At 69.8% G+C, this 55081-nt stretch carries 54 protein-coding genes (2 of these 54 running past the window's edge); 24 read left to right on the forward strand and 30 right to left on the reverse strand.

Annotated features, from left to right (window positions below):
- The 3 genes in view from bchB to bchF are tightly spaced (each overlapping or abutting the next) and all read right to left on the reverse strand, a layout consistent with a single transcriptional unit that may run on beyond the window.
- Positions 1-396, reverse strand: partial view of a ferredoxin:protochlorophyllide reductase (ATP-dependent) subunit B gene (gene bchB, locus FMM06_RS15190; protein WP_144335168.1) — the 5' end (the start) only. It extends 1143 nt beyond the left edge of the window; only the first 396 of its 1539 coding nucleotides appear in the window; the start codon lies at positions 394-396; the stop codon falls past the left edge of the window.
- Positions 387-1676, reverse strand: coding sequence for a ferredoxin:protochlorophyllide reductase (ATP-dependent) subunit N (locus FMM06_RS15195; protein ID WP_144335169.1), 1290 nt, complete (start codon positions 1674-1676; stop codon positions 387-389). Before FMM06_RS15195 ends, bchB begins: the two co-directional genes overlap by 10 nt.
- Positions 1673-2149, reverse strand: coding sequence for a 2-vinyl bacteriochlorophyllide hydratase (gene bchF / locus FMM06_RS15200; RefSeq protein ID WP_144335170.1), 477 nt, complete (start codon positions 2147-2149; stop codon positions 1673-1675). Before bchF ends, FMM06_RS15195 begins: the two co-directional genes overlap by 4 nt.
- Before the next feature lie 246 nt (positions 2150-2395).
- Here bchF and FMM06_RS15205 point away from each other — a divergent pair, with 246 nt between their 5' ends.
- Genes FMM06_RS15205 through FMM06_RS15235 form a run of 7 tightly spaced genes read left to right on the forward strand, consistent with a single transcriptional unit; the run spans position 2396 to position 8819 of the window.
- Positions 2396-3274, forward strand: coding sequence for a cobalamin B12-binding domain-containing protein (locus FMM06_RS15205; RefSeq protein ID WP_185965215.1), 879 nt, complete (start codon positions 2396-2398; stop codon positions 3272-3274).
- A 46-nt stretch (positions 3275-3320) separates the two neighbouring features.
- Entirely contained in the window at positions 3321-4754 is a 1434-nt protein-coding gene (gene ppsR / locus FMM06_RS15210; RefSeq protein ID WP_144335172.1) for a transcriptional regulator PpsR, read from the forward strand.
- Positions 4751-5092 (forward strand): VOC family protein, encoded by a 342-nt coding sequence (locus tag FMM06_RS15215; protein WP_144335173.1) that lies wholly within the window; start codon positions 4751-4753, stop codon positions 5090-5092. The genes ppsR and FMM06_RS15215 overlap by 4 nt, the downstream gene beginning before the upstream one ends.
- A gap of 46 nt (positions 5093-5138) precedes the next feature.
- Complete coding sequence (gene chlG, locus FMM06_RS15220) at positions 5139-6044, forward strand: chlorophyll synthase ChlG (protein ID WP_144335174.1); 906 nt, start codon at positions 5139-5141, stop codon at positions 6042-6044.
- Complete coding sequence (locus tag FMM06_RS15225) at positions 6041-7345, forward strand: BCD family MFS transporter (RefSeq protein ID WP_235889338.1); 1305 nt, start codon at positions 6041-6043, stop codon at positions 7343-7345. Before chlG ends, FMM06_RS15225 begins: the two co-directional genes overlap by 4 nt.
- Entirely contained in the window at positions 7342-8553 is a 1212-nt protein-coding gene (locus FMM06_RS15230; RefSeq protein WP_144335175.1) for a geranylgeranyl diphosphate reductase, read from the forward strand. Before FMM06_RS15225 ends, FMM06_RS15230 begins: the two co-directional genes overlap by 4 nt.
- Entirely contained in the window at positions 8550-8819 is a 270-nt protein-coding gene (locus FMM06_RS15235; RefSeq protein WP_144335176.1) for a hypothetical protein, read from the forward strand. The genes FMM06_RS15230 and FMM06_RS15235 overlap by 4 nt, the downstream gene beginning before the upstream one ends.
- On the opposite strand, the gene FMM06_RS15240 is transcribed toward FMM06_RS15235, so the two are convergent.
- Positions 8794-9192, reverse strand: a complete 399-nt coding sequence (locus FMM06_RS15240; RefSeq protein ID WP_144335177.1) for a c-type cytochrome — start codon at positions 9190-9192, stop codon at positions 8794-8796. The two genes, FMM06_RS15235 and FMM06_RS15240, sit on opposite strands and share 26 nt — an antisense overlap.
- Before the next feature lie 156 nt (positions 9193-9348).
- On the opposite strand from FMM06_RS15240, the gene FMM06_RS15245 reads away from it, so the two are divergent.
- The gene (locus FMM06_RS15245) at positions 9349-10629 is read left to right on the forward strand and encodes a DUF3422 family protein (protein ID WP_144335178.1); all 1281 of its coding nucleotides are present in this window, start codon (positions 9349-9351) and stop codon (positions 10627-10629) included.
- Here the strand turns inward: FMM06_RS15245 and FMM06_RS15250 are convergent.
- From FMM06_RS15250 to ccmA, 7 genes are all read right to left on the reverse strand, one after another.
- The gene (locus tag FMM06_RS15250) at positions 10626-11216 is read right to left on the reverse strand and encodes a tetratricopeptide repeat protein (protein WP_144335179.1); all 591 of its coding nucleotides are present in this window, start codon (positions 11214-11216) and stop codon (positions 10626-10628) included. The two genes, FMM06_RS15245 and FMM06_RS15250, sit on opposite strands and share 4 nt — an antisense overlap.
- Positions 11213-12064, reverse strand: coding sequence for a heme lyase CcmF/NrfE family subunit (locus tag FMM06_RS15255; protein ID WP_144335180.1), 852 nt, complete (start codon positions 12062-12064; stop codon positions 11213-11215). Before FMM06_RS15255 ends, FMM06_RS15250 begins: the two co-directional genes overlap by 4 nt.
- On the reverse strand, positions 12061-12492 hold the full coding sequence (gene ccmE / locus FMM06_RS15260; RefSeq protein ID WP_144335181.1) for a cytochrome c maturation protein CcmE: 432 nt from the start codon (positions 12490-12492) through the stop codon (positions 12061-12063). Before ccmE ends, FMM06_RS15255 begins: the two co-directional genes overlap by 4 nt.
- Positions 12489-12617 (reverse strand): heme exporter protein CcmD, encoded by a 129-nt coding sequence (gene ccmD, locus FMM06_RS15265; RefSeq protein WP_144335182.1) that lies wholly within the window; start codon positions 12615-12617, stop codon positions 12489-12491. Before ccmD ends, ccmE begins: the two co-directional genes overlap by 4 nt.
- Positions 12614-13333: a heme ABC transporter permease gene (locus FMM06_RS15270; RefSeq protein ID WP_144335183.1), complete on the reverse strand. Its 720-nt coding sequence runs from the start codon at positions 13331-13333 to the stop codon at positions 12614-12616. Before FMM06_RS15270 ends, ccmD begins: the two co-directional genes overlap by 4 nt.
- 170 nt (positions 13334-13503) lie before the next feature.
- Entirely contained in the window at positions 13504-14133 is a 630-nt protein-coding gene (locus FMM06_RS15275) for a heme exporter protein CcmB (protein WP_144335184.1), read from the reverse strand.
- Positions 14133-14738, reverse strand: coding sequence for a heme ABC exporter ATP-binding protein CcmA (ccmA, locus tag FMM06_RS15280; protein ID WP_144335185.1), 606 nt, complete (start codon positions 14736-14738; stop codon positions 14133-14135). The genes FMM06_RS15275 and ccmA overlap by 1 nt, the downstream gene beginning before the upstream one ends.
- A gap of 60 nt (positions 14739-14798) precedes the next feature.
- Here ccmA and FMM06_RS15285 point away from each other — a divergent pair, with 60 nt between their 5' ends.
- A complete protein-coding gene (locus tag FMM06_RS15285) occupies positions 14799-15380 on the forward strand; it encodes a septation protein A (RefSeq protein ID WP_144335186.1) in 582 nt (193 codons plus the stop codon).
- Here FMM06_RS15285 and FMM06_RS15290 read toward each other — a convergent pair.
- Positions 15377-16669: a DUF3999 family protein gene (locus tag FMM06_RS15290; RefSeq protein ID WP_144335187.1), complete on the reverse strand. Its 1293-nt coding sequence runs from the start codon at positions 16667-16669 to the stop codon at positions 15377-15379. The two genes, FMM06_RS15285 and FMM06_RS15290, sit on opposite strands and share 4 nt — an antisense overlap.
- Positions 16666-19413, reverse strand: coding sequence for a DUF2339 domain-containing protein (locus FMM06_RS15295; protein WP_144335188.1), 2748 nt, complete (start codon positions 19411-19413; stop codon positions 16666-16668). The genes FMM06_RS15290 and FMM06_RS15295 overlap by 4 nt, the downstream gene beginning before the upstream one ends.
- A gap of 206 nt (positions 19414-19619) precedes the next feature.
- Here FMM06_RS15295 and FMM06_RS15300 point away from each other — a divergent pair, with 206 nt between their 5' ends.
- Positions 19620-20438, forward strand: coding sequence for a peptidoglycan-binding protein (locus FMM06_RS15300; RefSeq protein WP_144335189.1), 819 nt, complete (start codon positions 19620-19622; stop codon positions 20436-20438).
- Here FMM06_RS15300 and FMM06_RS15305 read toward each other — a convergent pair.
- Positions 20435-21421, reverse strand: a complete 987-nt coding sequence (locus tag FMM06_RS15305; protein WP_144335190.1) for a glycoside hydrolase family 43 protein — start codon at positions 21419-21421, stop codon at positions 20435-20437. The genes FMM06_RS15300 and FMM06_RS15305 overlap by 4 nt on opposite strands.
- 65 nt (positions 21422-21486) lie before the next feature.
- Here FMM06_RS15305 and FMM06_RS15310 point away from each other — a divergent pair, with 65 nt between their 5' ends.
- Positions 21487-22491 (forward strand): glycoside hydrolase family 43 protein, encoded by a 1005-nt coding sequence (locus tag FMM06_RS15310; protein ID WP_185965216.1) that lies wholly within the window; start codon positions 21487-21489, stop codon positions 22489-22491.
- On the opposite strand, the gene FMM06_RS15315 is transcribed toward FMM06_RS15310, so the two are convergent.
- Complete coding sequence (locus tag FMM06_RS15315) at positions 22488-25250, reverse strand: TonB-dependent receptor (RefSeq protein ID WP_144335192.1); 2763 nt, start codon at positions 25248-25250, stop codon at positions 22488-22490. The two genes, FMM06_RS15310 and FMM06_RS15315, sit on opposite strands and share 4 nt — an antisense overlap.
- A 197-nt stretch (positions 25251-25447) precedes the next feature.
- On the opposite strand from FMM06_RS15315, the gene FMM06_RS15320 reads away from it, so the two are divergent.
- Positions 25448-26179, forward strand: a complete 732-nt coding sequence (locus FMM06_RS15320; RefSeq protein ID WP_144335193.1) for a FadR/GntR family transcriptional regulator — start codon at positions 25448-25450, stop codon at positions 26177-26179.
- Here FMM06_RS15320 and FMM06_RS15325 read toward each other — a convergent pair.
- The 5 genes from FMM06_RS15325 to FMM06_RS15345 are packed head-to-tail and all read right to left on the reverse strand — an operon-like array spanning position 26176 to position 31141.
- The gene (locus tag FMM06_RS15325; protein ID WP_207790297.1) at positions 26176-27462 is read right to left on the reverse strand and encodes an extracellular solute-binding protein; all 1287 of its coding nucleotides are present in this window, start codon (positions 27460-27462) and stop codon (positions 26176-26178) included. The two genes, FMM06_RS15320 and FMM06_RS15325, sit on opposite strands and share 4 nt — an antisense overlap.
- Before the next feature lie 14 nt (positions 27463-27476).
- Positions 27477-28301, reverse strand: coding sequence for a carbohydrate ABC transporter permease (locus tag FMM06_RS15330; RefSeq protein ID WP_235889339.1), 825 nt, complete (start codon positions 28299-28301; stop codon positions 27477-27479).
- Positions 28298-29191 carry a carbohydrate ABC transporter permease gene (locus tag FMM06_RS15335; RefSeq protein ID WP_144335195.1) on the reverse strand — a complete coding sequence of 298 codons (894 nt, stop codon included), beginning with the start codon at positions 29189-29191 and terminating at the stop codon, positions 28298-28300. Before FMM06_RS15335 ends, FMM06_RS15330 begins: the two co-directional genes overlap by 4 nt.
- Positions 29188-30294, reverse strand: a complete 1107-nt coding sequence (locus tag FMM06_RS15340; protein ID WP_185965217.1) for an ABC transporter ATP-binding protein — start codon at positions 30292-30294, stop codon at positions 29188-29190. Before FMM06_RS15340 ends, FMM06_RS15335 begins: the two co-directional genes overlap by 4 nt.
- Positions 30295-30331: 37 nt before the next feature.
- Positions 30332-31141 carry a phytanoyl-CoA dioxygenase family protein gene (locus FMM06_RS15345; RefSeq protein ID WP_235889340.1) on the reverse strand — a complete coding sequence of 270 codons (810 nt, stop codon included), beginning with the start codon at positions 31139-31141 and terminating at the stop codon, positions 30332-30334.
- 86 nt (positions 31142-31227) lie between these two features.
- Between FMM06_RS15345 and FMM06_RS15350 the strand changes: the two genes are divergently transcribed.
- The gene (locus tag FMM06_RS15350) at positions 31228-32625 is read left to right on the forward strand and encodes a family 43 glycosylhydrolase (protein ID WP_185965218.1); all 1398 of its coding nucleotides are present in this window, start codon (positions 31228-31230) and stop codon (positions 32623-32625) included.
- 61 nt (positions 32626-32686) lie between these two features.
- On the forward strand, positions 32687-34999 hold the full coding sequence (locus tag FMM06_RS15355; protein ID WP_144335198.1) for a transketolase: 2313 nt from the start codon (positions 32687-32689) through the stop codon (positions 34997-34999).
- A 46-nt stretch (positions 35000-35045) separates the two neighbouring features.
- On the opposite strand, the gene FMM06_RS15360 is transcribed toward FMM06_RS15355, so the two are convergent.
- The 4 genes from FMM06_RS15360 to FMM06_RS15375 form a co-directional block, all read right to left on the reverse strand.
- Complete coding sequence (locus FMM06_RS15360; protein ID WP_144335511.1) at positions 35046-35927, reverse strand: DUF4394 domain-containing protein; 882 nt, start codon at positions 35925-35927, stop codon at positions 35046-35048.
- Positions 35928-36046: 119 nt separating this feature from the next.
- Positions 36047-36937: a DUF4394 domain-containing protein gene (locus tag FMM06_RS15365; RefSeq protein ID WP_144335512.1), complete on the reverse strand. Its 891-nt coding sequence runs from the start codon at positions 36935-36937 to the stop codon at positions 36047-36049.
- Between the two features lie 126 nt (positions 36938-37063).
- On the reverse strand, positions 37064-39817 hold the full coding sequence (polA, locus tag FMM06_RS15370) for a DNA polymerase I (RefSeq protein WP_144335199.1): 2754 nt from the start codon (positions 39815-39817) through the stop codon (positions 37064-37066).
- Between the two features lie 31 nt (positions 39818-39848).
- Positions 39849-40712 (reverse strand): helix-turn-helix domain-containing protein, encoded by an 864-nt coding sequence (locus FMM06_RS15375; RefSeq protein WP_144335200.1) that lies wholly within the window; start codon positions 40710-40712, stop codon positions 39849-39851.
- A 117-nt stretch (positions 40713-40829) separates the two neighbouring features.
- Between FMM06_RS15375 and FMM06_RS15380 the strand changes: the two genes are divergently transcribed.
- Positions 40830-41426, forward strand: a complete 597-nt coding sequence (locus tag FMM06_RS15380) for a PEPxxWA-CTERM sorting domain-containing protein (RefSeq protein WP_185965219.1) — start codon at positions 40830-40832, stop codon at positions 41424-41426.
- Positions 41427-41448: 22 nt separating this feature from the next.
- Here FMM06_RS15380 and FMM06_RS15385 read toward each other — a convergent pair whose 3' ends face one another.
- From FMM06_RS15385 to FMM06_RS15405, 5 genes are read right to left on the reverse strand one after another with little or no spacing between them, the layout of a single operon-like run.
- A complete protein-coding gene (locus FMM06_RS15385) occupies positions 41449-42366 on the reverse strand; it encodes an MBL fold metallo-hydrolase (RefSeq protein ID WP_144335202.1) in 918 nt (305 codons plus the stop codon).
- A gap of 21 nt (positions 42367-42387) precedes the next feature.
- Positions 42388-42648 (reverse strand): hypothetical protein, encoded by a 261-nt coding sequence (locus FMM06_RS15390; RefSeq protein WP_144335203.1) that lies wholly within the window; start codon positions 42646-42648, stop codon positions 42388-42390.
- A gap of 5 nt (positions 42649-42653) precedes the next feature.
- Entirely contained in the window at positions 42654-44270 is a 1617-nt protein-coding gene (nadB, locus tag FMM06_RS15395) for an L-aspartate oxidase (protein WP_144335204.1), read from the reverse strand.
- Entirely contained in the window at positions 44267-45181 is a 915-nt protein-coding gene (locus FMM06_RS15400) for an ABC transporter ATP-binding protein (RefSeq protein ID WP_144335205.1), read from the reverse strand. Before FMM06_RS15400 ends, nadB begins: the two co-directional genes overlap by 4 nt.
- Positions 45182-45231: 50 nt before the next feature.
- Positions 45232-47550: a TonB-dependent receptor gene (locus tag FMM06_RS15405; protein WP_144335206.1), complete on the reverse strand. Its 2319-nt coding sequence runs from the start codon at positions 47548-47550 to the stop codon at positions 45232-45234.
- A 131-nt stretch (positions 47551-47681) separates the two neighbouring features.
- Here FMM06_RS15405 and FMM06_RS15410 point away from each other — a divergent pair, with 131 nt between their 5' ends.
- The 9 genes from FMM06_RS15410 (at position 47682) to FMM06_RS15450 (ending at position 54408) form a co-directional block, all read left to right on the forward strand.
- Positions 47682-47867 carry a zinc-finger domain-containing protein gene (locus tag FMM06_RS15410; protein WP_144335207.1) on the forward strand — a complete coding sequence of 62 codons (186 nt, stop codon included), beginning with the start codon at positions 47682-47684 and terminating at the stop codon, positions 47865-47867.
- Positions 47864-48778: a hypothetical protein gene (locus FMM06_RS15415; protein ID WP_144335208.1), complete on the forward strand. Its 915-nt coding sequence runs from the start codon at positions 47864-47866 to the stop codon at positions 48776-48778. Before FMM06_RS15410 ends, FMM06_RS15415 begins: the two co-directional genes overlap by 4 nt.
- A 37-nt stretch (positions 48779-48815) precedes the next feature.
- Positions 48816-50249, forward strand: a complete 1434-nt coding sequence (gene tldD / locus FMM06_RS15420; RefSeq protein ID WP_144335209.1) for a metalloprotease TldD — start codon at positions 48816-48818, stop codon at positions 50247-50249.
- Positions 50246-50611 (forward strand): DUF2784 domain-containing protein, encoded by a 366-nt coding sequence (locus FMM06_RS15425; protein ID WP_144335210.1) that lies wholly within the window; start codon positions 50246-50248, stop codon positions 50609-50611. The genes tldD and FMM06_RS15425 overlap by 4 nt, the downstream gene beginning before the upstream one ends.
- A complete protein-coding gene (locus tag FMM06_RS15430; protein ID WP_144335211.1) occupies positions 50602-50799 on the forward strand; it encodes a putative signal transducing protein in 198 nt (65 codons plus the stop codon). Before FMM06_RS15425 ends, FMM06_RS15430 begins: the two co-directional genes overlap by 10 nt.
- Positions 50796-51593 (forward strand): patatin-like phospholipase family protein, encoded by a 798-nt coding sequence (locus FMM06_RS15435; RefSeq protein WP_144335212.1) that lies wholly within the window; start codon positions 50796-50798, stop codon positions 51591-51593. The genes FMM06_RS15430 and FMM06_RS15435 overlap by 4 nt, the downstream gene beginning before the upstream one ends.
- A 119-nt stretch (positions 51594-51712) precedes the next feature.
- Positions 51713-52051, forward strand: a complete 339-nt coding sequence (locus FMM06_RS15440; protein ID WP_144335213.1) for a P-II family nitrogen regulator — start codon at positions 51713-51715, stop codon at positions 52049-52051.
- A 13-nt stretch (positions 52052-52064) separates the two neighbouring features.
- A complete protein-coding gene (locus FMM06_RS15445) occupies positions 52065-53480 on the forward strand; it encodes an ammonium transporter (RefSeq protein ID WP_144335214.1) in 1416 nt (471 codons plus the stop codon).
- A 226-nt stretch (positions 53481-53706) separates the two neighbouring features.
- Positions 53707-54408: a class I SAM-dependent methyltransferase gene (locus FMM06_RS15450; RefSeq protein WP_144335215.1), complete on the forward strand. Its 702-nt coding sequence runs from the start codon at positions 53707-53709 to the stop codon at positions 54406-54408.
- Positions 54409-54412: 4 nt separating this feature from the next.
- Here the strand turns inward: FMM06_RS15450 and FMM06_RS15455 are convergent, their stop codons facing one another.
- A protein-coding gene (locus tag FMM06_RS15455) for a hemerythrin domain-containing protein (RefSeq protein ID WP_268900733.1) crosses the window boundary here: on the reverse strand, positions 54413-55081 show its 3' portion. 24 nt of this gene lie beyond the right edge of the window; 669 of the gene's 693 nt are visible here — the last part of the coding sequence; its start codon lies beyond the right edge, outside the window; the stop codon is at positions 54413-54415.

Consider the following 55081-nt stretch of genomic DNA (forward strand, 5'->3'; position numbering starts at 1 on the left):
GCCGAAACACTCCTTGCGGCTGTAGCTCGGCAGTTCGAGCGCGATCACCGGGATCGGCAGCGCCATCGCCAGCGCGAGGCCTGCGGGATCGTCCTGGATCAGCTCGGCGGTGCACGACGCCCCGACGATCATCGCTTGCGGTGAGAAGCGCGCATAGGCGTCGCGCGCGGCGGACTGGAACAGCTCGGCGGTGTCGGTGCCGAGGTCGCGCGCCTGGAAGGTCGTGTAGGTCACCGGCGGGCGCTTGCCGCGACGCTCGATCATCGTGAACAGCAGGTCGGCGTAGGTGTCGCCCTGCGGCGCGTGGAGGACGTAGTGCACCCCCTCCATCGCGGTCGCGACGCGCATCGCGCCGACGTGCGGCGGGCCTTCATAGGTCCACACCGTCAGTTGCATGGCGCGCTCTTGGGCAGGCTCGCGACCTTGTCCCGCCGAACCAGCGGCCGGGCGAACAGCTCGGCGAGGTCGCCTGCCTGGTCGAAGCCGTGGACCGGCGAGAACACCAGCTCGATCGACCATTTGGTCGTCAGCCCTTCGCGCTCGAGCGGGTTTGCGAGGCCGAGGCCGCAGACGGTCAGGTCGGGCTTGGCTGCACGGACGCGGTCGAGCTGCTTGTCGACGTCCTGGCCTTCGCTGATCAGCACGCCCTCGGGCAGCGCGATCAGCTCGTCCGCCATGTGCGCGCGATGCAGATACGGGGTGCCGACCTCGATCGGGGTCATGCCGAGCTCGTTCGCGAGGAAGCGCGCCAGCGGCACCTCGAGCTGCGAGTCGGGCATGAAGAAGATCGTCTTGCCCGCCAGGCGCTCGGCGTGGCGCTCCAGCGCGCGCTTGGCCCTCGCACGGCCTGGCGCGACGACCGCGCGGAAGTGCATCTCGTCGATGCCGAACGCCTGCGCGGCGGCGTGCAGCCAGGCGGTCGTGCCCTCGGCACCGAAGGGAAACAGCGCCGGCAGGTGCTTGCAGCCGCGATCCTCGAGCGCCTGCGCAGTGTCGCCGAGGAACGGCTGGGCGAGCAGGAACACCGTGCCCGGGCCGACCTGCGGCAGGTCCTTGGCGCGGCGCGGCGGCAGGCTGTCGACGCGCTCGATGCCAAGCTCGGCGAACAGGCGGCGGAACTGGTCCTCGACGATGTCGGGCAGTGCGCCGACGATCAGCAGGCGGCGGGCGTTGGTCGGCGCGACCGGGCACGCCGGCACCAGCGCGGCGAGGCAGGCGTCCTCGCCTTGCGTGAAGGTCGTCTCGATGCCCGAACCCGAATAGTTGAGGATCTTCACGCCCGGCTGCGATTCCGACAGGCGCGCCGCGGCGCGGCTCAGGTCGAGCTTGATGACTTCGCTGGGGCACGACCCGACGAGGAAGAGCAACTTGATCTCGGGCCGGCGCGCCAGCAGCTTCGCGACGACGCGATCGAGTTCCTCGTTCGCGTCGGCGAGACCGGCGAGGTCGCGCTCCTCGATGATCGCTGTGGCGAAGCGCGGCTCGGCGAACACCATGACGCCCGCTGCCGACTGCAGCAGGTGCGCGCAGGTGCGGCTGCCGACGACGAGGAAGAAAGCGTCCTGAACCTTGCGGTGCAGCCAGATGATGCCGGTCAGGCCGCAGAATACTTCGCGCTGGCCACGCTCGCGCAGGATGGGGCGCGGGGCGGCGGCAGCGGCGAGGGCGGTGTTCACGCCGTTACCCCGGCAGGCGCACTGCCCTGCAGGCGCGCGGCGCGCAGCTTCAGGATGAACTGCCCGGCATTGATCACGTAGGTCGCGTAGGCCGCCAGCGCGAGCCACATCAGCGCGCGCGGCTCAAGCCAGCCGGTCGCCAGGCACACCAGATAGGCGGTGTGCAGCGCCAGCACGAGCATCGAGAACACGTCTTCCCAGTAGAAGGCAGGCGCGAACAGATACCGGCCGAACACGACCTTCTCCCAGATCGCGCCGGTCACCATGATCGTGTACAAAAGCAATGTCTTGACGATGATCGATACCGTCGCCGCGGTTTCGCCGGCGCCGCTGTCGAGATAGCGCAGCACCAGCACCAGGCTGACCGCGAAGGCGAGGAACTGCACCGGTGCGAGAATGCCCTGGACCAGCGTCCACGGGGTGGCATCGCGCCGTACCCGCTCTTCCGCTGTATAGAGTCCCGCGCTCGCCATCCGACCCAGTCGTCCCCTTGTCGCTTCGCGCCCGGTACCCGGCGGGCCCGATGTCTTGAAAGAAAGCCTAGCAGCCCGACCAAAGGTGTCAATTGTATTGGACGTAAGGCGAACTGGACAATCGGTCGCAGTTTCGGGCAGGATTGCCACGTGGTGATGCGCGCGCTAGCTTTTGACGGAAGGGGACAGACCGGTAACGGCAGCCCTTGGGTCAGTGTCCGCGTATCAAGGGGGAGAGGCCGCACCATGGCTTCACGGATCGATCTTCGCAGTGGGGGACGCGGGCGCGAGGGCGGCGGTGACGCCGAGTCCTTCGATCCGGCAATGCTGTCGCCCTTCGCGCTGCACCGCCTCGTCGAAGGCGAGATCATCCCGCGCCTGCTGCTCGCCCATCGCGGCATCGATTCCGTTGGCCGCAAGGGCCCGGCCACGCCGATCGACGTCGGCACCGCCGAGCGCTTCGCCGTCGCGGCGCTGCGCCAGGAGGCGTACGGCCTGCTCGTCGAGGTCGACGCGCTGATCGCCAGCGGCCATTCGGTCGAGGCGGTGTTCCTCGATATTCTCGCCCCCGCCGCGCGCCATCTCGGCGAACTCTGGGACGCCGATGCCTGCGACTTCGTCGATGTCACCATGGCATTGTGGCGGCTGCAGGAAATCGTCCACGAACTCGCCGCGCGCACGCCGGGTGCCGCTGAGCGCCGGGGCGGCGAACGCCGCGCGCTGTTTGCGCCGCTGCCGGGTGAGCAGCATGGCTTCGGCTCGCTGATGGTCGAGGAATTCTTCCGCCGCGCCGGCTGGACGACGGCGAGCGAGCCCGGCGCATCCGAGGCGGACCTGGTCGCGCTGGTCGGATCGCGCTGGTTCGAGATCGTCGGCCTGACGGTCAGCGTCGCCGAGAATGTCGCGCGCCTGCCCGCCGTCATCGCTTCGCTGCGCGCCGCGTCGCGCAATCCCCGCCTCGGCGTTCTGGTCGGCGGGCGGGTGTTCATCGATCATCCCGACTGGGCGGACGGGTGCGGGGCGGATGCCACCGCGCTCGACGCGCGCCAGGCGGTGCTGGTCGCCGAGTCGCTGCTCGACGTGCTCGCCTTACGCGCCGACTCACCGATCGCCGGACATGGTTGAAACTGCCCAGGGCATTGCCGCCGCCGCGACCCGCGACGGCTGAGAGATGGATCTTTCGTCTTCGCTCGCGGGCGCGGTTCCCTTCCGCAGGGCCGCCGCATTGCTCGCCGGCGTCGACGCCGATCTCGCGGCGCGCGTCATCGCCGCCTCGGGCGATGTCGCGCTGGTCATCGACGCTGACGGCATCATCCGCGACGTGGCACTCGGCAGCGGCGACCTGGCGAACGAAGGCTTCGAGGCGTGGCGCGATCGGCCGTGGATCGACACCGTCACGGTCGACAGCCGCGGCAAGGTCGCCGACATGCTGCGCGACGCCGGCACACGCGCGCCGCCGCGCTGGCGCCAGGTCAACCATGGCGGCGGCGACGGCGAGGTGCCGATCCGCTACCTGGCGATCGACGCCGCGCACGACGGGCGCGTCATCGCCATCGGCCGCGACATGCGCGCTGCCGCCTCCCTGCAGCAGCGCCTGCTCGCCGCGCAGCAGTCGATGGAGCGCGACTATGTCCAGCTGCGCCAGATGGAGACGCGCTACCGCCTGCTCTTCGACCAGTCGGCGGAGGCGGTGTTCGTCGTCGATACCGCGACGCGCCGCATCACCGAGGCCAACCCCGCCGCGCGTGCGCTGACGCGGAGCGAGGCGCGCCTGACCGGCCAGCCCTTCGTCCAGATGCTCGACGAGGCGTCGCGCGAGTCGGCGCTGACCCTGCTCGGCGCGGTCGCGGCGGCCGAGCAGAGCGACCTGGTGCGCGTCCGCATGACGGACGATGCGACCGAATATGCGATGGCCGCGACGCTGTTCCGTGCCGACCGGGGTTCGTTCTTCCTCGTCCGCCTGACCGCGGCCGATGCGGTTGCGGCGATCGAGCCGCCCGACGCCGACCGGCGCCTGATCGACGTGCTCGACAAGCTGCCCGATGCCTTCGTGCTGACCGACGACAATCTCGACATCCTCGCCGAAAATGCCGCCTTCCTCGACTTCACCCAGTCGTCGCGGCGCGGCGACCTGCGCGGCACCGCACTGTCGCGCTACCTCGGGCGGCCGGGCATCGATCTGGGCGTGCTGGTGCAGCAGCTGCGCAGTCACGGCGCGGTGCGCAACTTCGCCACCATCGTCCGCGGCCAGCGTGGCGGCGAGGAAGAGGTCGAGGTGTCGGCCGTGCTGGCGGGCGTGCCGGGGCAGCCGTGCTTCGGCTTCAGCCTGCGGACGACGCGGCGCGTGCGGCTCGATGCGGCACCGCCGGGTCATGCGCTGCCCCGCTCGGTCGAGCAGCTGACCGAACTCGTCGGGCGCGTGCCGCTGAAGGACATCGTGCGCGAGTCGACCGACCTGATCGAGCGGCTGTGCATCGAGGCGGCGCTGACCTACACCTCCGACAACCGCGCGAGTGCCGCCGAAATCCTCGGCCTCAGCCGCCAGTCGCTCTATTCCAAGCTGCACCGCCACGGCATCGGCAATCTGTCGAGCGCCGATGAATGAGCGCGGCCCGGATCAACTATGTCGAGCTGCCGGCTTGTGATTTCGCCGCGACGCGCGCCTTCTACGCCGCCGCGTTCGACTGGGCCCTGACCGACTACGGCCCCGATTATGCGTGCACGACGACGGGCGATGTCGACCTCGGCCTGACCGGCGACATGGCTGAGGCGAGCGCGGCGCCGCTGCCGGTGATCGCGGTCGACGACCTCGAGGCGGCGGAGGCGCAGGTCCGTGCCGCGGGCGGGACGATCAGTCGCGCCATCTTCGCGTTTCCGGGCGGCAGGCGCTTCCATTTCCGTGATCCGGCGGGCAACGAACTTGCCGTCTGGAAGGCCGAATAGTGTCCAGCCAGCTTGACGCTTTCGGGCGTAGTGGTAGCTTTCGACCGTGACCGACACCGCCACCCTGACCGTTTCGGGACCGTCGCGCACGCGCCCGAAACCGCGCGACGTTCTCGCGCTGCTCAAGCCCGTCACCTGGTTTCCGCCGATGTGGGCGTTCATGTGCGGCGTCGTCTCGTCGGGTGTGCCGCTCGCCGAGCGCTGGCCGTTCCTGATTGCCGGAATGCTCCTCGCCGGGCCGATCGTCTGCGGCACTAGCCAGGCGGTCAACGACTGGTTCGACCGGCATGTCGACGCGATCAATGAGCCCAACCGGCCGATCCCGTCGGGGCGTATCCCGGGGCGCTGGGGGTTGGGCATCGCGGTCGCGGGGTCGCTGGTCTCGCTCGCCGTCGCCGCGCTGATCGGGCCGTGGGTGCTGATCGCGACCGTCGTCGGCCTCGCGTCGGGCTGGGCGTACAGCGCGCCGCCGCTGCGCCTCAAGCTGTCGGGCTGGTGGGGTCCTGCCGCCGTCGCGCTGAGCTACGAAGGGCTGGCGTGGTTCACCGGCGCCGCCGCGCTGCTCGGCACGTTGCCGCCAACGCCGGTACTGATCGTCATCGGGCTGTACAGCCTGGGGGCGTGGGGCATCATGACGCTGAATGATTTTAAGGCGGTCGAGGGCGACAAGGTCATGGGCGTACGGTCGCTGCCCGTGACGCTGGGCGTCGAGCGCGCCGCCCAGCTCGCGTGCATCGTCATGGCGGTGCCGCAGGCGGTGGTCGCGGTGCTGCTGGCGCGCTGGGGGCATGATTATGCCGCGCTCGCCGTCGTCGTGTCGCTGGGCCTGCAGATCGCGTGCATGCTGCGCCTCGTCGAGGATCCGCGCGGCCGGGCACCTTGGTACAACGGCACCGGCGTGACGCTCTACGTACTTGGCATGCTCGCGGCCGCGATCGGGCTCGCGGCGTGACCGCGGCGCCTGGCCTCGGCTGGCTCGGCATCGCGCGTCTGGGACTTGTGCAATCGGCGATCGGCGCGATCGTCATGCTCGCGACGTCGCTGCTCAACCGCGTCATGGTCGTCGAATATGCGCTGCCCGCGATGATCCCTGCGGGACTGGTCGCCTGGCATTATGTCGTGCAGCTCAGCCGCCCGCGCTGGGGCCACGGCTCCGACGCCGGCGCGCGGCGTACGCCGTGGATCGCCGGTGGCATGGCGGCGCTGGCATTGGGCGCGGTGCTGGCGTGCGACGCGACGCTGATGATGACCAGCCGCCCGGTCGCCGGGCCGCTGCTCGCGGTGGTCGCGTTCACCATGATCGGCGGCGGCGTCGGTGCGGCGGGGACATCGCTCCTCGCACTACTGGCGAGCGAGGTCGCGCCCGCGCGGCGTCCTGCGGCGGCGGCGATGACGTGGATCATGATGATCGCCGGGATCGTCGTCACCGCCGGCATCGCCGGGCAGCTGATCGATCCGTTCAGCCCGCAGCGCCTGACCTATGTCGTGTCGGGCGTCGCGCTTGCTGCGCTCGTCGTCGCGCTGCTCGCGATCTGGGGCGTCGAGCAGCCGCGCCATGCGCCGGTCCACGGCGAGGCGGGCGCACCGTTCATGACCGTTCTCGCCGAGATCTGGGCCGACACTGCGGCGCGCCGCTTCACCGTCTTCGTCTTCCTGTCGATGCTGGCCTACAGCGCGCAGGACCTGATCCTCGAGCCCTTCGCGGGCCTGCGCTTCGGGTTCACCCCGGGCGAGTCCACCAGCCTCGCGGGCATCCAGCATGGCGGCGTGCTCGCGGGCATGCTGCTCGTCGGCGTGCTCGGCAACGCGTTCGCGCGCGGGCGGGCACTGCTGCGCGGCTGGATCGTCGGCGGCTGCGGCGGCTCGGCGCTGGCGCTGGTCGGGCTGGTGGTCGCGGCGGACGCCGGGCCGGGCTGGCCGCTGCAGGTCAATGTCGCGGTGCTGGGTTTCGCCAACGGCGTTTTCGCGGTCGCCGCGATCGGATCGATGATGGGCCTCGCGGGCGCCGACGGACCGGGCCGCGAGGGCGTGCGCATGGGCGTCTGGGGCGCGGCACAGGCGATCGGCTTTGCAATGGGCGGCTTCCTGGGTGCCGCCGGCGTCGACGCGATGCGAGCGCTGACGGGCAATGACGTCCAGTCGTTCGGGCTGGTGTTCGCGATCGAGGCCGCGCTGTTCGTCGCGGCGGCGGTCATGGCACTGCGCATCGCGGCACCGGGCCGCAGCGGAAACATGGTGGGAGCAGGCGCATGACCGAGACCTATGACTGCGTCGTGATCGGCGGCGGCCCGTCGGGCGCAACCGCCGCGACGACGCTGGCGCGCGCCGGGCGCAAGGTGCTGCTGCTCGACCGCGCCGGGCGCATCAAGCCGTGCGGCGGCGCCATCCCGCCGGTGGCGATCCGCGACTTCGACATTCCCGATCACCTGATCGTCGGCAAATCGAGCCTGGCGCGGATGATCGCGCCGTCGGGCAAGGCCGTCGACATGCCGGTCGGCGAGGGCACCGTCGGCATGGTCGACCGCGGCGAATTCGACGAGGCCCTGCGCGAGCGCGCGGCCGCCGCCGGGGCCGAGCGCCGCGTCGGCACCTACGAGAAGATCGACCGCGACGCCGACGGCACCGCGCTCGTCGTCTATCGCCGCACCCGCGGCGGCGAGGCGGAGAGCGTCCGCGCCCGTGCCGTCATCGGTTGCGACGGGGCGCGTTCGGGCGTCGCGCGCCAGGTGCTGAAGGGCGCCGACAAGATGCCCTTCGTCTTCGCTTATCACGAGGTCGTCGCTTCGCCGACGGTCGACAGCGACGGTTTCGACCGCGCGCGCTGCGACGTCTATTACCAGGGCAAGCTGTCGCCCGACTTCTATGCGTGGATCTTCCCGCACGGCGACCAGGCGTCGATCGGCGTCGGCAGCGCCAACAAGGGCTTCGAACTGCGCGATGCGGTGAAGCGGTTGCGCGGCTCGACGGGCCTCGACGCGCAGGAAACGATCCGCAGCGAAGGTGCGCCGATCCCGTTGAAGCCGCTGAAGCGCTGGGACAATGGCCGTGACGTCATCGTCGCCGGCGATGCCGCGGGGGTCGTCGCGCCGGCGTCGGGCGAGGGCATCTACTACGCCATGACCTGCGGCGACCTCGCGGCGCAGGCGGTCGGCGAACTGCTGACCACGGGCAACCCCAAGGCCCTGCGCACGGCGCGCAAGCGCTTCATGAAGGCCCACGGCACGGTGTTCCGCGTCCTCGGGATCATGCAGTATTTCTGGTATTCGTCGGACAAGCGCCGCGAGCGCTTCGTCAAGATGTGCGAAGACCCAGACGTTCAGCGCCTGACGTGGGAGGCGTATATGAACAAGGCGCTGGTCCGGCGTGACCCGATGGCGCACGTCAAGATCTTCATCAAGGACACGCTGCACCTGTTCCAGTCGGTCGGGCGCGCACCGCCGCGTTCGCCGGCCAAGCCTTGACCGAAACGCTCGGCGCGCTGTTCGCCAGCGGGCGGGCGGTCGATATCGTTCTGGGGGTACTCGCCGTCGAGGCGGTGTGGCTGATCGCCAGGCGGCGGGCCGACGTGCTGCCGGCGCTGTTGCCCGGCGCGCTAATCCTGCTCGCCGTGCGCAGCGCGCTGACCGGGGCTGAATGGTGGGTGGTGGCGGGGTGGCTGGCGCTCAGCCTCCCCGCACACCTTTACGATCTCAGGCGCAGGCTTACTGCGTCTTCAGCCAGGCGATGAGGTCGGCGCGGTCCTGCGGCTTCTTCAGGCCCGCGAACGACATCTTGGTACCCGGCACGACCTTGCGCGGGTTCTCGAGGTAGGTGAACAATTCGGCCTCGGTCCAGATCAGGCCGCTGTTCTTGTTCGCTGCCGAATAGGTGTACTTCGGCACGGTGCCCGCCTTGCGGCCGACGACGGCATGCAGCGACGGTCCGATGCGGTTCACGCCTTCGGTGGTGACGTGACACGTCTTGCACTGCACAAAGACCTTCGCCCCGTTGGCGGCGACGCCCTTGGGGATAGGACCCTTCGCCTGCGGCAGGGCAGCCAGAGCAGGGGCCGCAAAGCACAGTGCAGCGACGGCAAATCCGATGTTGAAACGCTTAGTCATCCGTGTCTCCCAAGGCGTGGTGTCGATAACGTGCGCGACCTTACACAAACGCCGACCCCTCGCAATCGCTCCGCTGCGACAACATCTGGTGCCGGTGTCGCAGCTTGGCACCCGCGCCGATTGCGCTAGGCTGAACGCACGCGGACAGGGGCAGGCATGACGAACTGGCGGATACATCCCGAACGCGACGCGCTGCTGGCCGAGGCGCATGCACGCCCCTACACGCCGCTGAGCAGCCCGACGGTGGCGACGCGCCTCGCGACGCTGTCGGGGGAGGCGGGGCTGGCCGACGACCGCGCGCACATGACCGCGCTGTGCCGCCAGCTCGGCGCCGCCGAGCCCGGGCCCGAGTCGCGCTGGTGTGCGCTCGACGCCGGCACCTGGTCGCTGCGCTGGGAGCGGCATACCGAATTCTCGACCTGGACCTTCTTCCGCGCCTCCGACCCGGCGCATGCGACGCTGGAGGATGCGCACGACCGTGCACCGCAGGCCTGGGTCGCGGGTCTGCCCGGCGAACTGCTCGTCGCCACCACGCTCGACCTGCGCACGGGCGAGACCGCGGCGTCAATCGGGACGCTTCTCGGCGGCGATGCGATCGGCGCGCAGCTGCTCGACGGCGCGGCGCAGGTGTTCACCGACCTGCGCCCAGATGCGCGCGGCTTCACCCGCTATTTCCTGGTCGCCGACTCCGCCGATGCGGCGGTCGCGGGGCGCCTTGCGCTGGGACTGCTCGAGGTCGAGACCTACCGCCTGATGGCGCTGCTCGCCTTTCCGCTGGCGCGCGAAGCGGGGCGCGAGCTGGCGCGCATCGAGGGCGAGGCGGGCGAGCTTGCGGCGCAACTCGCGCATGACAGCGGGGTCGAGAAGGACCGGCGGCTGCTCGCCCGCCTCGTCGTGCTGGCGGGCGAGGCGGAAGCGCTCAACGCGCGCACCTCGTTCCGCTTCGGCGCGGGCCGCGCCTATCACGACATCGTCCGCGACCGCATCGCGGCGCTGCGCGAGGCCCCCATCGCGGGGCTGCAGACTTTCAGCTCGTTCATGGAGCGGCGGCTGGCACCTGCGCTACGCACCTGCGACACGGTGGCGGAACGCGAGCGCGAGGCGATCGCCCGGATCGCGCGTACCGGCCAGATGCTGTCGACGCGAGTCGAGGTCGCGTCGTCTGAATCGAGCGCCGCGCTGCTGCTGTCGATGGACCGGCGCGCGCAATTGCAACTGCGCCTGCAGCGCCTCGTCGAGGGCCTGTCGGTCGCGGCGATCAGCTATTACCTGCTCAGCCTAGCGGTTTATGCGCTCAAGGCGATGGAGCATGCCTGGCCGCGCTTCGACGCGACGCTCGCGGCGGGACTTCTCGCGCCGCTGCTCGTCGGCGGCGTGTGGTACGGCATGCGCCGCATCCGCGACCGGCTGGAGGCGGAAGCCGGCACCAAGCTCTAGCGTTCGGCGCGCGTGATCCAGGCGTCGAGATCATGGACCGGCAGTGCGCGGCCCTTGAGCGCCCGCCACGTCGCCGCCGCACCCGCGCGGTCGCCGGTCTCGAACTGCGTCAGCCCCAGGAAGAAGGCCGGGTGCGGACTGTCGGGAGCGAGCGCTGCCGCCCGGTCGAACGCGAGCCGCGAGGCATCGCCGACCCGCCCCGCATGGACCGCGAGGGCATGGCCCAGCCCGATCCACAGCTCGACATCGCTTGGGTGGACGTCGATCTCGCCGCGCAGGCCGCGGATCGCCATCGCGCTGCCATCGGCGCGCAGCAGTGCATCGGCGAAGGTCAGCCACGCCGCCGCAGGGCCGAAGCGCGGCAGGCGCGCCTGGCGCTCGGTCTCGAACAGGGTCCGCGTGCGGTCGATCGGCAGGGCCTGCGGCGGCGCGGCGGGCAACAGCGGGCGGCCGGTCGCGGCGTAAGCGGACAGGCCCGCGACGAGCGTCACCGCGACGGCGACACGCACGTCGCGCCCCGGGCGCCCGCGCGGCAGCATCACCGCGAGCGCCGCGGCTGCCGTCAGGATGACGAGGATCGCGATCATCGGCGCCCCCGCGCGCGGAGGCCCGCCCAGCCGAGCAGCGCACCCAGCGCCACGGCAGCCGCCAAGAACGGCCAGACCGTCACGCGCGCGACCGAGACCATGAAGCGCGCGTCACCCATCGGCGGGCCGATTGTCGCGCGCCAGCAGCCGAGCCCGCTGCACCCCGTGTCGGGAACGCCCGAGGCATGGCGCGGCAGGATCGTCTCGCGCCATTCGGGATGCAGCACGAGGTCGGCGCCGTCGATCGTCACCCGCACGTCGCCGACGATGGCAGTCGAATCCTGTCCCCCGACCGGGTTGACCGTGTCGAGCGCCACGCCGTCGGCACGCGCCCCGACAGCGAAGGGCATCGCCACGACGGGTGCGGCAGCAGGCAGGCCCAGCGTCGCAAGCCGGTCGCGCCAGACAGAAGCGAAGCCCGCGCCCTCGACCGGCGCCGGATCGAGGCGCGTGAACGGCGCGGCGATCAGCAGCACCGCATGCAGCGCCACCGACACGCCGCCGATCACGCCGAGGACGGAGCGCGCCGCCCCCCGCCACGCCAGCACCGCGCCGACCCATGCGACCAGCGCCGCCGCGACCGGCCACACGCCGCCGGGGCGCAGCACCGCAGCCGCAAGACGCAGGCTTTCGGGCAGTGCACTCTGCGTATTCGCGGCAACCGCGGCAACCGAGAAATCGAGCGACCAGAACAGCCAGGCCAGCCCGCCGAAGATCCACAGCCACAGCCAGCCGACGGCGAGGGCAGTCGGAACTGTCAGCTCGGGCAGCCGCCACGCCGCGTAGACCTGAAGGACCGCGCACGCACTGGCCAGCCACAACAGGCCGTGCGCGATCTCGGCGATCACCCTACCGTGCCGGGCACCTTGTGCAGTGTCCCCGCGACCTCGGGCGGCATGTATTTCTCGTCATGCTTCGCCAGGATCGTGTCGGCGACGAACATGCCGCGCTCGTCGAAGCGCCCCTCGGCGATGACGCCCTGCCCCTCGCGGAACAGGTCGGGGACGATCCCGGTGTAGCGCACCGGCACGGTCTTGGCATTGTCGGTCACCACGAACGCGACCGTCGCCGCGCCGGCATGCGCAACCGAGCCCATCTCGACGAGCCCGCCCAGCCGGATCGCCTCGCCCTTGGCGGGCGGCTTCTTCGCGACGTCAGACGGCGCGTAGAAATAGGTCGCGCTGTCGCCCAGCGTCGACAGGCCGAGCGCGCCGGCGCCGCCGAGCGCGACCAGCGCGCCGATCGCCAGGGTCAGTCGCTGATGCTTGGCCTTCATCGTTTCCTCATCTCATCCGCCGCGCGCTCGGCAGCGCGCATCGCCAGCCAGCTGTGCACAAGCAGCCCGACCAGCCCGGCGACGGTCAGTACATAGGCCGGGATGATGAACGCAGCGTGGTTCACGCGTGCGCCTCCGCCAGCCGCCGCGAGCGCACCGCGACGCGCGTCGTCGCAAGCTCGGTGCGCATCCGCATCAGCACGATGCCGGCGAACAACAGGCTGAACCCCGCGACCGACAGCAGCAGTGGCAGCAGCATCTCGGGCGCGATGGCGTTCTTGGTGACGGTGATGCTCGGCCCCTGGTGGAGGGTATTCCACCACTCGACCGAATATTTGATGATGGGGAGATTGATCGTGCCGACCAGGCTGAGGATCGCGGCACCCCGCGCCTCGGGCCGGTCGCTCTCTGCCGCCGACAGCGCGAGATAGCCGAGGTAGAGGAACAGCAGCACGAGCATCGAGGTCAGCCGCGCATCCCACACCCAATAGGTACCCCACGTCGGCTTGCCCCACAGCGACCCCGAGACGAGGCAGATCGCCGTGAACAGTGCGCCCGGCAGCGCGATCGCGCGCCCCGCGACGTTCGCCAGCGGGTGGCGCCAGACCAGCGCGGTCAGGCTGGCGATCGCGAGCCCAAGATACCCTCCCGACCCCAGCCACGCGGCGGGGACATGGACGTACATGATGCGGACGCTGTCACCCTGCTGATAATCGGGCGGCGACGCGAACAAGCCGATGTAGAGCGCGGCCGCGGTGATGGCCAAGCCGGGCAGCACCAGCCACGGCGTCACCGCACGCGCGATGCGCAGGAAGCGGGCGGGATTGGCGAAGCGATGCATCGGAGGCGCTTTGTAGCAGAGCCGCCGCGCCGGAACAGCGGCTTATTGGCGCGTGCCCAACAGCGGCACGAAGATCGCGATGGCGACGCCGATCACGAGCGCAATGACGATACCCGGTTCCATCGTTCCCTCCAACGATCGAGGGCCGGTCCATAGCATTTCCGCGCCGTTCAATCCATGCCTGCGCGGAGTGCCGCACCGCTGGCGAAGGGCGCGACGGCGACAAGGACGAGGCTGGCGGCAGCGAGCAGCTTCAATGACCCCGCGCCGCCCCCGACGCCGAAGATCAAGATCGGCAGCGCCAGCGGCAGGACGATCAGCCCGGCCAGCGCCCCGCCGCCGCGCAGGCCCGCAGTCAGGCTGGCGGCGATCAGCGCGAGTGCCGCGAGCCCCGGCGTACCGAGCGCCAGCCCCAGCGCGACGCGCCTCAGCACGGACATGTCGATCCCGAGCAGCACGCCCGCCACCGGCAGCGCGGCGAGCAGCGGCAGCGCGAACCCCAGCCAGTGCGACACCAGCCGCGCCGCCGCCACCGTCTCGAGTGCGAGGTCGCGGCTGACCAGCTGGTCGAGCGTGCCGTCCGCCCGGTCGGTCGACACGAGGGTCTCGACCGGCAGGAGCGCGGCGAGGAGTGCCGCGACCCACAGCACGCCGCCCGCGATGCGCGTCAGCAGCTTGGCGTCCGGCCCGACCGCGAACGGAAAGAGCGCGGCGACAAGGATGAAGAAGATCACCGGCACTAGCACCGCCGAGGCGCGCAGCCGGAGCAGCGCGAGGTCGCGCGCGATCAGCGTCAGCATCACAGCGTCAGCCGATCGGGCGCATCGACGCCGATGTCGCCGTGCGTCGCGACGACCACGGCGCCGCCCCCCGCCCGGTGCACTGCGATGGCCGCCGCCAGCAAGCCGAGCGACGCCGTGTCGAGCCCAACCCCGGGCTCGTCGAGCAGCCACAGCGCCGCCCCGCTGGCGTGGACGCGCGCCAGCGCCGCGCGCCGCCGCTGGCCGCTCGACAGGACATCGACAGGCAGCTCGGCGAGGGGCGTGAGGTCGAACGCCGCCAGTGCCGCATCGACCGCAGCCGCGGGCCGCCCGTCGAGCCGTGCCCAGTGGAGCAGTTCGCCGCGCAGTCGCGTGCCGGGCTTCAGCGTCGCATCCGCCCCCAGCCACGCCGTGCCGAAGTCGTTCGCCAGCGTGCCCCCGGCAGGATCGAGCAGCCCGGCGAGAATCCTGAGCAGGCTCGACTTGCCCGTGCCGTTGGGCCCCTCGACCTGCACCGCGCCGCCGGCGCCAAGCGTGAACGACACGCCTTCGAACACCGTCCGCCCGCCGCGCACGCAGGCGAGATCGGTCGCAATGAGCTTGGTCCCCGTCACGCTCCCCTCATAGCCGTCATGCTGGCGCATGCCAGCACCGCGTAAGGGCGCAGGATGACACACGCGCCCCCGCGCCCTACATTGCCGCGGATGTCCGAACCTCTCGCTATCCCTCCGAAAGTCTCGACGCCGCTGCGCATCGCGCTCGACTATGGCCCCCTGCTGGCGTTCTTCGTCGCCAACAAGTTCGCCGGCATCATGTGGGCGACGGGCGTGTTCATGGCATTGATCGTGCTCGCCATCGTCGTGTCGCGCGTGCTGACCGGCAAGGTGTCGCCGATGCAGTGGGTGACGGGCGCGGTGGTGCTGGGCTTCGGCGGCTTCACTTTGTGGCTCAACGACGCCGAGTTCATCAAGCTCAAGCCGACGATCATCTATGCCATCTTCGCCATCGTGCTGCTGTTCGGCATGGCGACCAAGCGGCCGCTGCTCAAGCTGGTGCTTCACGACGCCTTCCCGGCGGTCGATGCCGAGGGGTGGCGCAAGCTGACGCGCAACTGGGCGCTGCTGTTCATCGGCCTGGCGATCGCCAACGAGGTCGCGCGTCGCATGCTGACCACTGATCAATGGGTGGATTTCAAGGTCTGGGGCGTCACCGCGCTGACCTTCGCCTTCGCTCTCGCCCAGGCGCCGATCCTGATGCGCCACGCCGAGCAGCCGCCCAAACCCTAGGCCTTGCGCGCCGCCAGCCAGACCAGACCGCCGAGCGCCAGCGTGCCGACGATCAGCAGCGCCCACAGGACCCATGTCCGCTTTTCGGTCGCCGCCGCCAGCGACGCGACGGTGGCTGCAGGGGCCTGCGCTGTCGCCTGCGGCAGCGCGGCGGAATCGACGCCCGGGGCGCTGGCGGCGAGCGCGGCGACGGGCAGATAGGCGGCACTCAGCCCCGCCTGCCCCGCCGCGAGCGTGTACGGCGCACGGCCGGTCAGCAGCACGGCGACCTCACGCGGCGCGAAGACGAGTTGCACCCCCGGGACGCTCGCGAAGCCCGAAGTGCGCGCGTCGGCCTCGACGCGGATCTGGCGGTAGCTGTCAGACAGCGTAATCGCGGCGCCGGTCCGCGCGGCAAGGCGGTACGCCGTGCCCTCGCCGATCGGCACCCACGCCTGCTCGTCGTTGTCGCGCCCGAAGATGCGCAGCGGGACCAGGCCGTCGGCGGCAGGCACGACGCGCAACACGGCGACAGGCGTCGCGAAGGGCAGGGTCAGGCGCAGGTCGTGCGCGTCGACCAGCGTCGCGCCGGTCAGTGTCGCGACGACCCTCGACTCGGCCGCGGTGCCGGTCGTCGTCAGCGCCGCCCCGGTGACCTGCACCGGCGCGAGCAGCGGCGTCGTGGCGCTCCAGGTGATGCGGATGTAGCGTTCGACGGGGCCGTCCAGCGGCAGCTTCGCCTGTGCCGCTGCGCCGGGCGCGCGATAGACGACGCTCTCGCCCAGCGGCCACCACGCGCGCAGATCGGCGCTGCTTTCGACGCGCAGCGTCACCGGCTGGCGCGGCGGCGCGTCGACGTCGAGCGTCAGCAGCGTCGCCGGGCCCTTCGCGGCGCTGGTATCGAGCAGCACGCCGAGCAGCACCGCGCCCGCCGAGGGCGCGACATTGCCGTCGACCCGCACGACGCGCGATGTCCCCGCGGGGTCGACGCGCAGGCTGACTCCGGTGACCGTCAGCGCCCCCGGCGCCCCGAGGATCGGCAGCGGCGCGAGGCTGGTGGTGCGCGTCGCCAGCACGGGGGCTCGCGCATCAAGCAGCGCGATCGGCTGCGGCCGCCCGTCCGCATCGAGGATGCGCAGGTCGGCAAACCCCGGCTCCTGCAGTCGCACCAGCGCCGCGGCAGGGAGTTCGAGGCGCTGCAGCGGCCCGCCGGGTGCCGCGGTCACCGGTGTCCGCGACGCGAACGCCTCCTGCGCCGCGGCGACCGCGGGCGACAGCGCCAGCACGGCCCAGAGGATCAGGCGGATCATGCCGGTGCGCCTTCGTCGCGCGCTGGCGGGAGCGGCGCGAAATAGCCCATGACGAGCATCAGCAGGCCGACCGCCATGAAGGTGACGACGCGCTCGCCGCCGCCGGCGTTCGCGAGGTCGATCAGCAGCAGCTTGACGACGACCAACGCGAGCAGCGCCGCGCCGACGAGCCACAGCCTCCGCTCCATCCGCCGGTGCGCGACGAGCATCAGCCCGAGCGCGAGCAGCGTCCACAGAATCGCGAGACCCGTCTGCACGGTGAAGCTGTCGATCATCGCGTCGGCGGTCCAGTCGACCCCCAGATAATGATGCGCGATGCGCAGCCAGACGGTGTTCACCACGACGAAGGCGAGAAGCGCCAGCGGCGCGAGCGCGGTCGGTGCGGTGATCGCCCCCGCCCCGGTCGGCTGGGCCGCGACCAGCGCGCGCCGCCATAGCCACAACGCGGCAAGGCCGAGCGCCAGCGTCAGCTCGAGCGGGTTGAGCAGCGGCAGATAGGGCAAGGGCGCGGCCCGGCCCGGATCGCTCAGCGCGGCCGTCAGTACGCCGAGGAAGACCAGCGCCGCGAGCGGTGCCGCCGCGACCCAGAAATAGGCGGTCGCATGCGCCCCGAACGGCCAGGCCGCGCGCCCACGGGTCGCGGTCAGCGCCAGCAGGACGAGGGTCGCGCTGAGCAGGAACACCACGCCCGCCCATGACGTGCCCCACAGCGCGGCACGGTCGATGCCGAGCCACAGGCAGTCGGCGAGCCCCAGAGTCAGCAGCCACACGGTGCCGACATGCGCGGCGCGCTGCCACGCAGGCGGCGTGTCGCCCGCGCGGTCGGCGGCGCGCAGGAGCGCGACGTGAACCCCGATCGCTGCGCCCCATAGCGCGAAGTCGGGGGACAGCAGGACGTGGCGGCCCGCCACGATCTGCCCGATCAGGGTTACGACGATCGGCACCAGCGTGACGCGCGCCGGCCAGGTCGCGACGCGCCAGTCGAGGCGGCGGCCCGCCACGGCGGCGATCCCTGCGCTCGCGACATAGGCGAGCATGACGAGCAGCGGCTGGATCGCCGGGCCGAACACCGGGAGGGGGCCCTCGCCGGCGACCACCGGCGGCAGGGTTCGCACCGCCTCGAGCGCCCAGGCGAGCCACCAAAAGGCGAAGCCGGCGACGAAGACGGGCGCGCCGAGATGGTCCTCGACCTCAGCCCAGCTGCGCGCGAAGCGGCCCTCGCCCTTTGGCAGCGCGCGCCGCAGCCACCACGCGGTCGCGAGCAGCGGCAGCGCGATCAGCATCGCGGCGAGGAAGGTCGCGTTGAAGATCGGCAGCGCGCCGATTGTGCCGTCGAGAGTCGACACGAAGACCAGCGCCGCGACCGCCTGCAGCGCGAGGCCGAACGCGCGCGGCAGCCAGCGCGCCTGGCGCATGCCGACCCAGAACGCCGCCGCGCCCTCCAGCGCCCACGCCGACGAGGTCCAGCGCGCACCGAGCGCCAGGGGGATCGCCAGTGTCGCGAAGCCGACGCCGATGGCGATCAGGCTGTCGCGCAGCAGGACGTTCTGCGCATAGCCGCGCCGCCGCGCGAACACCGCGAGCCCGAGATACACCGCTCCGAAGCCGAGGGCCGAGAAGGCGCTGCCGAACTCGATATGGCGGACCAGCCCGACCTGCAGCCCGAATCCGGCGAGCGCGGGGCCGAACAACAGGGTCGAGTCGACGACGCTGCCCAGCGGCCCTTCGGCGCGGCGCGAGTACAGCATCGCGGCGGCGATGTAGATGAGCACGAAGGTGATCAGGAACGCCTGCGAGGTCGCATACTGGTCGGGGTCGTAGCGCAGGATTCCCCAGGCGGTCGCGACGCCGAAGGTCGCGAAGAAGCCGACGAGGTTGACCAGCCGCCACGCGCGGCGCTGCGCGATGAACAGCACCGCGAGGTTGAGGATGGTGTAATAGCCGAACAGCACGACGCTGCTGCCCTCGCCGGTCGACAGCAGCACGGGCACCGCGAAGCCGCCGAGGAACGCCGCCACCGCCAGCCCCTGCGCGTTCTGCAGCAGCGCCAGCGCGCAGGCGAGCGCGCACACCACGATCATCAGGCCGAACGCGGGCAGCGGCGGCAGCACGTCGAACAGGCGCGTCGCGGCGAAGATCGTCAGGTAGATCGCCGCGACCCCGGTGCCCTGCAGCGCCAGCGCAAAGGTCGGGCGAATGTGCCGCCGCGAGAAGCCGACGCCGAGCAGCGCCATGCCGACGACCATGATGATCGCCAGCCGCAGCTCGATCGGGAACAGCGCATGCTGCGCCGCGAAGCGCGCCAGGAAGGCGAGGCCGATGAACAGGATCACGAGCCCGGCACGGACGATGGTGTTGCCGCCGAGCAGCCAGTCGCGCGCCGCGGCGACCGCGGTCTCGACGAAGTTTGGCTTGGTCGGCTCCGCAGGCTCGTCGGGGACCCGGGCGGCCCAGGGTGCGAGGATCGCCGGGCGAGACTCGGGCGCGGGCTCGGGTTCGCGCGCGACATCCTCGACCGGCTCGGGCGGCGGCGCCGGCGCGGCAATGGTCGTCGGCGGCAGGTAGCGCGCGGCAACGGGCGTGTTCGCGGCCTCGATGGCGCGCGCGATCTCCTTGCGCACTGCGGTGCGCAGCCCAAGCCCCGCGAGCGCGCCGAACAGCGCGCCGAGCAACAGCCCGATCTGGTCGAACTCGGCCAGGACCCACCCGGCCACCGCACCGCACACACCCGCCCACACAATCATGCCGCGCGATTTGCCCCCGGCCGATTTTCGGCTGGCACGACCCTAACTTCCCCAGGCATTTCCGTGAAGTGCGTACCGCTCGGCGATTGACACGCAACGAGTCGCCGGGGCTTTTGGGTCGGAACGTCGCCGGTTCGATCAAGGGCCGTCATCAGCCTTGGCGCAGCGGAATACCGCGTGCCTCGGGACCAGCCGGAGCCAAGCCGATGCTGACCGCCGACCAGGCCATGGCGCTGTTTCCACGCGCCGCACCCGAACACCGCGCTGCGCTGGTGACGCGCGGACCGACGCTGTTCGAGCGCAGCGGCATCAAGGGCACGCGGCTGCACTTCCTGCTCGCGCAGCTGGGCCACGAGTCCGGCGGACTGACGATCGTCGGCGAAAATCTGAACTACAGCGCACAGCGGCTGGTCGCGGTATTCCCGCGCCGCTTTCCGACGGTCGCCGCGGCGCAGCCCTTCGCGCACAACCCGGAGAAGCTGGCGAACCAGATCTATGGCGGGCGGCTGGGCAACGGTCCGCCGGCAAGCGGCGACGGGTTCCGCTACCGTGGTCGCGGCTATATCCAGATCACCGGGCGCCACAATTACCGCGACATCGGCCGCGTCGCCGCCGTGCCGATCGACGAGGACCCCGACCGCGCCGCGCACGCCGACCACGCGCTGGAGATCGCCTGCGGTTTCTGGACGGCGCGCGGCCTGAACGCCATCGCCGACACCGGCGACTTCACCGCGTGCACGCGGCGGATCAACGGCGGCACGATCGGCATCGAAGACCGTCGCGCCTGGCTCGACAAGGTGATCCGCGTCCTGGCGCTGCCGCCTGCGCCAAAGCAGGTCACGGCCGAGACGATCGTGCTCGTCCAGCGCGCGCTGCAGCGGCTGGGCTTTTCAGGCATCGGCGCGGCGGACGGCGATGCAGGGCCGCGCACGCTGGCGGCGGTCAGCGAGTATCGCCGCCGCAAGGGCATGCCCGCCGGCACGATCGACGAGGCCCTTCTCAAGGCGCTGAACATCCCCGTCTAGGGCTGCTTCGCCACCACCGGCAGGCCGTCGCGCCACTCGACCGGGGCGATCAGCATGATGCGGCGCGAGTTCGGGGGCGTCCCCGTCTGCCGCCGGTCGATCGCGTGATAGGCGGTCCAGTGACGGCCCTTGGCGTCGGTGATCACGGCATTGTGCCCGGGCGCCAGCCAGCGCGCGTCGGCGGCGATGACCAGCCCGCCGCGCGCCGGGGGGACGACCTCGAACGGCCCCGTCGCCTTTCGCGAGCGCGCCACCAGCGTCCCGTAATGCGCCTGCGGGCCGCAGCAATTGTCGCCCGAGTAGAACAGGTAATACCAGCCCTTGCGCCGCGTCACCCACGCGCCCTCGACGAGGCGGCGGTAGTTGGCGGGGTCGTCGGTCGCGTCGGTCGGCAGCAGGTCGACGGGGGCCGAGCCGGGGGCGAACGACACGCGGTCGCGCGCCAGTTCCTGCACCTTGATCGGCTTGAACCCCGACCCCCAGTACAACAGGCGCTTGCCCGTCGCGGGGTCGTCATAGGCCATCGGGTCGATGTTCACGAACCCCTCACCGCACAGCAGCGGCTTGCCGATGTCGGTGAACGGCCCCTGCGGCCGGTCGGCGGTGGCGACCGCCAGGCACAGGCCGCGCGCCGTGTCGGTCAGCGCGGCGTCGGGCTTCGCCGAGTAATAGAGGTAATAGCGCCCGTCGTGCGCGCTGACGTGCGGCGCCCAGAAATCCTGCGTCGCCTTCGCCCAGCCGGGCTTTATCGGCAGCGCGTCGGGCAGGCGGTCCCACTGCTTTAGGTCGCGCGAGCGTGCCACCTGGATATTATGCCCGCCGCCCTGCGTCGCGTGGACGTAGTAGTAGCCGTCGGCGGCGCGCAGCAGCGTCGGGTCGGGGAAGTCGGCGTCGATGGCGATGCGCGGAGCCGTGTCGGGGGCCCGCGCCGCCGCGCCGCTCGCCGCGAGCAGGACCGCAATGCACAGGTTGAGAAGGCGCATCGGGTTTCCTTGGCCGCTGGATATCCTCAATAAGTATGATAAGTGCCGCGTGGCAAGGAGCCCCTGTGCGTCGCATCCTGACTGTCCTGCTCGCGTTCACCACCCTCGGACTCGCCCCGCAGCGCGCCTTTGCGCCGGTGTTCGAGACCGACTTTCCCGATCCCTTCATATTGCCGCTGAAGGGCGGTTACCTCGCCTATGCGACCAACGCCGGGGGCTTCGCGGCGAACGTCCAGATGGCGTTCTCGACCGACCTCAAGACGTGGCAGCTGCTGCGCAGCGGCGAGCGGCTGCAGGACGCGCTGCCCACGCTGCCGCGCTGGGCGGCGTCGGGGCGGACCTGGGCGCCCGAAGTGATCCGCGCCGGCGGGCGCTATGTCCTGTATTTCACCGCCGCCGACCGAGCGAGCGGGCTGCAGTGCGTCGGCGTGGCAAGCGCTGCCGACCCGCGCGGACCCTTCGTGTCCGCCAGCGAGACCCCGCTGGTCTGCCAGAAGGCGCTGGGCGGGACGATCGACCCCAGCCCGTTCCGCGATGCCGACGGGTCGCTGCACCTGCTGTTCAAGAGCGACGGCAACAACCCGAAATACCTCGTGCCGTCGCGCATCTGGGTGCAGCCGCTGACCCCCGACGGGCTGGCAGTGACCGGGAACCCAAGCGAGCTGATCCGCAACGACCAGCGCTGGGAATGGCGCGTCGTCGAATCGCCGACGATGCTGCGCGATCCCGACGGCAAATATGTCCTGCTGTTCTCCGCCAACCATTTCGGCTGGGAGCCCGACCAGCGCATGTCGAACTATGCGATCGGCTATGCGCGCTGCGCGACTGTCGCCGGGCCGTGCGTCAAGGCGGCCGAGAACCCGATCCTGAAGAGCGACCGGGAAGGCGGCGCCTGCCTCAGCGGCCCCGGCCACCAGACGGTGTTCCAGGCCGAGGGAAAGCTGCAGGTCGTCTTCCACGCCTGGGCGGCGACGGCGAAGTGCCGCTTCGCCGACAAGGGCCGCTACATGTACATCGCGCCGCTGGCGTGGTCGGCGGGGGCGCCGGTGATCGCCCCCGCGAACCCCTAGCCGCCGAAGCGGAAGCGCACGCCGAGCGACACCGTCGCCTCGTCGTAGCGCAGGTAGCGCTCGTAGCCGACCCGGTCCGCACCGCCGCGCGCCGAGCTGAAGCTCTGGCGGAACGGCGTGTTGGTGATGTTTGTCCAGTCGAAGAACACCGTCGCCTGCGGAAGCACGTCATAGTTGAGCGACAGGTCGAGCCGGTCGGCGGGCTTTGCTTCCTCGAGGTAGAAATCGTCGAGTGCACCGACGTCGTTGCGCCGGACCTGGCGCTGCGCCTGGAACCGCGAGCGGCCGTTGTAGGTCAGCCGCGCCGAGAAGCCCTCGCGCTCGTAAAGCCCGACGAGATTATAGTTCCACTTCGAGATACCGACCTCCGGCCCGGTGATCCGGTCGAGGATCAGCGTCGTCGGGTTGGTGCGCGTCGTGGTCGGCGACTCCTGCTCGACCTTCGCATCGAGGTAGGTGAGGTTCGCCTGGATGCCGAAGCTGCGCGCCCATTGCGGCAGGAAGTCGAAGTCGAAGAAGGTGTTGAACTGCGCTTCGAGACCGTTGATGCGGCCGCCGCCGGCGTTGGTCCGCCCGGTGATCTGGACGACGCCCAGCGTCGGGTCGGTGAAGCGGAAGACATCGTCGAGGATGAAGCCCTGGAGGTCGCGGCGGAACAGCGCGACCGACGCGAAGCCGGTCGGCGAGAAATAATACTCGATCGTCGCGTCGTAGTTGTCGGAGGTGAACGGCGTCAGGAACGGGTTGCCGCCGCGGCCCGTGCGCGGCGCACTGTCGGTCCCGACGCCGCCCGGGGGCGGCGCGTCGAGGGTGATCGACGGCACGAGATCGGAGAAGTTCGGCCGCGTCCGCGTCTGCGAGAAGGCGAGGCGGAACTGCAGCTGCGGGTCGGCGCGCCAGCGGATGCTGGCGTTTGGCAGATAGTCGGTCGACTTGGTGCCCTCGTCGATCGTCGGGATGCCGGTCGGCACCGGGCCGGCGACCGTCGTCTTGGTCCGCACGACGCGCAGGCCGAGGAGGCCGTCGATGGTCTCGCCGAAGCCGTAGGCGACCTGCCCATAGCCCGCCAGCGTGCTTTCGTCGGCGGTGAAGATCCGGTTGCGCACCGGTGCGTCGGGGCCGACGCCGCCCAGCTGCCGCAGCTGGACGATATTCTCGCGCAGGCTCTCGTAGGTCGGCGCGAGGAAGCGCACCGGCTCGAAGTCCGACCCGCGGAAGCCCGCGGGCACCAGCTCGAAGGTCAGCGGCGTGCCGGAGAGCGGCAGGTTGGTACCGGCGAAGCGGTCGCCGAAGTCGCGGCGCGCATCGCGCTTGGTATAGCGCGCACCGATCGACACGCTGCGCAGCAGACCCTCGTCGCTGACTTCGTACGTGGCGTCGCCACGGACCTGGATGTCCTTGCCGCGCGCCTGCTGGTTCTGCTCGAACACGCCGAGGTAGCGGTAGTTGGCCGGGTTGGTCGTGTCGAAGTTCGGGAAGGAGAAGCGCAGCCCCTCGAGATCGAAATCGATCTGCGGACGGCCGACGAACTCGCGGTCGGCCGAAATCGTCGAGCCGGTAAAGGTCGTCTGCGTCTTCGCGGCATCGAACGACAGTTTCAGCGGGCCGGAGCCATATTTGCCGCCGACCGCGAACTGATAGGTGTTGGTCTTGTTGTAGGTGGCGCCCTGGAACGAGAAGGGCGCACGGCCGGCATTGTTGATCGTGCCGCTCGACAGGATGTTGGTGCCGGGGCGATAGACGAGGTTCGAGTAGTCGCCGCCGAACAGGAAGCCCTCGAGGATGCGGTCGTCGATCTTGTTGCGGAAGCCCTGCCACAAGCCGTCGAAATACAGCTCGAAATTGTCCGCCGGCTTCCACTGCAGCGAGACGTTCGCCGAGGGCCGCGCGCGGTTGCCCGAGCGGTAGAACAGGCGCTGGACGTCGGGGAAGCGGGTGCGCACGCCGTTGATCACGGGATCGGCGATGAAGTCGGTGTTCGACGGCTCGCTGTCGAGATACTGGAGCTCGGTGTACGAGCCGTTCACCAGGATGCCGATCTCGCCGATCGAGGTGTCCCAGCGCTTGGTGGCGAGGAAGTTGAAGTTCGGCGTCGCCTTGTCGGCCTGGCGCGTATAGAGGCCCCAGACGGCACCGGCGATCTGGCCGTCGCGGAAGTCGAAGGCACGGCGCGACCGCACGTTGACGAGGCCGGCGAGACCGGGCTCCACCAGGTCGGCGGTCGAGGTCTTGAAGACTTCCAGCGCGGCGATGTTCGACGACGGGAAATCCTGCAGCGCGACGACGCGCGTTTCGGCGGTGAAGATCTCGCGGCCGTTGTAGGTGGTGGTGAAGTCGGGCAGGCCGCGGACCAGCACGCGCGATGCTTCGCCGCCCTGGCGATAGACCTGGACGCCGGGGATACGCGCCGCGGTATCCGACACCGCGAGGTCGGGCAGCTTGCCGATGTCCTCGGCGACGACCGCGTCGACGACCTGGACCGAGCGGCGCTTGAGGTTCTGCGACGAGGCGAGGCTCTCGCGGATGCCGGTGACGATGATCTCCTCGGCCTCACCCTCGTCGGCTGCGGCGGTCGCGCCCGGGGTAGCGGGGGTCGCCGCGGCGGGGGCCGGAGCTTCATCGGCGGCGGCTGCAGGCGCGGCGGGGGCCGGTACAGCGGGCGCCGCGGGAGCGGGTGCGGCGGTCTGGGCCCAAAGCGGCGTAGCGGCGGCAATCACCGCGAACGAAACCGTGCAGCGCAAAAGACTGGCGTGGCGCACTTTGGACCTCCCCTTGAACGACGGCCGCCGACGCGGCTCTTCGTCGCCGTCCATAATTGCGCGATGGGGACAATGACAAGACAATTATCTTATTTATCCGATGATCGTAACCTAGGTTATGTTCTGGTGGTATTACGCTGGGCGGTTAAGGTCCTGTAACGGCAAGCGGCAGCGTGTCTGCGGCGGCAGGAGGAGCGATGACGGTCGAGTCGGGCGAATTGCAGTCGGGGGGGCGGGGGGGGCGCAACCTGACCTATGGCCTGCTCGAAACGCTGGGCCGCGCGATCGTCGTCGGCCATTACGACAGGACGGTGTTCCCGACCGAGGCGGTGCTCGCGACGCGCTACGGCGTCAGCCGGTCGGTGACCCGCGAGGCGGTCAAGATGCTGACCGCCAAGGGCCTGCTGACCGCGCGACCGCGCAAGGGCACCACCGTCCAGCCATCCGGTCTGTGGAACCTGTTCGACGCCGACGTGCTGCGCTGGCTGCTCGAACGCAAATTCTCGGTGCGGCTGCTGCGCCAGTTCAGCGATCTGCGCGTCGCCATCGAGCCTGCCGCAGCAGCCCTCGCGGCGCGCCACGGCGACGCGGACGGGGTGGCGGCGATCGCGCGCGGCTTCGACCGCATGGCGGCGGCCGACGCCGGCGACGACGACCCGCTGGAGGCCGACATCGCCTTCCACCTCGCGATCCTTCGCGCCTCGGGCAATCCGTTCTACATGCAGTTCCAGGACCTGGTCGAAACCGCGCTGCGCACCTCGATCCGCTTCACCAACCGCTTCAACGGCCGAACCGCCAACCTGCCCCAGCATCGCGCCGTGCTGAGCGCGATCGAGGCGCGCAATCCGGACGGGGCGCACCGCGCGATGAAATCGCTGATCGATGCCGTGCTGGCGCTGGTCGCGACGGTCGAGGCGTCGGAGGGCTAGAGCATCTCGCCGAGCAGCTCGTTGACGCGTCGTTCGGCATCCTTGAGCGCCTGGTCGACCGGCTTCTGCCCGCTGACCGCCGCCTCGAGCTCCTCGCCGATCAGCCCCTGGATCGCCGACTGGCGCGGCACATAGCCGGGCAGCTGCTGGCCCGTCGCGGCCATTGCGGCGATGTCGGTTCGATGCGGGAGCGCCTTGAAGTCGGGCCGGTCGAGGATCGCGCGGAACGCCGGCAGATGCCCGGTGCGCGTCCAGTCGAAATCATAGCGCGCCATGTGCTTCAGGAAGCGCGCGATCGCCGCCTGCTCGGCCGCGCCGCGCTCGTGCTTCGGCACCACCCAGGCATGGCCATCGACGAACGCCGCCGCGCGTCCCCACAGGCGGGGGTAGGGCAGCACGGTATAGCTGTCGTGCAGCTTGCTGGCCGGATCGCGTGCGACCTCGTCATAGGCGCCGATCATCCAGGTGCCCGTCGCGAGGATGCCGCCCTGCCCGCCGATGAAGGCGTTATGCGCAGCCGAGAAATCCTGGTCCAGCGGGCTCAGCCGCTCGGCCGCGAGCTGCTTGTACAGGTTGACGATCCGCGTCGCCTCGGGCGTCGCGAGGCGGACATGGCGCGCGTCGGGGAAGATCACCGCGTCCTGCGCCAGCAGATAGGTATAGAGGTTTCCGACGTTGACGTCGGGCGCGGCGACCTGCCCCTGCAGCAGGTAGGGCTTGCCCGTCGCGGCGCGGAACTGGCGCGCCTGGCGCAGCAGCTCGTCGGGGGAGCCGGGCAGGATCGGACGGTCGCCCTGCATCAGCCCCGCCTGGCGCATCAGCCGCGTGTTGATGTGGAACAGCCGCCCGATCGTGTCGATCGGCAGGCCGTAGGTGCGCCCCGACTTGGTCACGCCGCGCCGCGCCGCATCGGTCATCTGCGCCGGCGCAATCCCGGCCTGGGCGAGCAGCCCGTCGACCGGCTCGAGCAGCCCGCCGCCGGCATAGTCGGAGATAACCGACTGGTGCATCGTCACGAGATCGGGCGGGTCGCCCGCCGCGATCTGCGCCGCGAGCTGCGGATAGCCCGGCCACGCGACGACGTTGAGGCGGACCTTCACGTCGGGGTTCTCGGCCTCGAAGCGATTGATGATCGTCGTCAGGATGCCGCACTCGGTCTCGGCCTTGGCGACGTCGATGCTCTGGCCGTAGACCGCGCCGCATTCGCCGAAGAAGCGCTGGACGACGATCTCGGTCCGGTCGTCGCGCGCGCCGCAACCGGCCAGCGCCAGGGCGAGCAGCATAAGCAAAGCGCGCGTCATCGCACTGCGGTCCCGGCCATGGCGCGGACGATCTGCTTCTGGAAGATCACGTACACCGCGAGGATCGGCACCGACGCGAACACCGCCTGCGCCATCAGGAAGCCCAGCCCGCTGGTCTGCGCATAGTTCATCTGGCTCGACGCGAGGCCGACGGTCAGCGTGTAGCGGTCGCTCGTCGTCGCCGAGATCAGCGGCCACCAGTAATCGTTCCAAGCGCCCAGGAAGGTGAAGACGCCGAGCGTCGCCTGCGCGGGAATCGTCAGCGGCAGCAGCACCTTCCAGAACAGGGTCAGCCGCGATGCGCCGTCGAGCAGCGCCGCCTCGTCGAGGTCGCGCGGAATGGCGCGGAAATATTGCGTCATGAACAATACGCCGAACGGCGCGACGAGGCCGGGCAGGATCAGGCCGGGATAAGAGTTGTGCAGCCCGAGCAGCGCGAACAGCTGGTGGCGCGGCAGGATCACCGCCTGCTCAGGGATCGCCAGCCCGATGACGACGAAGGCGAAGATCGCGCGCCGGTAGGGAAACTCGAAGCGCGCGAAGCCGTAGCCCGCGAGGCTGCACAGGATAAGCACCCCTGCGGTCTGGCCGAGCGCGACGATCGTGCTGTTGAGCAGCCAGCGCGGCACCAGCGACCCCGTGACGATCGCGCGGTAATTGTCGATCGTATAGGGCGCCGAGAAGGCCGTCGCGCTGTCGCGCATCAGCTCGGCATTGCCCTTCAAGGACAGCAGCAGCGTCCAGATCAGCGGCGCGACCATGATCGCCGCGCCGATCAGCACGCCGATCAGCGCAGGGAGCGACAGGCGGTCGCGGCTCACCGGTCGGCCCCCTTGCGCGCCACCAGCCAGTACTGCAGCCCGGTCAGCGCGAGGACGAGGACGAAGAGCGCCTCCGCCGCGGCGGCCGCATAGCCGAGTTCCCAGCGCCCGAAGGCGACTTCGTAGATGAACAGCACGACGGGCCGCGACGCCCCGCCCGGGCCGCCGCCGGTGAGCAGCTGTGCCTGGCCGAATAGCTGCAGCTGCCCCGCGGTCTGCAGCATGATGACGGTGACCAGCGTACCGCGCAGCGACGGCAGCGTCACCCGCCGGAACACCGTCCAGGGCTTCGCATTGTCGAGCGCCGCCGCCTCGTACAGGTCGGCGGGGATCTGCTGCAGCCCGGCCAAAAACAGCATCATCGGCAGGCCGAGGCACCACCAGACCGTGGTGATCGCGATCGCGGGGATCGTCAGGGCGGGGTCGCTGAGGAACGGCAGCGGCGCCTCGCCGAACGCGCCGAGCAGCTTCGCCACCAGCCCGCCATCGGGGGTCAGCACGAAGCGCCAGATCAGGGTGACAATGGTCACCGACAGGACCGACGAGGAGAAGAAGATGCCGCGGAACACCGCCGCCGACCGCGACGGCCGGTTGAGCGCGATCGCCAGCGCCAGCGTGATCGCGGTCAGCACCGGCACGATCAGCAAGGTCAGCGCGAAGGTGTTGAGCAGCGACTGGTGGAACACCGGGTCGCCCGCGAGCCGCACATAGTTGTCGAGCCCGACGAAGCGGCGGTTGCCGAACAGGTCGGCGCGGTTGAGGCTGATGAAGATGCCCATCACCAGCGGCACGATCAGCAGCACGATGTAGAAGAACAGGAACGGCGCGATGAAGGCATAGCCGCCCAGCCGCCGTGCGGCGGCGGGGCCGCCGGGGCGCCGTGCCGTCATGCGGCGTCGACCGGGTGCCACGCCGTGTCGTCGGCGGTGAACAGCGCGGCGGCGGCGGCGTCGATCCTGAGGCCGACACGGTCGCCGATGCGGACGCGGCAGGTGCCGTGATCCTGCGCGATGATCGCTTCGCCGTCGCTGAGTTGGGCATAGATGAAGCTGCGGTCGCCCAGCCGCTCGACGAGGATCGCTTGCGCATCGGTGGTGCCGGTGCCCGGCGCGCAGACCGTGACATGTTCGGGACGCAGCCCGACGCGCACCCCGACGACCCCCGCGCCGCCGACCAGCCCCGACGCCGGGACGCAGGTCGCGAGGTGGGTGCCGTCGCCGAGCCGCGCGTGTGCGTGAGTCCCCTCGCCCGCCACCAGCGTCGCCGCCGCGAGCGTCATCGCGGGCGACCCGACGAAGCGCGCGACGAAGGCGTTGGCGGGCCGTGCATAGATCTCCAGCGGCGTGCCGACCTGCTGGATGCGGCAGTCGTTCATCACCATGATCCGGTCCGCCAGCGTCATCGCCTCGGCCTGGTCGTGCGTCACCATGATGATCGCCGCCGCCACCCGCTGGCGCAGCTGCGCGAGTTCGACGCGGGTGCGGTTGCGCAGTGCCGCGTCGAGGTTCGACAGCGGCTCGTCGAGCAGGAACAGCGCGGGGTTCTTGACGATGGCGCGGCCGATGGCGACGCGCTGGCGCTGGCCGCCCGACAGCTGCCCGGGCTTGCGGTCGAGCCAGTCGCCGATCTCCAGCGAGGTCGCGGCCTGGGCGATGCGCGCCTCGATCTCCGCCGTGGGCACCTTCGCGTTGCGCAGGCCGAACGCCATGTTCTCGGCGACTGTCATGTGCGGGTAGAGGGCATAGGCTTGGAAGACCATCGCGACGTCGCGCGCGCCCGGGGCCAGCGTGTCGATGCGCCGTCCGCCGAGCGTCACCGTGCCCGAATCGAGCGTTTCCAGCCCCGCGATGATGCGCAACAGGGTCGACTTGCCGCTGCCCGACGGCCCCAGGAAGGCGACGAACTCGCCCGCCTCCATGCTCAGCGAGACGCCGTCGAGGACGCGCGTCGCACCATAGGATTTGCTGACGTTATCGAGGACGAGGCTGGTCAATCGCGGCTTTCTGGTGATTACGGACAGGCGTGCTGCATCAATAGGCGGGTTCGAGCAGCCCTCCGATGACATGATGCTGGATGACGGGCTCGGTCCGGTCGACGATCCGGCAGTGGAGATGGTCGCGGACGCGTGGCGGCACGCTGTCGAGCCAGCCACGCGTCGCCTGCAGGTCGTGGTGCTGGGCGTTGGTCGCGTCCGCCGCGTCGACGCCGACGACGAGGACGGGGCGCGCGGTGTTCGAGCGGTTGGCGGTGCCGCGGTGTATGGTCAGCGCCGACCGCGCCGAGATGTCGCCGCGCTGCGGCAGGGTGGCGCGGGCGCGTTCGATGTAGCGCGGCCAGATCTCGCGCGGCGGAAACATGCCGCGCGCGCAGCCGTCGAAGGCATCCCACTGCGTCCCCGGCGCGATCTCGAACGGTCCCATTTCGGGCACCGTGTCGACCGTGGTCAGGTTGAACGCCAGCGAATTCAGCCGGCGGCCGGTGCGCGTCGCCTCCGGCACGGCGAAGTCGCGATGCCACGGCTGGTCGGCGGCGCCGGGAAAGGGAATGTCGAAGCCGATCTCGACGATGCGATAGTCGGTGCCCAGCACCGTCTCGCAGACGCGCACGAACCAGTCGTGGGTGACGATCTCGACGAAGCCGCGGATGCGTTCGGGCTGGACCTCGACGTACCAGCGCTGCGGCCCGCGCGGCAGCGTACCGCCTTCAAGTGTCTGCGCCTCGGCGAACAGCGTCTCGATATCCTCGCGCATCAGGTCGGCGAAGCCGGACGAGAACGCCCCGCGCCTCGCGATGATGCCGTCGCCGTACAGGCCCCGCATGATGTCTGCCGGCTCGTCCACGTTTGCTCTGGCCAACCTAGGTTCAGATTTATATGATAAATACGCTAGTCGCGTTTCGGCGGCCACGCAATCATCCAGGGACTATCATGGATACCACGAACGCCTTCACGGTGGAGGCTGCGGCCGACGGCGTCGCGACCAGGCTGACCGTCAAGCGCGGCGACAAGAGCCGCGACTATCTTATCCCCACCGGCGAACACGCCGACTACCTGACCTTCTTCCGCGCGCTGTCGGTCGATTTCGGCACGCGCAACCCCGAGACGCATACCGGCGCGGCGCCCGCCGACGGCCCCGTCCCCGACTGGCGGCCGTTGATCGTCACCAACCTCAGCGAGCGCACCACCGCGGGCTACGGCGACCCGGCGGTGCTGAAGACCGACGAGGGCTATTTCCTGACCGCGACGTCGAACGATTCGCCCGACGCCTTCCCGATCCTGCGCTCCGACGACCTCAAGCACTGGACGCACGAGGGCTTCGCCTTTCCGGAAGGCTCGGCCCCCGACTGGACCGCGCAGGGGCGCACCGTCGGCGATTTCTGGGCGCCCGAGATGGCGAAGGTCGGCGACGAATACTGGCTGGTCTATACCGCGCGCCAGCATTCGAACGCGCTCGCCATCGGCCTTGCGAAGGCGCCCAGCCCGACCGGCCCGTGGACCGACATCGGCCAGCCGCTGCTCAGCGGGCACGCGGTCGACACCACCGAGTTCACCGGCGAGACCGGCACCCCGGCGCTCAGCGGCGGCGTCATCGATTCGCACATCTTCATCGACCACAACGGCGACCGCTATCTTTTCTGGAAGCGCGACACCAACGGCATCTGGCCGCGCCCGCTCGCCGGGCTGCTGCGCCGCCGGCCCGAGCTGATCGACCGGCTGTTCGCCAAGGCCGACGACCGGCTGACCGCCGAATGGGCAGCGGCGATCCAGCCCTGGGCGAACAGCCGGCGGCCGATGGAGCGCTTCTTCCTGATGGGTCCGCTGATCGAGGCGGTGCTCGACAACTGGGATCACGCCAAGACGCTGCTGGCCGAGGTGCCCGAGGCGGAGATGATCGTCGCCGCGCTGACCACCCCGATCCACGCGCAGCGCCTGTCGGAGACCGGCGAACTGATCGGCGAGGATGCGCTGGTGCTGGCGAACGACCTCGACTGGGAGGGGCATCTGATCGAGGGCCCGTGGGTGACCTACCAGCAGGGGCGCTACTGGCTGTTCTATGCCGGCAACGACTTCGGCACGCCCGCCTACGGCATCGGCGTCGCGGTCGCCGACCATCCGCTGGGGCCGTACGTCAAGCAGACCGAGCCGCTGCTCAAGACGACCCGCGCCTGGTGGGCGCCGGGGCATGCCTCGGTCGCGGAGGGGCTCGACGGCGAGCCGCAGCTGTTCTTCCACGCCTTCGCGCCGGGCACGGGGGGCTACAACACCTTCCGCGCGCTGCTGACGACGCGGCTGCGCTTCACGCCCGAGCGCGTCGAGCTGTGCTGATCGGAGGGGTGCCGCAGCGGCACCCTTCCCATCGCGGCGGCGGCGCGGCTATGACGCGGACATGACCAACCTGCTCGACCGCGTGGCGACGCTCGACACGCTCGATGCGCGGCTGCGCTGGCTGAGCGCCTGGACGATCCACAACGCCAACCACCTGCGCGAGTCGCGCGACGGGCTGAAGGTCGGCGGCCACCAGGCGTCGTGCGCGTCGATCTCGACGATCATGACCGCGCTGTACTTCTCGGCGCTCGGCCCCAACGACCGCGTCGCGGTCAAGCCGCACGCCGGGCCGGTGCTGCACGCCATCGAATATCTGCTCGGCCGCCAGTCGCTCGAGCAGCTGCAGGCCTTCCGCGGCTTCGGCGGGATGCAGAGCTACCCAAGCCGCACCAAGGACGCGATTCCGGTCGATTTCTCGACCGGCTCGGTCGGCCTCGGCGTCGCGGTCACGGCGTTCGCGTCGCTCGTGCAGGACTATCTGGTCGCGCACGGGCGGCTCGCGGCGGCGGACAAGGGCCGGATGATCGCGCTGATGGGCGACGCCGAGCTCGACGAGGGCAATATCTACGAGTGCCTGATCGAGGGCTACAAGCACGACGTCCGCAACTGCTGGTGGATCGTCGACTACAACCGCCAGAGCCTCGACCACACCACCGCCGACCGCATGTTCGACCGCTTCGACGACATCTTCGCGACGTGCGGGTGGCGCGTCCTGACGCTGAAGTCGGGCAAGCTGCAGCAGGCGGCATTCGCGAAGCCCGGCGGCGGCGCACTCGAAGCGTGGATCGACGCCTGCCCCAACGCCGAATATGCGGCGCTGACCTATCAGGGCGGCGCGGCGTGGCGCGCGCGGCTGCTCGCCGACATCGGCGAGTCCGTGGCGGAGCTGCTGGCCGATTACGACGATCCGGCGCTCGCGCGGCTGATGACCAACCTCGGCGGGCATTGCATCGAGACTTTGCTCGAGGCGTTCGCGAGTGCGCAGGACGACGTGCCGACCTGCTTCATCGCCTACACGATCAAGGGCTACGGCCTGCCGTTCGCGGGCCACAAGGACAATCACGCCGGGCTGATGAACCCCGGCCAGATCGGCGCGCTGCGCGCCTCGATGGGCATCGCGCCGGGGGACGAGTGGCTGCCTTTCGCGGGGCTGGGCGGCAATGAGCAGGCGCAGGTGCGGGCGTTCGTGGAAGGCTCGCCGCTCCACGCCAAGGTCGCCGGCCGGCCGTTCCCCGCGGTCGAGGTGCCGGCGCGCTTCGCGGTTCCCGACGGTGCCGAGCAATCGACGCAGGCCGCCTTCGGCCGCATCCTCCTCGACCTGTCGAAGTCGGGGGAGGAGATCGCCGACCATATCGTCACGACGTCACCCGACGTGACGGTCAGCACCAACCTGGGGGCGTGGGTCAACCAGCGCGGGCTGTTCCGTCGCAACGACACCGCCGACGTGTTCAACCTGGCGAAGATCCCGAGTGCGCAGAAATGGGCAGGGCGGCCGGCGGGGCAGCACATCGAGCTGGGCATCGCCGAGAACAACCTGTTCCTGATGCTCGCCGCCGCCGGCCTGTCGGCACCGCTGTTCGGCACGCGGCTGCTGCCCGTCGGGACCGTCTACGACCCGTTCATCGCGCGCGGCCTCGATGCGCTGAACTACGGCTGCTACCAGAATGCCCGCTTCCTGCTTGTCGCGACGCCGAGCGGCGTGACGCTGGGGCCCGAGGGCGGCGCGCACCAGTCGATCAATTCGCCGCTGATCGGCATGGGCCAGCCGGGCCTGACCTATTTCGAGCCCGCATTTGCCGACGAGCTCGCGCTGACCATGCGCTGGGCGTTCGATCACATGCAGGCGGATGATGGCGGCGCGGTCTACCTGCGCCTGACGACGCGCAGCATCGCGCAGGTCGAACGCACCGACGACCGCTGGGAGGCAGGCGCCCTGGCGGGCGGTTACTGGCTGAAACCCCCGGCACCGGGGGCGGAGGCGGCGATCGTCGCGATGGGGGCGCTGCTGCCCGAGGCGCTGGCCGCGTGGGAGCAATTGAAGGACGACCTGCCCGGCATCGGGCTGCTGTCGGTGACGTCGCCCGACCTGCTGCACCGCGGCTGGTCGGCGGCGCGCGCCGCCCGCTGGACGGGGACGCGCGCCGAAAGCCACGCTGCAAAGCTACTCGCTGCACTATCGCCGACGGCAGGCCTGGTCACCGTGGTCGACGGATCGCCGGGGACGCTGTCGTGGCTCGGCGGGGTGCGCGGCATGCGCGTCAGCCCGTTGGGCGTCGACCGCTTTGGGCAAACCGGTGACCTGGACGACCTGTACCGTGAGTATCGGCTGGATGCCGCCGCGATCGTCGATGCGGCGGCGGAACTCTTCCTGTAACTGCGCCCGCCGCCACCCGTTCGGGTAGCGGCGGGTCGCAAGTGCGTCAGGCCGCGACGGTCGCGATGCCGCGGCGGCGCATCGCTGCACCGACGAGGCCGAAGCCGCCGATCATCAGCGCCCAGGCCGCCGGCTCGGGAACCGAAGCGGCGGTCAGGCCGATCAGCGAACCCGCGCCAACCGTGCCGATCGACGTCGCCGCGCCGGTCGTCAGGTTAAGCGCGTAAAGCGACGAGCCGACGTTGAAGAACGCGTCGCCCGTGCCGCCCGAGATGTCGAAGCCGACCGAGTTGCCGCCACCGAGCGTGACGCCCAGCGGACCGAAGGCAACGCCGGCGAGGTTCGTATTGACGTAGGTACCGGCGTTGGGATTGTCCGAACGCAGCAGCTCGTTGCCCGAGGCGTCGAGCGCGTAGAGCGTCGTCGTCGTCGCGCCGGCGCGGCTGTTGGTATAGGCGACGCCGACCAGCGCCTCCGCACCGGGCGCCGAGATCGTGCCGTCGACGATGGTCGCGCCCGTGGCCGGGTTGATGCGCAGGTTGTTGTCGAAGTCGGTGACGAAGCGCAGCCGGTCGGGAACCGGGTTGAAGTCGGTGCCGAAGCGGTTGCCGTTGAAGCCCGTCGAGATATTGCCGACCAGCGTCGCGGTAAAGTCGCGGCCGCTGGCGTTCTTGACGATCTGGAACAGGTTGCCCGTCGTCGACAGCGAGTAGAGCTGGCGCGTGGCGGGGCGCAGGTCGATTCCGGTCAGCACGTTGGTGCCCAGACCGCTGATCGCGCCCGACGTCAGCACGGTGCCCGGCGTGTCGGAATCGAAGGTGACGATGGCATTGCCAGCGGTGAGACCAAACAGGCGCTCGGCCTGGGCCGGACCCGCGGCTGCCGCGACCGCCAGAACGACGCCGCAGAATTTGAGCAAAGTGCGCATCAATTAGCCTCCCTGTGCGCCCCCGCGCCGTTAACGAACATTACCCGATTCGCCGCCCGGGGACAATGGCGACGCAGTCGAAACGACCCGGCACCAAAAGCGGTGCCGGGTCAGTCGGTTCAGGCAGTGACGACGGTTGCGACGGTTGCGACGCGACGGCGCATCGCTGCACCGACGAGGCCAAAGCCACCGATCATCAGCGCCCAGCTGGCAGGCTCGGGCACCGAGGCGGCGGTGATGTCGACGAGGTTGCCCGCGCCGATGTTGCCGATGATCGTGCCGACGCCGGTCGTCAGGTTGACCGAGCCGAAGACGTTGTCGAGGTTCGCGAACGCGCTGCCCGTGCCACCCGAGATGTCGAAGCCGAAGTTCGACGTCACCGGAATGTCGAAGCCGAACGCGCCGAAGGTCGCGCCGGCGAGGTTGGTGTTGGTGTAGACGCCGCCGTTCGGGTTGGTCGAACGCAGCAGCGTGTCGTTGAGCGCGTCGAACGCGTACAGCACCGTCGCGGTCGCGCCCGGACGGCTGTTGGTATAGGCGGCACCGATGATGTCGACGTTGCCGATGTTCGAGGTGATCACGGTGTCGACGATCGTCGCGCCGGTCGTCGGATTGATGCGCAGGTTCTGATCGGTGTTGCTGATCAGGCGGATGCGATCGGGGACCGGGTTGAAGTCGAGGCCGAACGCAGCGCCCGTCGGGGTCGTCGCGACGCCCTGCGACACGGCGGTGTAGCCGCGACCCGAGGCGTCCTTGTTGATCGCATAGACCGTGCCGCTGGTGCCGACGCTGTACAGCGTGCCCGTCGCGGGACGCAGGTCGAGGCCGGTCAGCGTGTCGCCGCCCAGGCCGGCAATCGCCCCCGACGTGGTCGTCACGCCCGGCGTGCTCGAATCGAAGGTGACGATCGTGTTGCCGGTGGTCAGCCCGAAAATGCGCTCAGCGCTGGCCTGTGAAGCGGGAAAAGCGACCGCGAGCAGTGCGACGCCGAGCTTGAACTTCATGCGCATGTAAGATGCCTCCTGTGACGATACCGGTACGCGGACCCCATAGTCCCGGGCACAGATACGAGGCTGCACGGCGGACCGTTGCGCCTGTCACAAATATTTCTGAATTTTCATTCATCGACCTGCAGGTCAGTGCGCGTCGCCCCAGCTACGCCCCGTACCGATCTCGACGCCGAGCGGCACCGACAGCGTCACCGAAGGACCCGTCGCCGCCGCCATGACGGTGCGTATGACCTCCGACGCCGCCGCGACCTCGCCCTCGGCGACCTCGAAGACGAGTTCGTCGTGGACCTGCAGCAGCATGCGCGTCTGCGTCAGCCCTGCATCCGCCAGCGCGCCCGGCATCCGCGCCATCGCACGCTTGACGATATCGGCGGCGGTGCCCTGGACGCGCGCGTTGACCGCCTGGCGCTCGGCGTTCTGCCGCTCGCCCATCTGCTTCGAGAAGATCTGCGGCACGTGGACCTTGCGGCCGTGCAGCGTGCTGACGAAGCCCAGTTCCTTCGCGCTCGCGATCGTCTCCGCCATATAGTTGCGGATGCCGGGGAAGCGGCTGAAATACAGCTCGATATAGCGCGCCGCCTCGCCGCGATCGATCGCCAGCCGCTGCGCCAGCCCGAACGCGCTGATCCCGTAAATGATCGAGAAATTGATCGTCTTGGCGCGCGCGCGGGTGTCGCGGGTGACCTCGCCGAACACTTCCTGCGCGGTCAGCGCGTGGACGTCGCCGCCTTCCGAATAGACCTGCTTCAGCTCGGGCACGTCGGCGATGTGCGCGACGAGGCGCAGCTCGATCTGGTTGTAATCGGCAGCCAGGATGACGTTGCCGGGGGCTGCGACGAAGGCGTGGCGGATGCGCCGCCCCTGTTCGGTGCGGATCGGAATGTTCTGCAGGTTCGGATCGGTCGAGCTGAGGCGGCCCGTCGTCGTCGACGCGAGGCCGAAGCAGGTGTGGACGCGCCCCGTCTCGGGCAGGATCTGCTGCTGCAGCGAGTCGGTGTAGGTCGACTTGAGCTTGGTCAGCGAACGCCATTCGAGCACCCGCGCGGCGATCTCGACCCCGCTCGCCGCCAGCCGTTCGAGTTCGGTGACGTCGGTCGCGAACGCGCCGGTCTTGCCCGACTTCTTGCCCGAGGCATGGCCAAGCTTTTCGAACAGCACCTCGCCGAGCTGCTTGGGGCTGCCGATGGTGAACTTGTGCCCCGCCTGCTCGTGGATCGTCGCCTCGAGTGCCGCGATCTCGGTTTCGAACGCCGCCGACATCGCTGCAAGCTGGGCGCGGTCGACGAGGATGCCGTCGCGCTCCATCGCCGCGACGACGGGGATCAGCGGCCGGTCGACGGTCTGGTAGATGCGCGTCGCCTGCTCGCGCCACAGCCGGGCGCGCAGCTTCTCGTACAGCCGCAGCGTTACGTCGGCGTCCTCGGCGGCATAATCGGTGGCGCGGCGGAGGGGCACGAAATCGAACGTCACCCGCGACTTGTGGGTACCGGTGACCTCCTTGTAGCTGATCGGCGTATGGCCGAGGTGGCGCACCGACAGGTCGTCCATGCCGTGACCGTTCCAGCGCCCGCCATCGAGCGCATAGCTCATCAGCATCGTGTCCTCGTACGGGGCGATCGTCTCCACCCCATGCCGCCCGAAGACGATCAGGTCGTACTTCAAATTCTGCCCGACCTTGACCACCGCAGGGTTCGCGAACAGCGGGTTGAGACGCACAATGACCTCCTTGGCGCTCAACTGGTCGACAGGTTCCGCCAGCAGCCCCTCGCCGGTCTTGTGGTCGAGCGGCACGTAACAGGCGACGCCGGGGGCGAGCGCGAGGCTCAGGCCGACCAGGCAGGCGCGCGTCGCGTCGAGGTGATTGGTTTCGCTGTCGACCGCGACGAGCCCGTGCGTCGTCGCCTGCTCGATCCACCAGTCGAGGCGCTCCATCGTCGTCACGCACTCGTACGCCGCATGGTCGAACGGCACCGCGGGCGTGTCGGCGGCGGGTGCCGCGTGCGCCGCCTCGGTCTCGCGCCCCAGCTTCGAGAGCAGGGCGCGGAACCCGTGCTTCGCGAGGAACGGCGCGAGACTGTCCTGCGACGGCTCCTTGAGCACCAGCTTGTCGAGCGGGTCGTGGAGCGGCAGGTCGTCCTTCAGCCGCACCAGCTCCCGCGACATGCGCGCGTCGTCGGCGCTGGCGGCCAGCATGTCGCGTAGCTTGGGCCGCTTGACCTCGTCGAGGCGCGACAGGAGTTCGTCGACGGTGCCGAACTGCTGGATCAGTTCGGCCGCGCCCTTGGGTCCGACGCCGCGCACGCCGGGCACGTTGTCGACCGAGTCGCCCATCAGCGCGAGCACCTCGCCGACCTGCTCGGGCGGCACGCCGAACTTGGCGATGACATCCTCGCGGTTGACGCGGCAGTTCTTCATCGTGTCGTACATGTCGAGACCCGGCTGGATCAGCTGCATCAGGTCCTTGTCGGAGCTGACGATGCTGACCGCATAGCCCTCGCGCAGCGCCGCCAGCGCATAGGACGCGATGATATCGTCCGCCTCGACCCCCTCCTGCTCGATGCACGGCACCCCGAACGCCCGCACCGCGTCGCGGATCAGCGGGAACTGCGGCACCAGGTCCTCGGGCGGCGGCGGCCGCTGGGCCTTGTAGCCGGCGTACATCTCGTTCCTGAACGTAACCGCCCCGGCGTCGAAGATCACCGCGAGATGCGTCGGCGCCTCCGCCTTATTCAATTCCTCGATCAGCTTCCACAGCATCGCGGTGAAGCCATATACCGCCCCGACGGGCGTGCCCTGCGGATCGGTCAGCGGCGGCAGGCGGTGATAGGCGCGGAAGATGTAACCCGAGCCGTCGACGAGGTAGAGGTGGTTCTGGGGCATGGCGCCGGTCTAGCGGGTCGCGCGGCGGGCGTCACGCAGCGGCGGGGTGAAGCCCCTGCAGCCCGCGCCCGGTTGCGGTGCGGCGGGCGACGGCGGCGCGGCGCATGATCTCGCGCGGGCTGTCGAAATAGGCGGTCGGCGTCGTTCCCATGAAATAGCGGAAGTCGCGGTTGAAGTGCGACTGATCGACATAGCCGTCGTCTATCAGCCCCGACAGCGGCCGGTCGAGGACGCCGCGCACGCGCTCGAGCGTTCGCAGGAAGCGCTTCTGGCGCAGCAGCGCCTTGGGCGCGAAGCCCAGCGCGCGCAGGCACAGGCGGTGCAGGGTCCGCTCGGACACGCCCGCCGCGGCGGCGAAGCCGGGGACATCGACAGGCGCCGCGAGCAGCGCGCGGTGCACCGCCGCGATGCGCGGGTCGGCGGCGCGCCGGGCAGCCGCGCGGGCGATGAGCCAGGCGTCGAGCGCGGCGGCGATCCCCGCATCGTCGGGCGCGACGGCAAGGGCGGCGTCGATGCGCGCGGTGTCGTGGTCACCGGCGACGTCGGCCAGCTCGCAGACCCGGTTGCGCAGCGTGCTCGCCGCGACATCGAACAGTTGCGCCCAGCCCGTCGGCGTCAGGCCGGCGCCGAGCATGATCGCCGCGCCCGTCGAGGCGAAGGTCGCGGCGCGGTCGGTCGGACCGAACAGCGCGGCGCGCGGCGGCGTCGGAATGTGCACGCCGTTCGACGTCAGCCGCCATTCGCCCGCCAGCGTGAAGCGGATATTGCCCGGCCCGGCGAGCAGCTGGTCCGCCACCGCGACCTCGGTCGCCACGATGTAATAGGCGTCGACGAGGCCGCGCAGCGCCTCCGCCGGCCGCAGCATCCGCACCGCCAGAGCCCCCGTCTCCGCCACGTCCCGCCTCCCCCGCGCACTCAAGAAACGGCAGGTGGCGGGAAATTACAATCGCCGGTCGCGGGACGCTGCGATCAGTCGCGCGGGCATCAGGGGATGCCATGGGAGGCTTTCGTCATGAAGTTGCTGATTCTCGCGTGCGGCGCGCTGTTCGCCGCGTCCGCCGCCAATGCCGCGACGCTGTACACGCTGACCGGTCCGACCGCCGAGACGGGGTCGCCGGGCAGCATCGGCGCAGCGTTCACCGCCGGGGCCGGGGCGGGCAGCGCGACATTCCAGATCAACGGCTACCGGACGCTCGACGGCATCAACGCCGGGCCGCTCGCCGACACGTTCACGCTCAGCGTCAACGGGACCGCGGTCTATAGCGCGCAGTTCGATCTCGGCGGCTTCGGCAGCCCGGTCAACGTCCTGCTCGCGCCCGCTGGTGCAACGCAGAGCGCGATCAACAACGGCTTCGGCCAGGGCGGCACCGCGCAGGTCAGCGTGCCGATCAGCCTGCTCGCGGGCAGCAACACGCTGACCTTCGCCTATGCCGGCGCCGACCAGGGGCTGGGCGACGAGGCGTGGGGTCTGTCGAACGTGCTGGTGACCGGCAATGCACCCGCCGTCGGCGGCGTACCCGAGCCGGCGACCTGGGCGATGCTGATCGGCGGCTTCGGCCTGGTCGGGGCGAGCGCCCGCCGCCGCCGCGCCGCCGTCGTCACCGCCTGAACATCCGGCCGGCGGCGGTGCCCTAATGGTGCTTGCCGCCGGCCGCATGGGTGTGCGGCTTCGCGGCGAGGCTCTCGGCGACGATCCGCACGAACACGTCGGGCTTCATGAAACCCTGACCCCATTTCCCGTCGAGGTCGGCGGTCGGCTTGGCGGCGACGATCTGATCAGGGGTGCGGCCGGCTTTGACGAGCTTTTCGACGCGCGCGATCACGTCGATCAGCATCGCGCGATAGGCCTGCAGCGCGGCGCGGTCGGTGACGGGGCCGTGCCCGGGGATATACTTTGTCGTGGCATTGCCGAGCGCGAGGCCGCGGTCGATCGCCTTGACCAGCCCGCGCGCGCTGCCCCCCGACGACAGGTCGATGAAGGGGTAGTTGCCGGCGAAATACGTGTCGCCCATGTGGATGACGTTGGCTTTCGTGAACACGACCAGCGCGTCGCCGTCGGTATGCGCGGGGTCGACATGGACCGCGCGGATCTCCTCGCCGTTGAGGTGCAGGCTCGACGCGGCGTCGAAGGTCACCACCGGCAGCGCGGCGGCGGGCGACGCGGGCACCGTCTGCTTCATCAGCGCGATGAACTGCTCACTCGCCATGCGCTTCCGCACATTGTCGTGCGCGACGATGACCGTGCCGGCCTTCCCCAAATTCTCGTTCCCGCCGCTGTGATCGCCGTGCCAGTGGGTGTTGATGACGAAGCGCACCGGCCCGGGCGACAGCGCCTTGACCGCCGCGACGATTTTCTCGGTCAGCGGCGCGAACTGATCGTCGATCAGCACGCTGCCGTCGGGCCCCGTCGAGACGCCGATATTGCCGCCCGCGCCGAACAGGACATGGACGCCGGGGCCGAGCGTCTCGGTCTTGATCACGACCTTCGAATAATCCTGCGCCGCGGCGGGCACGCCGATCAGCAGTGCGGCAATCATCAACCGGCGCATGAATTTCCCCCCGTCAGTCAGTCAGTCCCTGAACCGTCGCGCGCCGATCGAGCCCGGCGTGAAGACGAAGCCGTTCTGCCCGACATCGCCGAGCGGTGCATAGCCCTGCGGCGTGATTCCCGTGCCGAGGCCGAAGCCCAAAATCGTCTGCGCCCGCCGCTTGGCGCGCGCCGCCTCGTCGGCGGCGACCATCTGCGCCAGCGCGCGTTCCTCGCCCGCGGTGCGCGCCGCGTCGGCGTCCTGGGGGGTGAGGCGGTGCACCTCGATAAAGGCGAGCGCCATCAGGATCACCGCGAGGTCACCGGGTCGAGCACCGTGTCCTTCGCGACCTTCGCCGTCGCGGGATAGTCGCTGGTGAAATGCAGCCCGCGGCTTTCCTTGCGGGCGCGCGCCGAGCGGACGATCAGATCGGCGACCTGGACGAGGTTGCGCAGCTCGATCAGATCGGGCGTCACGCGGAAATTGCCGTAGTAGTCGGCGATCTCCTTCCTCAGCAGCTTGACCCGGTGCGCGGCGCGTTCGAGGCGCTTGTCGGTGCGGACAATGCCGACATAGTCCCACATGAAGCGGCGCAGCTCCGCCCAATTGTGCGCGACGACGACCTCCTCGTCCGAATCGGTGACGCGGCTTTCGTCCCAGGCGCGCACGGGAGGCGGCGGCAGCAGCTCGGCCCAGCGGGCGCGAATATCGTCGGCGGCGGCCTGGCCGAACACGAGGCATTCGAGGATCGAGTTCGACGCCAGCCGGTTGGCGCCGTGCAGGCCCGACTGCGAGACTTCGCCCACCGCGTACAGGCCCGCGAGGTCGGTGCGCCCCGCCAGGTCCACCAGTACGCCGCCGCAGGTATAGTGCGCCGCCGGCACCACCGGGATCGGCTGGATCGTCGCGTCGATGCCGAGTTCGAGCAGCCGCGCGTGGATCATCGGGAAATGGTGGACGATGAACTCGGCGCCGAGGTGCGTCAGGTCGAGCAGGACATGGCTGAGTCCCAGTCGCTTCATCTCGGCATCGATGGCACGCGCCACCACGTCGCGCGGCGCCAGCTCGAGCCGCTCGTCGTAGCGACCCATGAAGCGCGTCCCGTCGGGCAGCTTCAGATGCCCGCCCTCGCCGCGCGCCGCCTCGGTGATCAGGAAGTTCTTGACCCGCGGGTGGTAGAGGCAGGTCGGGTGGAACTGGTTGAATTCCATGTTCGAAACCCGACACCCGGCGCGCCACGCCATCGCGATGCCGTCGCCGGTCGAGCCGTCGGGATTGGTCGAATATTGATACACGCGGCTCGCGCCGCCGGTCGCCAGCACGACGGCGCGCGCGACGTGGCGGCGGACCTTCTTCGCGCCCGTGTCGAAGGCATAGACGCCGTGGCAGCCGCGCGTCGCGAAGCGCTGCCCCTCGACATGACGCTCGGTAATCAGGTCGAGCGCGACCTGTCCGGACAGGATGACGATGTTGGGGTGCGCCTCGGCGGCCTTCTGCAGCGCCGCCTGCACCGCCCAGCCCGTGGCGTCGTCGACGTGCACGATCCGCCGGTGGCTGTGCCCGCCCTCGCGCGTCAGGTGGAAGCGCTCGTCGGCGACCTCGCCGACGTTGAAGGGCACGCCGAGGTCCGCCAGCCGGTCGATCGCGGCGGACGCGTTCTCGACGACGAATTCAACTGCGGCGCGGTCGTTGAGGCCGCCGCCGGCGACCATCGTGTCCTGGATATGGCTCTCGACCGTGTCGCCGGGTTCGAGCACCGCGGCGATCCCCCCCTGGGCCCAGGCGGTGGACCCGGCGCCGGGATCGCCCTTGGCCAACACCGCAACGCGGTAGTCGGCGGCGAGGTTCAGCGCGACGGTCAGCCCCGCCGCGCCCGAGCCGATGACGACGACGTCGTAGACCTGCGATTCGGGGGTGCGGCTCATGCCGCGCGCCGCGTCAGCTTGAGGAAGACATCCTCCAGGTCGGCCTCCTGCGTCGAGACGTCGACGACCGTCAGCCCGACGTTGCCGATCTGCGCGAGCAGCGCGCCCGCCTGGGTGCGGCTCTTGTCATAGGTGATCGCCAGCGTGCGTTCGCCGCGCAGTTCGACGCGCTCGCCGAGCCCTTCGGGCGCGGCCGCGATATCGGCGTCAAGGGTAACGATCAGCATCTTGTCCTGTGCGGTGGCGAGCAAGGTGTGCGTGAGGTCGTTCGCCACCATGCGGCCCTGGTCGATGATCGCGATGCGGTCGCACAGCGCCTCCGCCTCCTCGAGATAGTGCGTCGTCAGCACCACCGTCGTGCCACCGGCGTGGAGCTCGCGGACATAGTCCCACAGCTGCTGCCTGAGCTCGATGTCGACGCCCGCGGTCGGCTCGTCGAGGACCAGCACCGGCGGGTTATGGACAAGCGCCTTCGCCACCAGCAGGCGGCGCTTCATGCCCCCCGACAGGGTGCGCGAATAGGTGTGCGCCTTGTCGTCGAGGCGGACGGCGCGCAGGATCTCCATCGTCCGGCGCTGCTTCGGCGGAACGCCATACAGGCCGGCCTGAAGCTCGAGCGTCTCGAACGGCGTGAAAAAGGCGTCGAACAGAATTTCCTGCGGCACGATGCCGATCGACGCCTTGGCGTTGCGCGGGTTCGCGTCGATGTCGAAGCCCCAGATCGACGCGGTCCCGGCCGACTTGTTGACCAGTCCGGCGAGGATGTTGATCATCGTCGACTTGCCCGCGCCGTTGGGGCCGAGCAGCCCGAAGATGCTGCCGCGCGGAATATCGAGGTCGATGCCGCCCAGCGCGACCTTGCCATTGGCATAGGTCTTGGCGAGGCCGTTCAGCGAGATGGCGGCGGTCATGTGCGGGGGATAGCGGTCCGCGTGCGGTGCCGCCACCCCCCGAACGGATGCTAGAAGCGGAACACCGCCTCGACGCCGTACAACCTTGGCGTGCCGCGAATGTACGTCGGGATGCCGAACGCGCCGCCGGTGTTGCCGCCGTCGATCAGATATTCACGGTCGAGCAGGTTGGTCGCGAAGCCGAGCAGCTGCCACTTGCCGTCGCGGCTCTCGACACCCGCACGCAGGTTGACCAGCGTCACCGCGGGCTGGAAGGTCAGCGGGTTGTTGGGCAGTTCGAAGAACAGGTTCGAGCGATAGGTCATCGTCGGGGTCGCGAACACCGCGACCTTCTCGGTGACCGGCACCGTCAGCGTGCCGCCGACCGCCGCCTGATACTTCGACTGGAGGCGGAAACGATCGCCCGAGAAGGTCGGGAAGGCGGGGTTCTCGTCGACCTTGGCATCGATCCACGCACCGTTGGCGAAGAACGACAGGATGTCGGAAACCTGCACCGCGACCTCGCCCTCGATCCCGTCGACCGTCGCCGTGCCGGCGCTGACCGTCTGCGCAGGCAGGCCCGGGGTCACCAGCGAAACCTGGAAGCCGTCGTACTTCTGCTTGTAATAGCCGAGGCTGCCGGTGATGCGGCCAAGCGCCAGCTTGATGCCGCCTTCGTAGTTCGAGACCTGCTCGCGGCCGACGTCGGTGCGGTTGGCGACCGGGCCGGCGGGCGTCGCGAGCGCGCCGAGCTGGACGACCGGCGAGCGGCGGCCGCGCGACGCGGTCAGGTAGAAGTTCACCCCGCGCGTCGCCTTGAAGAGCAGGTTGGCGCGCGGCAGGAAGGCCTGGAAATCACCCTCGGCAGCAAAGGTCTGCCCGGCGGTATCGACCTGGCCCGGGATCAGCGGCGCGCCGGTCAGCACGGCACGCGGGGCGCTCGCCTCGAAGAAGCTGTTGCGGCGCTCGATCAGCAGGCGCGCGCCGAGCGTCAGCTCGAGCTTCGGCGTCGGGATATAGGTCGCGTCGGCGAACGCAGAGAAGGTGTCGATGCGCGCGGCGTTCTTGAAGGTGCTGGTATAGGGCAGCGAGGTGAAGCGCCCGCCGGTCGCCAGCGCGGTGGCGCGCGCCGCGGTCACGACGCCCGCCGCGTTGATGCACCCCAGGCCCGGGATGATGTTCGCGGCGCACTGCAGGAAGGTGCCTTCCTCGCTCGAGAAGGGCACGCGCTGCGACCCGATCTCGTGGAAATAGGTGAAGCCGACGAAGCCACGCAGCTTTTCGGAATCATAGTTGATCCGCGTCTCGCTGCTGACCTGCTCGCCGATCGCGTCCTCGGCGAATTCGAGATAGAAGGCCTGGGTGCCGTCGGCGTCGAACACCTCGTTCGAATCGAACTTCCGGTAGCCCAGGATCTGCGTGAAGCTGAACGGCCCGTCGGGCGTCCAGCGAACCGTCAGATTGCCGTCGTAGACGTTGCGCGTCAGGCCGAGATCGTCGGCGCCCAGGATTTCCTTGCTGAACGGCGAGCCCGACGCCTCGGCAAAGGTATAGGCCGAGGTGTTGCCGCCGGTCGGTGCGAAGGTGCCCGACTTGAACGCCGTGCCCGGCGCGCGCTGGCCGTCGTAGGTGCCGATCAGGTCGACGACCACGTCGCCCTTGGTGAAGCGCAGCGAGGCGCGCGCGCCGTACTGCTCCTGCCCGTTCAGATCGTCGCGCTTGGGGCCGTTCGGGGTCTGCGAGCCAGGGTCGCCGGCGATGTTTTCGACGATGCCGTCACGCTTCTTGAACGCGAACGCCAGGCGGCCCTGCAGCGTCTCGTTACCGCCGGTGATGAAGCCGTCGGCGCGGTACTGGTTGAAATTGCCGTAGCCGAGCCGCAGCTCGCCGCCGAGTTCCTGCTGCGGCCGCGCGGTGATGACGCTGACCGCGCCGATCGCGGCAGCGGTACCGAACAGCGTCGCCTGCGGGCCCTTGACGACCTCGATACGCTCGAGATCGTAAAGGTCGAAATACGACCCGCGCGAGCGGCTGACGTCGACGCCGTTCAGGTAGATGGTGACCGCCGGTGCACCCTGCGCCGACCCCGAGTCCGACGTGATGCCGCGGATCACGAAGCCGGGGTTGTTGGGGCTCTGCTCCTGGACATTGAGACCGGGGACGAACGCCGACAGCTGGTCGAACTGGGTGATGCCCAGGTCGCGCAGCGTCTTGCCGGTATAGGCGGTGATGGTGATAGGCACGTCGCTGATCCGCTCGGTGCGCTTCTGCGCGGTCACCACGATCTCTTCCAGATCGAGCGACGCGTCGTTGGCGGCAACCTCCTGGGCCGTCGCGGCAAAGGGCAGCATGCCTGCGATCGAGGCGAGCAGCAGCGTCTTCAAAGTCATGTCATTCCCCGGTGTCTTGATCTTGGTCTTGTTCGCGGGTGCAGCATGAGCGTGACGGTGCGGTGACGCGCGTGTGACAAATCGGCGGTGCGACTTTGCGGCCCGCCGCGGCGCTGCTAGGGGCTGCACCCATGGAGACCATCCCGCCGCCGCAGATCTTCGTCACCGATGCGACGCGCGTCGTCTGCGACGGCGAGGACGAGGGCGTCGCGGGCCACCCGCGCGTCTGGCTGCAGATGGGCGCGTCGGGATACGCCGACTGCGGCTATTGCGACCGGCGCTTCATCCTGGCGGGCGGCCCGGCGGACAAGAGATGATCCGCGCGGCGGCACTGGCGCTGCTGATTGCGACGCCTCTGGCGGCGAAGCCGGTGCCGCTGGTGACGCTCGACTGGCCGCGCGATGCCCAGCCGCGCACGACCGCAACGATCAAGGGCAAGACGCTGCCGGTGCGTGTCGCGCTGGGATTCGACAATGCGCTGCTGCTCAACCTGGGGCCAGCGCAGGCAGCGAACCTCAAGGCCTTCCCGATCATCGGCAAGCAGACGGTGCGCAACCCGCTGATCCCCGGCGGCGAGGCGGTGGCGCGCGGCAACATGTACGGCGTCGGGCTGGCCGGCGCGCGGCCGCAGAACGTGCCGACGGTGTGGATCGACAAGGCGATCGCTGCCGACGCCGACGGCATCGTCTCCGCCCTGTCGTTCGATGCCGAGCGTGTCGTGCTTCAGCGCGCAGGGAACGGCACGGTGACGACGCTGAACCGCAAGGGCCGCGGCGAGGCGGCGGTCGAGGCGAACGTCGCGGGCACCGAGCTGTCGGTCGCGCTCGACCTAGTCAGCCCCGAAACGGTGATGAGCGCCACCGCCGCCGACGCGCTGGTCCGCGCCGGCGTGCTGAAGCGCGGCGGGCAGGTCGGCGCCTGGACGCCCTTCCCCAACGTCCGCCTGCCCTTCGAGCGGCTGGTTCCCGCCCCCGGCGCCCGCCTGCTCGGCCTGCCGCTGAGCCGCCCTGCGGCGCGGATCAGCGAGGCGCGCGCCAAGGAACTCGACGCGGCCGCCAGGGCCGGCACGAGCACCGCGCAGGACGACGCCGACACGCTGACGGTCACCGCGACCAAACGCCGCCGCGGCACTGCCTGGGTGCTGATCGGCCGCGACGTTCTCGACCGTTGCTCGAGGATCGAGCTCGACCGCCCGGGGAAGCGCTGGCTGCTGACCTGCGACTTCTGACCTGTCGCGGAGGCGGGGCACGCCCTATATCCCGTCCATGACCATGCTCGACCCCGCCGGCCACTTCTACCGCAATACCGAGCTCGATCCGGCGCGGACCGAGCGCCTCGTCGCCGATGCGTTGCGCGGTTGTGACGACGGCGAGCTGTACCTGCAATATGCGGCGTCGGAGAGTTTCTCGTTCGACGACGGGCGGCTGAAGGCGGCGACCTTCGACACCAGCCAGGGTTTCGGCCTGCGCGGCGTGGCAGGCGAGACGACGGCGTTCGCGCACGCCAACGAGCTGTCCGATGCCGCGATCCGGCGCGCCGGGGAGACGATCTCGGTGGTCCGCTCGGGGCACGGCGGCAGTGCCGCGCTGAACGGCCCGCCGCGCACCAACCGCCAGCTCTACACCGGCACCGACCCGCTGAGCGCGGTGCCCTTCGCCGACAAGATCGCATTGCTGTCGACCATCGACGCCGCGGCGCGGGCACGTGATCCGCGGGTGGCGCAGGTTTCGGTCAGCCTGCTCGGATCGTGGTCAGTGGTCGAGATCGTCCGTGCCGATGGCCAGCGCGCCCGCGACATCCGTCCGCTGGTTCGCCTCAACGTTCAGATCGTCGCGCAGTCGGGCGACCGGCGCGAGACCGGCTTCCACGGGCTGGGCGGCCGCTACCTCTACGACGATCTGATGACCCCCGCCGTCTGGGGCGACGCGGTCGACAAGGCGCTGGCGCAGGCGCTGGTCAACCTCGACGCGGTCGCGGCACCGGCGGGCGAGATGACCGTCGTGCTCGGTCCCGGCTGGCCGGGCATCCTGCTCCACGAGGCGATCGGGCACGGGCTGGAAGGCGACTTCAACCGCAAGGGCACGAGCGCCTTTGCGGGCCTGATCGGGCAGCGCGTCGCCGCGCCCGGCGTCACCGTGGTCGATGACGGCGCCATCGACGACCGGCGCGGCAGCTTGAGCATCGACGACGAGGGCACGCCGACCGAGCGCACCGTGCTGATCGAGGACGGCATCCTGAAGGGCTATATGCAGGACCGCCTCAACGCGCGGCTGATGGGGGTCAAGCCGACCGGCAACGGGCGGCGCGAGAGCTTCAACCACGCGCCGATGCCGCGCATGACCAACACCTTCATGCTTGGCGGCACCGACGACCCCGGCGAGATCCTGAGCCGTGCCAAGTCGGGCATCTATGCCAAGTCGTTCGGCGGCGGGCAGGTCGACATCACCAGCGGCAAGTTCGTGTTCAGCTGCACCGAGGCGTACCGCATCGAGAACGGCCGCATCGGCGCGCCAATCAAGGGCGCGACGCTGATCGGCAACGGCCCCGACGTGCTGACGCGGGTGAAGGCCATCGGCAACGACCTGATGCTCGACGAAGGCGTCGGCACGTGCGGCAAGGGCGGGCAGAGCGTGCCCGCAGGAGTCGGCCAGCCGACTCTGCTGATCGAGGGGCTGACCGTCGGCGGCACCGCGGCGTGAACCCGGCGGCGCTCGCCGATGCGGTGGTGGCGCTGCACTTCGCCTTCATCCTGTTCGCGCTGCTCGGCGGGGCGCTGCTGGTGCGCTGGCCGGGGCTGGTGTTCCTGCATCTGCCCGCGCTCGCCTGGGGGACGTGGATCGAGTTCAGCGGCGGGCTGTGCCCGCTGACGACGTTGGAGAACGATTTCCGCGCACAGGCCGGGGCGGCAGGGTACGGCGAGGGATTCGTCGATCATTATCTCTCGCCGATCATCTACCCCGATGGGCTGACCCGCGGGACGCAGCTGGTCTATGGCGGAATCCTGCTCGGGCTGAATGCGCTCTTCTATCTGCGGTTCGCGCGGAGCCGGCGATGGGTCTGATCGTCCTCGATACCGTGTTCGACCCCGTCGCCGCGTCGATCATGCGGTCGCGGCTGGAGACTGCGGGTATCCCTGCGGTGACCTTCGACGGCCACATCGCCTCGATCATCGGTCCCGGGGTGTCGGGCGTGCGCCTGATGGTCGACGAGGCCGACGAAGCCGACGCGCGGGCGCTGCTCGACCTGTGAGGCTGGCACTGGCTCTGGGCGGCGGTGCCGGCCTCGGCTGGACCCACATCGGCGTGATGCGCGAGCTTCACGCGCGCGGCGTCACCATCGACGCCGTGTCGGGGACGTCGATCGGTGCGCTGGCGGCGGTGTGCGTCGCCGCCAACCGGCTGGGGGTGCTCGAGGATCTGGCGCGCTCGGCGAACCTGCGCGCGGTGGTCAAATATCTCGACATCGACGTGCGGCGTGGCTCGGTGCTCGGCGGGCGCACCGTCGCGAAGCAGCTGCGTGAGCATTTCGGCCACGACCGGCTGGAGGATCTGTTTATCCCCTGCGCGGTGGTCGCCGCCGACATCGTCTCGGGAAGCGAGATCGCGATGACGCGTGGCTCGATCGTCGAGGCGGTGCGCGCCTCGATCGCGATCCCCGGCGTGTTTCCGCCCGTCCGCCGCGACGGCATGGTGCTGATCGACGGCGGGGTGATGACCCCGGTGCCCGTCGCCGCGGTGCGCGCGCTGAGCGATGCCCCGGTTCTCGCGGTCAACCTTCAGGGCGATTATCTCCGTCGCGCCGCGATCGGCCTGCCGCCGGGCAAGCGCATCATGACGCCGCTTCGGGTCGGGCGCGCGGGGCTCAGCCTGATGATGGCGCAGCTGGCGCGGCAGGGCCTGACGCTCGACCCGCCCGACTTCGAACTCGCCCCCGCGATCGGCCATGTCGACGTCCGCAATTTCACCCGCGCCCACGAGCTGATCGAGATCGGTGCCGCCAGCGTGGTCGAAAACTGGGCGGCGATCGCGGCGCTTAACGATTAGAAAACGGGCAACTGCCGCTAATTGATGCAGTTCGGCGGCATGATTTGCTGCACCGCAACAGCGAAGGCCAACTGGCACGGTCCGTGCATCGCTCTCCCGAAAAAGGGGGCCGTGCAGCCATGAAACTGATCGTTGCGATCATCAAGCCGTTCAAGCTCGACGAAGTGCGCGAGGCGCTGACCGCGGTCGGCGTCGAGGGGATGACCGTTGCCGAGGTCAAGGGTTTCGGACGCCAGAAGGGCCAGACCGAGATCTACCGCGGCGCCGAATACACGACCAACATGGTCCCCAAGATCCGCATCGAGACCGTCGTCACCGACGCCATGGCAAGCCGCGTCATCGAGACGATCCAGCAGACCGCACACACGGGTTCGATCGGCGACGGCAAGATCTTCGTCACCGAAGTCACGTCGGCGGTGCGCATCCGCACCGGCGAAACCGACGACACCGCGCTTTAAGGGGGCCGACAGCATGACAGCGATTTGGAGACTGGCCGCGGGGGTGGCTGCGGCGACGGTGGCGCTTCCCGCCGCGGCCGCCGATCTGATCAAGGCCCCGACGGTCGAGCAGATGGCGACGATGGTCGACAAGGGCGACACCGCCTGGATGCTGATCTCGTCGGCGCTCGTGCTGATGATGTCGGTGCCCGCGCTGGCGCTGTTCTACGGCGGGCTGGTGCGCACCAAGAACATGCTCAGCGTGCTGATGCAGGTGTTCATGATCGTCTCGATCGCCGCGCTCGTCTGGGTGTGCTGGGGCTATACGCTGGCCTTCACCTCGACGAACAGCATCGCGCCGGCGTTCATCGGCGGCTTCGATAAGCTGGGCCTGATGGGCGTCAACGGCGGCACCTTCGCCGCGACCTTCTCCAACAACGTCTACATCCCCGAGTTCGCCTTCGTCGTCTTCCAGATGACGTTTGCGTGCATCACCCCGGCGCTGATCGTCGGGGCGTTCGCCGAGCGGGTGAAGTTCACGTCGCTGATGATCTTCGTCGTGCTGTGGCTGACGGTGGTCTATTTCCCGATCGCGCACATGGTCTGGTACTGGGCGGGCCCGGACTTCCTGCCCGACGCGCCGACCGACGCGGGCTATCTCTGGGGCATGGGCGCGCTCGACTTCGCGGGCGGCACGGTGGTCCACATCAATGCCGGCATCGCAGGCTTGGTCGGCTGCCTGATGATCGGCAAGCGCGTCGGCTTCGGCAAGGAAGCCACCCCGCCGCACTCGCTGACCATGACGATGATCGGCGCGTCGCTGCTGTGGGTCGGCTGGTTCGGCTTCAATGCCGGCTCGAACCTGGAGGCCAACGGCGTCACCGCAGTCGCCTTCATCAACACCTTCGTCGCGACCGCTGCAGCGGCCGTCAGCTGGGCGATCATCGAGCAGATCACCCACGGCAAGCCGTCGATGCTGGGTGCCGCGACGGGTGCCGTGGCCGGCCTGGTGGCGATCACGCCCGCCAGCGGGTTTGCGGCGCCGCTGACCTCGATCGTCCTCGGGCTCGTCGTCTCGCCGATCTGCTACCTCTTCGTCTCGACGATCAAGAACAAGCTCAAGTACGACGACACGCTCGACGTCTTCGGCGTCCACTGCGTCGGCGGCATCGTCGGCGCCCTCGGCACGGCGATCGTCGCCGACCCGGCGCTCGGCGGCCAGGGCTTCTTCGACTACACCGTCTTCCCGGCGGTCGTCGGCACCTACGACATGGGCGCGCAGATCGTGACCCAGCTCAAGGCGGTCGGCATCACCCTGCTGTGGTCGGGCATCGGCTCGGCGGTTCTCTTCTTCATCATCGGCAAGACGATCGGGCTGCGCCCGACCGAGGAAGCCGAGCGCGAAGGCCTCGACATCACCGACCACGGTGAGCGCGCCTACAACTATTGAGTTCCTCCCCAAGGAAACAACCTTGGCCCGGCGGGTTAAACCGCCGGGCCTTTTTTTATGCGCAGCGCGGCCAGTGGATAGCGGAGCTAACCACGGACTCGCGCAAGCACGGCCGGCGGAGCGGCGGATACACCGCCGCCCGTCCGACCTCGCGGCTTCGCCGCGACGCTCTTCCATTTTTCCATTCTAAGTGCGAAACAATCCCCCAAAATCAGGGGAGAACCACATGAAGCTGCTGCTCGCCGCCCTCGCCCTTGGGCTCGCCACCCCCGCGCTCGCCGCGCCGCCGCGTCCCGCTGCCGACATCGAACGCGACGCCGCGCGGCACCCGGCCGAGATGGTCGCCTTCGCGATGATCAAGCCCGGCAGCAAGGTCGCCGATTTCCTGCCCGGCGGCGGCTATTTCACGCGCGTTTTCGCCGCCGCAGTCGCACCCGGCGGCAGCGTCGTCGCAGTGATCCCGCCGGCGGCCGCCAACCTCGATCCCGCCGCCGCCAAGGCGGTCGCCGACATGGCGGCGAACAAGGACTACGGCAACGTCAGCGTCGTGCCCGCAATCGGCCCGGAGATGGCGGGTAGCCTCGACGTCGTCTGGACCGCGCAGAACTACCACGATCTCTACGCCTTCCTGCCAGCCGAAGCGGTCGCCGGGTTCAACAAGGGCGTTTTCGCGTCGCTGAAGCCCGGCGGCTATCTGATCGTCATCGACCATGCCGCGGTCGCGGGGGCACCCCCGGTCGATACCGGCAAGGCGCTGCACCGCATCGACCCCGCGCGGGTCAAGGCTGACATGCTGGCCACCGGCTTCGTCTTCGACGGCGAGAGCAAGCTGCTGGCGAACTCGGCCGACGCGCGCACCGCGATGGTCTTCGACCCCGCGATCCGCGGCCGGACCGACCAGTTCGCCTATCGCTTCCGCAAGCCTTGACGGATCAGCGCGGCTTCGGCGGCGTCAGCCAGCCCGTCGTCAGGAACGCCTTGTCGGCCTCGAGCTCGGCCTTGCGCGCTTCCATGCGCTCGCCGAGCGCGTCGAGGTCGGTGCCGCTCGCCTTCGCCTGGCGAAACATTTCGGCCTCTTCCTCGCGGACGTGATGGTCGATCAACTCGCTGAGCACAGTCACCGAGGCGGTGAACAGCTCCTCCTTGCCGGTCATCGCGTCGATCTGCAGGATCAGGTCCTTGGCGGACGCGTGCTCGACGACCGCCTCGTTGACCATGTCGTCCTCGATCCGCGCCTTGATCTCGGGGTAGAAAATCTCCTCCTCGATGCGCGTGTGGACCTTGAGCATGGCGCTGGTCTCGCGCGCGATCGCCAGCTGGCGGGCGGGCGTCGCGTCCTTGAACTCCTTGAACAGCGCGGCGACGGCGCGGTGATCTTCCTTCAGCATCGCGACCGCCTTGGGGTCGGGGGTCAGCGTCGTCGCGGCGGTCTTGATCGTCGAGGGCGGCGCGGCCTTGGACGTCGTCGCGGGCACGGGCACGGCGCGGACGGCCGTGACGCTGGGCGCCGTGGCGGGCTTGGCGGCGGCGCGGCGCGCTGTGGGCTTGGCGGGTGACGCCTTGGATCGGGGCTTGGCGGCGGGCTTGGCCGGGGCCTTCGC

The sequence above is a fragment of the Glacieibacterium frigidum genome (assembly GCF_007097155.1).
In the GTDB taxonomy this organism is placed as follows: Bacteria; Pseudomonadota; Alphaproteobacteria; order Sphingomonadales; family Sphingomonadaceae; genus Glacieibacterium; species Glacieibacterium frigidum.

Excerpts from the sequence above, each read along its gene's own strand:
- FMM06_RS15440 (WP_144335213.1), top strand. The coding sequence starts at position 51,713 with ATGAAACTGATCGTTGCGATCATCAAGCCGTTCAAGCTCGACGAAGTG.
- FMM06_RS15400 (WP_144335205.1), bottom strand. The coding sequence starts at position 45,181 with ATGACCGCCGCCATCTCGCTGAACGGCCTCGCCAAGACCTATGCCAAT.
- FMM06_RS15350 (WP_185965218.1), top strand. The coding sequence starts at position 31,228 with ATGGATACCACGAACGCCTTCACGGTGGAGGCTGCGGCCGACGGCGTC.
- FMM06_RS15390 (WP_144335203.1), bottom strand. The coding sequence starts at position 42,648 with ATGGCGCTCGCCTTTATCGAGGTGCACCGCCTCACCCCCCAGGACGCC.
- ccmA (WP_144335185.1), bottom strand. The coding sequence starts at position 14,738 with ATGCGCCAGCATGACGGCTATGAGGGGAGCGTGACGGGGACCAAGCTC.
- FMM06_RS15305 (WP_144335190.1), bottom strand. The coding sequence starts at position 21,421 with ATGCGCCTTCTCAACCTGTGCATTGCGGTCCTGCTCGCGGCGAGCGGC.
- FMM06_RS15215 (WP_144335173.1), top strand. The coding sequence starts at position 4,751 with ATGAGCGCGGCCCGGATCAACTATGTCGAGCTGCCGGCTTGTGATTTC.
- FMM06_RS15275 (WP_144335184.1), bottom strand. The coding sequence starts at position 14,133 with ATGCTGACGCTGATCGCGCGCGACCTCGCGCTGCTCCGGCTGCGCGCC.
- ccmE (WP_144335181.1), bottom strand. The coding sequence starts at position 12,492 with ATGAAGGCCAAGCATCAGCGACTGACCCTGGCGATCGGCGCGCTGGTC.
- bchF (WP_144335170.1), bottom strand. The coding sequence starts at position 2,149 with ATGGCGAGCGCGGGACTCTATACAGCGGAAGAGCGGGTACGGCGCGAT.
- FMM06_RS15335 (WP_144335195.1), bottom strand. The coding sequence starts at position 29,191 with ATGACGGCACGGCGCCCCGGCGGCCCCGCCGCCGCACGGCGGCTGGGC.
- FMM06_RS15365 (WP_144335512.1), bottom strand. The coding sequence starts at position 36,937 with ATGCGCATGAAGTTCAAGCTCGGCGTCGCACTGCTCGCGGTCGCTTTT.
- FMM06_RS15250 (WP_144335179.1), bottom strand. The coding sequence starts at position 11,216 with ATGATCGCGATCCTCGTCATCCTGACGGCAGCCGCGGCGCTCGCGGTG.
- FMM06_RS15270 (WP_144335183.1), bottom strand. The coding sequence starts at position 13,333 with ATGCATCGCTTCGCCAATCCCGCCCGCTTCCTGCGCATCGCGCGTGCG.
- ppsR (WP_144335172.1), top strand. The coding sequence starts at position 3,321 with ATGGATCTTTCGTCTTCGCTCGCGGGCGCGGTTCCCTTCCGCAGGGCC.
- FMM06_RS15355 (WP_144335198.1), top strand. The coding sequence starts at position 32,687 with ATGACCAACCTGCTCGACCGCGTGGCGACGCTCGACACGCTCGATGCG.
- FMM06_RS15405 (WP_144335206.1), bottom strand. The coding sequence starts at position 47,550 with ATGACTTTGAAGACGCTGCTGCTCGCCTCGATCGCAGGCATGCTGCCC.
- FMM06_RS15410 (WP_144335207.1), top strand. The coding sequence starts at position 47,682 with ATGGAGACCATCCCGCCGCCGCAGATCTTCGTCACCGATGCGACGCGC.
- FMM06_RS15240 (WP_144335177.1), bottom strand. The coding sequence starts at position 9,192 with ATGACTAAGCGTTTCAACATCGGATTTGCCGTCGCTGCACTGTGCTTT.
- FMM06_RS15380 (WP_185965219.1), top strand. The coding sequence starts at position 40,830 with ATGAAGTTGCTGATTCTCGCGTGCGGCGCGCTGTTCGCCGCGTCCGCC.
- FMM06_RS15300 (WP_144335189.1), top strand. The coding sequence starts at position 19,620 with ATGCTGACCGCCGACCAGGCCATGGCGCTGTTTCCACGCGCCGCACCC.
- FMM06_RS15360 (WP_144335511.1), bottom strand. The coding sequence starts at position 35,927 with ATGCGCACTTTGCTCAAATTCTGCGGCGTCGTTCTGGCGGTCGCGGCA.
- FMM06_RS15385 (WP_144335202.1), bottom strand. The coding sequence starts at position 42,366 with ATGCGCCGGTTGATGATTGCCGCACTGCTGATCGGCGTGCCCGCCGCG.
- nadB (WP_144335204.1), bottom strand. The coding sequence starts at position 44,270 with ATGAGCCGCACCCCCGAATCGCAGGTCTACGACGTCGTCGTCATCGGC.
- FMM06_RS15295 (WP_144335188.1), bottom strand. The coding sequence starts at position 19,413 with ATGATTGTGTGGGCGGGTGTGTGCGGTGCGGTGGCCGGGTGGGTCCTG.
- polA (WP_144335199.1), bottom strand. The coding sequence starts at position 39,817 with ATGCCCCAGAACCACCTCTACCTCGTCGACGGCTCGGGTTACATCTTC.
- FMM06_RS15430 (WP_144335211.1), top strand. The coding sequence starts at position 50,602 with ATGGGTCTGATCGTCCTCGATACCGTGTTCGACCCCGTCGCCGCGTCG.
- FMM06_RS15445 (WP_144335214.1), top strand. The coding sequence starts at position 52,065 with ATGACAGCGATTTGGAGACTGGCCGCGGGGGTGGCTGCGGCGACGGTG.
- FMM06_RS15205 (WP_185965215.1), top strand. The coding sequence starts at position 2,396 with ATGGCTTCACGGATCGATCTTCGCAGTGGGGGACGCGGGCGCGAGGGC.
- FMM06_RS15230 (WP_144335175.1), top strand. The coding sequence starts at position 7,342 with ATGACCGAGACCTATGACTGCGTCGTGATCGGCGGCGGCCCGTCGGGC.
- FMM06_RS15325 (WP_207790297.1), bottom strand. The coding sequence starts at position 27,462 with ATGCTGCTCGCCCTGGCGCTGGCCGGTTGCGGCGCGCGCGACGACCGG.
- FMM06_RS15320 (WP_144335193.1), top strand. The coding sequence starts at position 25,448 with ATGACGGTCGAGTCGGGCGAATTGCAGTCGGGGGGGCGGGGGGGGCGC.
- FMM06_RS15450 (WP_144335215.1), top strand. The coding sequence starts at position 53,707 with ATGAAGCTGCTGCTCGCCGCCCTCGCCCTTGGGCTCGCCACCCCCGCG.
- FMM06_RS15290 (WP_144335187.1), bottom strand. The coding sequence starts at position 16,669 with ATGATCCGCCTGATCCTCTGGGCCGTGCTGGCGCTGTCGCCCGCGGTC.
- FMM06_RS15285 (WP_144335186.1), top strand. The coding sequence starts at position 14,799 with ATGTCCGAACCTCTCGCTATCCCTCCGAAAGTCTCGACGCCGCTGCGC.
- FMM06_RS15245 (WP_144335178.1), top strand. The coding sequence starts at position 9,349 with ATGACGAACTGGCGGATACATCCCGAACGCGACGCGCTGCTGGCCGAG.
- tldD (WP_144335209.1), top strand. The coding sequence starts at position 48,816 with ATGACCATGCTCGACCCCGCCGGCCACTTCTACCGCAATACCGAGCTC.
- FMM06_RS15415 (WP_144335208.1), top strand. The coding sequence starts at position 47,864 with ATGATCCGCGCGGCGGCACTGGCGCTGCTGATTGCGACGCCTCTGGCG.